Annotated in this window: 51 protein-coding genes and 1 pseudogene (1 of these 52 only partly in view); 36 read left to right on the top strand and 16 right to left on the bottom strand. The window is 65.4% G+C overall.

The window, feature by feature from the left end; genetic code table 11:
- Positions 1-383, top strand: the end of a protein-coding gene (locus AiwAL_RS08165) for an AsmA family protein (protein ID WP_262312493.1). The gene continues 1,747 nt to the left of window position 1, outside the view; the window shows 383 of its 2,130 coding nt (coding positions 1,748-2,130); its start codon lies off the left edge, out of view; the stop codon is at positions 381-383.
- A 19-nt stretch (positions 384-402) separates the two neighbouring features.
- On the opposite strand, the gene AiwAL_RS08160 is transcribed toward AiwAL_RS08165, so the two are convergent.
- Positions 403-1,359: a LysR family transcriptional regulator gene (locus AiwAL_RS08160; protein ID WP_235704985.1), complete on the bottom strand. Its 957-nt coding sequence runs from the start codon at positions 1,357-1,359 to the stop codon at positions 403-405.
- Positions 1,360-1,454: 95 nt separating this feature from the next.
- Here AiwAL_RS08160 and AiwAL_RS08155 point away from each other — a divergent pair, with 95 nt between their 5' ends.
- Genes AiwAL_RS08155 through AiwAL_RS08135 form a run of 5 tightly spaced genes read left to right on the top strand, consistent with a single transcriptional unit; the run spans position 1,455 to position 7,474 of the window.
- Entirely contained in the window at positions 1,455-2,654 is a 1,200-nt protein-coding gene (locus tag AiwAL_RS08155) for an acyl-CoA dehydrogenase family protein (RefSeq protein ID WP_262312492.1), read from the top strand.
- Positions 2,654-3,790 (top strand): CaiB/BaiF CoA-transferase family protein, encoded by a 1,137-nt coding sequence (locus tag AiwAL_RS08150; protein ID WP_262312491.1) that lies wholly within the window; start codon positions 2,654-2,656, stop codon positions 3,788-3,790. The genes AiwAL_RS08155 and AiwAL_RS08150 overlap by 1 nt, the downstream gene beginning before the upstream one ends.
- Positions 3,787-4,641: a MaoC family dehydratase N-terminal domain-containing protein gene (locus tag AiwAL_RS08145; protein WP_262312490.1), complete on the top strand. Its 855-nt coding sequence runs from the start codon at positions 3,787-3,789 to the stop codon at positions 4,639-4,641. Before AiwAL_RS08150 ends, AiwAL_RS08145 begins: the two co-directional genes overlap by 4 nt.
- 36 nt (positions 4,642-4,677) lie before the next feature.
- Positions 4,678-6,045: an MmgE/PrpD family protein gene (locus AiwAL_RS08140; protein ID WP_262312489.1), complete on the top strand. Its 1,368-nt coding sequence runs from the start codon at positions 4,678-4,680 to the stop codon at positions 6,043-6,045.
- A 52-nt stretch (positions 6,046-6,097) separates the two neighbouring features.
- A complete protein-coding gene (locus tag AiwAL_RS08135) occupies positions 6,098-7,474 on the top strand; it encodes an MFS transporter (protein WP_235704980.1) in 1,377 nt (458 codons plus the stop codon).
- 10 nt (positions 7,475-7,484) lie between these two features.
- On the opposite strand, the gene AiwAL_RS08130 is transcribed toward AiwAL_RS08135, so the two are convergent.
- Positions 7,485-9,059: a lysine--tRNA ligase gene (locus tag AiwAL_RS08130; RefSeq protein ID WP_262312488.1), complete on the bottom strand. Its 1,575-nt coding sequence runs from the start codon at positions 9,057-9,059 to the stop codon at positions 7,485-7,487.
- Positions 9,060-9,134: 75 nt separating this feature from the next.
- Between AiwAL_RS08130 and AiwAL_RS08125 the strand changes: the two genes are divergently transcribed.
- Complete coding sequence (locus tag AiwAL_RS08125) at positions 9,135-11,951, top strand: ATP-dependent DNA helicase (protein WP_262312487.1); 2,817 nt, start codon at positions 9,135-9,137, stop codon at positions 11,949-11,951.
- Positions 11,952-12,127: 176 nt separating this feature from the next.
- Positions 12,128-13,339 carry an outer membrane beta-barrel protein gene (locus AiwAL_RS08120; protein WP_235704975.1) on the top strand — a complete coding sequence of 404 codons (1,212 nt, stop codon included), beginning with the start codon at positions 12,128-12,130 and terminating at the stop codon, positions 13,337-13,339.
- 38 nt (positions 13,340-13,377) lie between these two features.
- Here the strand turns inward: AiwAL_RS08120 and AiwAL_RS08115 are convergent, their stop codons facing one another.
- The gene (locus tag AiwAL_RS08115) at positions 13,378-15,243 is read right to left on the bottom strand and encodes an ABC-F family ATP-binding cassette domain-containing protein (RefSeq protein ID WP_235704974.1); all 1,866 of its coding nucleotides are present in this window, start codon (positions 15,241-15,243) and stop codon (positions 13,378-13,380) included.
- A gap of 251 nt (positions 15,244-15,494) precedes the next feature.
- On the opposite strand from AiwAL_RS08115, the gene ndk reads away from it, so the two are divergent.
- Together ndk and AiwAL_RS08105 are read left to right on the top strand one after the other, a co-directional pair.
- Entirely contained in the window at positions 15,495-15,917 is a 423-nt protein-coding gene (gene ndk, locus AiwAL_RS08110; RefSeq protein WP_262312486.1) for a nucleoside-diphosphate kinase, read from the top strand.
- A gap of 18 nt (positions 15,918-15,935) precedes the next feature.
- The gene (locus AiwAL_RS08105) at positions 15,936-16,520 is read left to right on the top strand and encodes a GNAT family N-acetyltransferase (protein WP_235705122.1); all 585 of its coding nucleotides are present in this window, start codon (positions 15,936-15,938) and stop codon (positions 16,518-16,520) included.
- A gap of 6 nt (positions 16,521-16,526) precedes the next feature.
- Here AiwAL_RS08105 and AiwAL_RS08100 read toward each other — a convergent pair whose 3' ends face one another.
- On the bottom strand, positions 16,527-18,308 hold the full coding sequence (locus AiwAL_RS08100; RefSeq protein ID WP_262312485.1) for an SLC13 family permease: 1,782 nt from the start codon (positions 18,306-18,308) through the stop codon (positions 16,527-16,529).
- Between the two features lie 200 nt (positions 18,309-18,508).
- Positions 18,509-18,763, bottom strand: a complete 255-nt coding sequence (locus tag AiwAL_RS08095) for a YMGG-like glycine zipper-containing protein (protein WP_235705124.1) — start codon at positions 18,761-18,763, stop codon at positions 18,509-18,511.
- Between the two features lie 443 nt (positions 18,764-19,206).
- On the opposite strand from AiwAL_RS08095, the gene AiwAL_RS08090 reads away from it, so the two are divergent.
- From AiwAL_RS08090 to cysN, 7 genes are all read left to right on the top strand, one after another.
- The gene (locus AiwAL_RS08090) at positions 19,207-20,247 is read left to right on the top strand and encodes a rod shape-determining protein (RefSeq protein WP_235705125.1); all 1,041 of its coding nucleotides are present in this window, start codon (positions 19,207-19,209) and stop codon (positions 20,245-20,247) included.
- Between the two features lie 50 nt (positions 20,248-20,297).
- Positions 20,298-21,176 (top strand): universal stress protein, encoded by an 879-nt coding sequence (locus tag AiwAL_RS08085; protein WP_235705127.1) that lies wholly within the window; start codon positions 20,298-20,300, stop codon positions 21,174-21,176.
- A 15-nt stretch (positions 21,177-21,191) separates the two neighbouring features.
- Positions 21,192-21,641 (top strand): MarR family winged helix-turn-helix transcriptional regulator, encoded by a 450-nt coding sequence (locus AiwAL_RS08080; protein ID WP_235705129.1) that lies wholly within the window; start codon positions 21,192-21,194, stop codon positions 21,639-21,641.
- A 77-nt stretch (positions 21,642-21,718) separates the two neighbouring features.
- Complete coding sequence (locus tag AiwAL_RS08075) at positions 21,719-22,450, top strand: pirin-like bicupin family protein (RefSeq protein ID WP_235705131.1); 732 nt, start codon at positions 21,719-21,721, stop codon at positions 22,448-22,450.
- A 244-nt stretch (positions 22,451-22,694) separates the two neighbouring features.
- The gene (locus AiwAL_RS08070; protein WP_235705133.1) at positions 22,695-24,227 is read left to right on the top strand and encodes a Do family serine endopeptidase; all 1,533 of its coding nucleotides are present in this window, start codon (positions 22,695-22,697) and stop codon (positions 24,225-24,227) included.
- A gap of 173 nt (positions 24,228-24,400) precedes the next feature.
- Positions 24,401-25,342 (top strand): sulfate adenylyltransferase subunit CysD, encoded by a 942-nt coding sequence (gene cysD, locus AiwAL_RS08065; protein ID WP_262312484.1) that lies wholly within the window; start codon positions 24,401-24,403, stop codon positions 25,340-25,342.
- The gene (cysN, locus tag AiwAL_RS08060; protein WP_262312483.1) at positions 25,342-27,222 is read left to right on the top strand and encodes a sulfate adenylyltransferase subunit CysN; all 1,881 of its coding nucleotides are present in this window, start codon (positions 25,342-25,344) and stop codon (positions 27,220-27,222) included. The genes cysD and cysN overlap by 1 nt, the downstream gene beginning before the upstream one ends.
- 55 nt (positions 27,223-27,277) lie before the next feature.
- Here the strand turns inward: cysN and AiwAL_RS08055 are convergent, their stop codons facing one another.
- On the bottom strand, positions 27,278-27,772 hold the full coding sequence (locus AiwAL_RS08055; protein WP_262312482.1) for a hypothetical protein: 495 nt from the start codon (positions 27,770-27,772) through the stop codon (positions 27,278-27,280).
- Complete coding sequence (locus AiwAL_RS08050) at positions 27,769-28,971, bottom strand: AAA family ATPase (protein WP_262312481.1); 1,203 nt, start codon at positions 28,969-28,971, stop codon at positions 27,769-27,771. The genes AiwAL_RS08055 and AiwAL_RS08050 overlap by 4 nt, the downstream gene beginning before the upstream one ends.
- Before the next feature lie 230 nt (positions 28,972-29,201).
- Here AiwAL_RS08050 and AiwAL_RS08045 point away from each other — a divergent pair, with 230 nt between their 5' ends.
- Genes AiwAL_RS08045 through AiwAL_RS08030 form a run of 4 tightly spaced genes read left to right on the top strand, consistent with a single transcriptional unit; the run spans position 29,202 to position 34,679 of the window.
- Positions 29,202-29,708 (top strand): GNAT family N-acetyltransferase, encoded by a 507-nt coding sequence (locus tag AiwAL_RS08045; protein WP_262312480.1) that lies wholly within the window; start codon positions 29,202-29,204, stop codon positions 29,706-29,708.
- Positions 29,709-32,327: a YfhO family protein gene (locus tag AiwAL_RS08040; RefSeq protein WP_235705139.1), complete on the top strand. Its 2,619-nt coding sequence runs from the start codon at positions 29,709-29,711 to the stop codon at positions 32,325-32,327. It begins immediately after the preceding gene.
- A 6-nt stretch (positions 32,328-32,333) separates the two neighbouring features.
- Positions 32,334-33,470: a chorismate synthase gene (gene aroC / locus AiwAL_RS08035; RefSeq protein WP_235705140.1), complete on the top strand. Its 1,137-nt coding sequence runs from the start codon at positions 32,334-32,336 to the stop codon at positions 33,468-33,470.
- An 18-nt stretch (positions 33,471-33,488) separates the two neighbouring features.
- Positions 33,489-34,679, top strand: a complete 1,191-nt coding sequence (locus tag AiwAL_RS08030) for a hypothetical protein (RefSeq protein ID WP_235705141.1) — start codon at positions 33,489-33,491, stop codon at positions 34,677-34,679.
- Between the two features lie 7 nt (positions 34,680-34,686).
- Here AiwAL_RS08030 and AiwAL_RS08025 read toward each other — a convergent pair whose 3' ends face one another.
- Genes AiwAL_RS08025 through AiwAL_RS08015 form a run of 3 tightly spaced genes read right to left on the bottom strand, consistent with a single transcriptional unit; the run spans position 34,687 to position 37,018 of the window.
- Positions 34,687-35,403, bottom strand: a complete 717-nt coding sequence (locus tag AiwAL_RS08025) for an SDR family NAD(P)-dependent oxidoreductase (protein WP_235705142.1) — start codon at positions 35,401-35,403, stop codon at positions 34,687-34,689.
- On the bottom strand, positions 35,400-36,173 hold the full coding sequence (locus AiwAL_RS08020; protein ID WP_262312479.1) for an enoyl-CoA hydratase: 774 nt from the start codon (positions 36,171-36,173) through the stop codon (positions 35,400-35,402). Before AiwAL_RS08020 ends, AiwAL_RS08025 begins: the two co-directional genes overlap by 4 nt.
- Before the next feature lie 17 nt (positions 36,174-36,190).
- Entirely contained in the window at positions 36,191-37,018 is an 828-nt protein-coding gene (locus AiwAL_RS08015; protein ID WP_407932559.1) for a DeoR/GlpR family DNA-binding transcription regulator, read from the bottom strand.
- Positions 37,019-37,432: 414 nt separating this feature from the next.
- Here AiwAL_RS08015 and AiwAL_RS08010 point away from each other — a divergent pair, with 414 nt between their 5' ends.
- From AiwAL_RS08010 to ptsP, 8 genes are read left to right on the top strand one after another with little or no spacing between them, the layout of a single operon-like run.
- Positions 37,433-38,776, top strand: coding sequence for an MFS transporter (locus AiwAL_RS08010; RefSeq protein ID WP_262312478.1), 1,344 nt, complete (start codon positions 37,433-37,435; stop codon positions 38,774-38,776).
- A gap of 50 nt (positions 38,777-38,826) precedes the next feature.
- Positions 38,827-39,666 carry a phosphodiesterase gene (locus AiwAL_RS08005; protein ID WP_262312477.1) on the top strand — a complete coding sequence of 280 codons (840 nt, stop codon included), beginning with the start codon at positions 38,827-38,829 and terminating at the stop codon, positions 39,664-39,666.
- Positions 39,663-41,195: a glycerol-3-phosphate dehydrogenase gene (gene glpD / locus AiwAL_RS08000; RefSeq protein ID WP_262312476.1), complete on the top strand. Its 1,533-nt coding sequence runs from the start codon at positions 39,663-39,665 to the stop codon at positions 41,193-41,195. The genes AiwAL_RS08005 and glpD overlap by 4 nt, the downstream gene beginning before the upstream one ends.
- 40 nt (positions 41,196-41,235) lie before the next feature.
- A complete protein-coding gene (glpK, locus tag AiwAL_RS07995; protein ID WP_235705147.1) occupies positions 41,236-42,735 on the top strand; it encodes a glycerol kinase GlpK in 1,500 nt (499 codons plus the stop codon).
- 25 nt (positions 42,736-42,760) lie between these two features.
- Positions 42,761-43,774, top strand: a complete 1,014-nt coding sequence (locus tag AiwAL_RS07990; RefSeq protein WP_262312475.1) for an MIP/aquaporin family protein — start codon at positions 42,761-42,763, stop codon at positions 43,772-43,774.
- Positions 43,775-43,829: 55 nt separating this feature from the next.
- On the top strand, positions 43,830-44,831 hold the full coding sequence (gene dhaK, locus AiwAL_RS07985) for a dihydroxyacetone kinase subunit DhaK (protein ID WP_262312474.1): 1,002 nt from the start codon (positions 43,830-43,832) through the stop codon (positions 44,829-44,831).
- Positions 44,831-45,433, top strand: coding sequence for a dihydroxyacetone kinase subunit DhaL (gene dhaL, locus AiwAL_RS07980; protein ID WP_262312473.1), 603 nt, complete (start codon positions 44,831-44,833; stop codon positions 45,431-45,433). The genes dhaK and dhaL overlap by 1 nt, the downstream gene beginning before the upstream one ends.
- Positions 45,434-45,439: 6 nt before the next feature.
- Positions 45,440-47,740 carry a phosphoenolpyruvate--protein phosphotransferase gene (gene ptsP / locus AiwAL_RS07975; protein ID WP_262312472.1) on the top strand — a complete coding sequence of 767 codons (2,301 nt, stop codon included), beginning with the start codon at positions 45,440-45,442 and terminating at the stop codon, positions 47,738-47,740.
- Between the two features lie 16 nt (positions 47,741-47,756).
- Here ptsP and AiwAL_RS07970 read toward each other — a convergent pair whose 3' ends face one another.
- A complete protein-coding gene (locus AiwAL_RS07970; RefSeq protein ID WP_235705173.1) occupies positions 47,757-48,185 on the bottom strand; it encodes a MucR family transcriptional regulator in 429 nt (142 codons plus the stop codon).
- Between the two features lie 160 nt (positions 48,186-48,345).
- On the opposite strand from AiwAL_RS07970, the gene AiwAL_RS07965 reads away from it, so the two are divergent.
- Positions 48,346-48,609 carry a sulfurtransferase TusA family protein gene (locus tag AiwAL_RS07965; RefSeq protein ID WP_235705154.1) on the top strand — a complete coding sequence of 88 codons (264 nt, stop codon included), beginning with the start codon at positions 48,346-48,348 and terminating at the stop codon, positions 48,607-48,609.
- Here AiwAL_RS07965 and AiwAL_RS07960 read toward each other — a convergent pair.
- The 4 genes from AiwAL_RS07960 to AiwAL_RS07945 are packed head-to-tail and all read right to left on the bottom strand — an operon-like array spanning position 48,587 to position 50,848.
- Positions 48,587-49,009 (bottom strand): GNAT family N-acetyltransferase, encoded by a 423-nt coding sequence (locus tag AiwAL_RS07960; RefSeq protein ID WP_262312471.1) that lies wholly within the window; start codon positions 49,007-49,009, stop codon positions 48,587-48,589. The genes AiwAL_RS07965 and AiwAL_RS07960 overlap by 23 nt on opposite strands.
- Positions 49,006-49,677, bottom strand: a complete 672-nt coding sequence (gene tsaB / locus AiwAL_RS07955; protein ID WP_235705156.1) for a tRNA (adenosine(37)-N6)-threonylcarbamoyltransferase complex dimerization subunit type 1 TsaB — start codon at positions 49,675-49,677, stop codon at positions 49,006-49,008. The genes AiwAL_RS07960 and tsaB overlap by 4 nt, the downstream gene beginning before the upstream one ends.
- On the bottom strand, positions 49,674-50,258 hold the full coding sequence (locus tag AiwAL_RS07950; protein WP_235705158.1) for a malonic semialdehyde reductase: 585 nt from the start codon (positions 50,256-50,258) through the stop codon (positions 49,674-49,676). Before AiwAL_RS07950 ends, tsaB begins: the two co-directional genes overlap by 4 nt.
- Before the next feature lie 32 nt (positions 50,259-50,290).
- The gene (locus AiwAL_RS07945; RefSeq protein ID WP_235705160.1) at positions 50,291-50,848 is read right to left on the bottom strand and encodes a NifU family protein; all 558 of its coding nucleotides are present in this window, start codon (positions 50,846-50,848) and stop codon (positions 50,291-50,293) included.
- A gap of 207 nt (positions 50,849-51,055) precedes the next feature.
- Here AiwAL_RS07945 and AiwAL_RS07940 point away from each other — a divergent pair.
- The 4 genes and pseudogenes from AiwAL_RS07940 to AiwAL_RS07925 all read left to right on the top strand — a co-directional run.
- Positions 51,056-51,412: pseudogene (locus AiwAL_RS07940) on the top strand (NADPH-dependent FMN reductase); the annotation flags it as partial.
- A 129-nt stretch (positions 51,413-51,541) separates the two neighbouring features.
- Entirely contained in the window at positions 51,542-51,949 is a 408-nt protein-coding gene (locus AiwAL_RS07935; protein WP_235705164.1) for a Fur family transcriptional regulator, read from the top strand.
- A complete protein-coding gene (locus AiwAL_RS07930; protein WP_235705165.1) occupies positions 51,946-52,800 on the top strand; it encodes a sulfite exporter TauE/SafE family protein in 855 nt (284 codons plus the stop codon). The genes AiwAL_RS07935 and AiwAL_RS07930 overlap by 4 nt, the downstream gene beginning before the upstream one ends.
- Before the next feature lie 119 nt (positions 52,801-52,919).
- A complete protein-coding gene (locus AiwAL_RS07925) occupies positions 52,920-53,450 on the top strand; it encodes a Spy/CpxP family protein refolding chaperone (RefSeq protein ID WP_235705166.1) in 531 nt (176 codons plus the stop codon).
- A gap of 4 nt (positions 53,451-53,454) precedes the next feature.
- On the opposite strand, the gene AiwAL_RS07920 is transcribed toward AiwAL_RS07925, so the two are convergent.
- Complete coding sequence (locus AiwAL_RS07920) at positions 53,455-54,162, bottom strand: class I SAM-dependent methyltransferase (protein ID WP_235705167.1); 708 nt, start codon at positions 54,160-54,162, stop codon at positions 53,455-53,457.
- 31 nt (positions 54,163-54,193) lie between these two features.
- On the opposite strand from AiwAL_RS07920, the gene gloB reads away from it, so the two are divergent.
- Together gloB and AiwAL_RS07910 are read left to right on the top strand one after the other, a co-directional pair.
- Positions 54,194-54,928: a hydroxyacylglutathione hydrolase gene (gene gloB, locus AiwAL_RS07915; protein WP_235705168.1), complete on the top strand. Its 735-nt coding sequence runs from the start codon at positions 54,194-54,196 to the stop codon at positions 54,926-54,928.
- Between the two features lie 20 nt (positions 54,929-54,948).
- Positions 54,949-56,139, top strand: coding sequence for a metallophosphoesterase (locus tag AiwAL_RS07910; protein ID WP_235705169.1), 1,191 nt, complete (start codon positions 54,949-54,951; stop codon positions 56,137-56,139).
- The last annotated feature ends 168 nt before the right edge of the window (positions 56,140-56,307 follow it).

The following is a 56,307-nucleotide window of genomic DNA, read 5'->3' as shown; positions in this document are numbered from 1 at the left end:
CAAAGCCGAAGCATTTCAGCATCGGCTCGCTGCCGGCGCCGATCGACATCACCGGCACGATGAAAAAACCCAGCATCGGTCCGGCGAAAAAGCCGTTAGTCGAACGCGGCATCGCGGTTGCGGTCCTGGGCGTGATCGCGGCCCCGTTGGCACTGCTCCCGACGATCCAGCTCGGCGTGAAGGATCCGCATACGTGCCAGGATTTGGTCACCGAAGCGGAGACCCAGGATCGCGATGACAAACCTGGGCAATCGGTGCGGCCCGTGGCTCATGCGGCTCCGGTCCGCAAAGTCGCGGCGAGGCCGCCCGCGCTCCACGGCAATCTCACGACCAGCGCCCTCAACCGACAAGAGCTGAAAAAGGTGCAGCACCAGCGTCCTTGATACGGTGGAAACGCTCTACTCATCCGTTGTAAAGCTGGAGGACTTCGGCGTCATTCCATGTGGCGCGCCAGCCGCCATTGCGCACCAGCGCCTCAAGACTGGTCCAGGCGAGTTGGCCGACCGCGCGGCTCGCGGTGGAAAGCGGCTTGCCGGCCTGATAGCCGAGATGAATCCGGCGCATCAGCGCCGGGCGTTCCACCCGCCAGGATCGGAACGTCCCGCTACGCAATTCCTGCTCGATCGCCATGGTCGGCAACATGCCGAAACCCGCGCCGCGTGCCGCGAGCTGCTTGATCTGACGGTAGGAGTCGATTTCGATCGCGGGGTCGAGGGTTTTGTGGATCGATTTGGCCGCCCGGTCGATCAGGTTGCGCAGGCCGTGGGCCGGACCGGGCACGATCAGTTTCAGGTTCAGCGCCGCACCGAGGCCGATGCTCTCGCCGCGCGGCAGCTTCTTCATCGTGGGAATGCCGAAAAACTGGATGTCCTCGGTGAGCGCGTGATGCAGGGTCAGGCCTTTTTCGTCCTCGACATTGTAGAGCATCGCGAGATCCACCGAACCATCACGCAGCCAGTTCAGCACGTAGCCGCTCATCGCCTCGACGATCCTGATCCGCACCTTCGGGTAGCGGTGCGCCGCCGCTTCGATCAGCTTCACGCCGAGCTGCTCGCTGATCGTCCCCGGCATGCCGAAACGCACCTCGCCGCTGGGAATCGCGGCACCGCCGCGCACCTGATCCGGCAGGGAAGCGACTTGGGCGCAGATGGCCCGCGCATGGTCGAGCAGACGCAGACCGGCCTCGGTCGGGATCACGCCGCGCGCAGTGCGATGCAGGAGAGTCACGCCGAGATCGGCCTCGATCGCGAGCACGTGCTGGCTCAGCGCCGGCTGCGCGACATGGAGAAGCCGTGCCGCGCGCGACACCGAGCCGGCTTCGACGATGCCGATGAAATAGCGCAACTGGCGGATGTCCATGCCGCGATTCCCGTGAGCTAGATGATTATCATATACATCCTAGAAAAAATATCTATTTTTCATCTGTCCTGGAAGCGACCAGAACCGGCGCCGGCATGAGCTACGCGCAGGCCGAGGAGGAGATTCAATTGGACCAGACGATCGATCAGGACCCGCACGCGGCGATCCGCGACGAGGTGCGCAAGCTGTGCGCCGATTTTCCCGGTCCCTACTGGCGCGATCTCGACCGCGAGGGCGCCTACCCGACCGATTTCGTCAACGCGCTCGCCGCAGGCGGCTGGCTCGCCGCGCTGATCCCGGAGGAATATGGCGGATCGGGCCTACCCTTGTCCGCCGCCGCCGCGATTCTGGAGGAAATCCAGCACGCCGGCTGCAACGGTGCTGCCTGCCATGCGCAGATGTATATCATGGGCGCTCTGCTCCGGCACGGCAGCGAGGCGCAGAAGCGGCTCTATCTGCCGCAAATCGCCAGCGGCGCGTTGCGGCTTCAGGCCTTCGGCGTCACCGAGCCGACCAGCGGCACCGATACCACCGCGCTGAGCACCACCGCGCGGCGGGAGGGCGACCACTACATCGTCAACGGCCAGAAAATCTGGACCTCGCGTGCCGAACATTCCGACCTGATGCTGCTGCTCGCGCGCACCACGCCGCGCGAGCAGGTTGCCAAACGCACCGACGGGCTCTCGGTGTTTCTGGTCGATATGCGCGCGGTGAAGGGCGACAGCCTGACGATCAGGCCGATCCGCACCATGATGAACCACGCGACGACCGAGGTGTTCTTCGACAATATGCGCATCCCGGCGGATGCGCTGGTCGGCGAGGAGGGGCGCGGCTTTCGCTACGTTCTGTCGGGGATGAATGCCGAGCGCATCCTGATCGCCGCCGAATGCATCGGCGATGCCAAATGGTTCATCGAAAAATCCACCAATTACGCGAACGAGCGGGTGGTGTTCGGGCGCAGGATCGGCCAGAACCAGGGCATCCAGTTCCCGATCGCGAAATCCTATGCGCGGATGCGCGCCGCAGAACTGATGGTGAGCCGCGCCGCCGCTCTGTTCGAGGCCGGGCGCGATTGCGGCGCGGAAGCGAACATGGCGAAACTGCTCGCCGCCGAAGCTTCGTGGGAGGCCGCCGAAGCCTGCGTGCAGACCCATGGCGGTTTCGCTTTCGCCGAGGAATACGACGTGGAGCGCAAGTTTCGCGAGACCCGCCTGTATCAGGTGGCGCCGATCTCCACCAACCTCATTCTCAGCTACCTCGCCGAGCACGTGCTCGGCCTGCCGCGATCCTATTGATGGCGGCCGGAAACAGTCCGTTAGAAGGCTTGGTCGTCGTCGCTGTCGAGCAGGCGGTCGCGGCGCCGTTCTGCACCGCGCGGCTCGCCGATGCCGGTGCGCGGGTGATCAAGATCGAGCGCCCCGAGGGCGATTTCGCCCGGTTCTACGACGATGCGACGCCGGCCGGCAGTTCCTATTTCGTCTGGCTGAACCGGGGCAAGCAGTCGGTCGTCCTCGATCTCAGTAAGGCCCGCGCGCGCGCGCAGCTTGAAGCGATCATCGCGCGCGCCGACATCCTGGTGCAGAATCTCAAGCCCGGCGCGATGGAACGGCTCGGCCTGAAAATCGAGCGGCTGCGGCAGGATTTTCCGGCGCTGATCTGCTGCTCGATCACCGGCTATGGCGATAGCGGGCCGCTCGCCGCGCGCAAGGCCTATGATCTTCTGGTGCAGGCGGAATCCGGCCTCGCCTCGATCACCGGCGGGCCGGGCGAGCCGGCGCGCGCCGGTATTTCGGTGGTGGATATCGCGACCGGCGCGACCGCTCATGCCGCGATCCTGGAAGCGCTGATCGCGCGCAGCCACACCGGCAAGGGCGCCGATATCCGCGTCTCGATGTTCGACGTGATGGCCGACTGGCTCACCGTGCCGCTGCTCAACGCCGAAGCCGGCAAGCCGCCCAAGCGGGTCGGTCTCGCGCATCCCTCGATCGCGCCCTATGGCGTGTTCGCGACACAGGATGGGCGCGGCATCCTGATTTCGATCCAGAGCGAGCGGGAATGGCGGGTCTTCTGCGCCGATGTTCTCGGCGACGCCGCGATGGCGAGCGATCCGCGCTTTTGCCGCAACGTGGCGCGGGTGAAGAACCGTGCCGAAACCGACGGCGCGGTGGGGCGGGCCTTCGCATCGCTCCGGGCCGACGATTTGATCAAGCTTCTGAACGATGCCGATATCGCCTTCGCCGAGGTGAACGACATGGCGGCGCTGTCGCGTCATCCGCATCTGCGCCGGATCATGGTGGAGACCGAAGCCGGAGAGGTTTCCTTTCCCGCTCCGGCACCGGTTTTGCAGGGCAGCACACCGCATTACGGTGCGGTGCCGGCGCTCGGCGATCATACCGATGCCGTGTTGGCGGAATTCGCCGGAGGGGTATGATGACCGAAGCAACCGAACTGGATGTCGATGCGCTGCGCGGCTGGATCGGCCGCCGCGAGACCGTGCGCGACATGCTAACGCCAAGACTGGTGCGGGAATTGCAGGCGACGCTGGATCAGGATGCGGCGGTGCCGGAGGACGGCGCGAAGGCACCGCTCGCGATCCATTGGTGCCTCGCGCCGCCGGCCGCACCGGGCTCGGCGCTCGGGCCGGACGGCCACCCGGCGCGTGGCGGTTTCCTGCCGCCGGTGCCGTTGCCGCGCCGCATGTGGGCAGGCGGTGCCTTGCGGTTTCACGACCGGCTGCGCGTCGACGACGCGGTAGAGCGGCGGTCGCGCATCGCCGATGTCAGCGTGAAGCGGGGGCGCAGCGGCACGCTGTGCTTCGTCGCGGTCGATCATGAAATCGCGACCGCGCGCGGTATCGCGATCGCCGAGCGTCAGGACATCGTCTATCGCGCGCTGGAGGACGGTAGTGCCAAACCGCCCGCTCCCGCCGCACTGCCGCGGGCCGAATTCCGCCGCGAGATGCGGGCCGATCCGGTCCTGCTGTTCCGCTATTCCGCACTGACCTTCAACGGTCATCGCATCCATTACGATCGGAGCTATGTCACCGAGGTCGAAAACTATCCCGGCCTGATCGTTCACGGCCCTTTGCAGGCGACCCTGCTGATCGAGTTCGCCGCCGCGACCGAAGGACGCGCCCCCGCCGGTTTCACCTTTCGCGGCGTGAGCCCCTTGTTCGATTTTACCCCGTTCGCGCTTTGCGCGCGACGCAACGAGACGGGTCTCGCCCTCTGGATCGAAACGGCGGACGGCATTCGCACCATGGAGGCGCAAGCTACATGGTGAGCAGATCAGACATCGCACCGCCAGGGGAATGACGCCGTGACCATAACAAAACAGCTTTCCGGTTTCACCGCATCCTTGCGCTGCCGGGATCTTTCGCCTGACGTGATCGCGCGTACCCGGCTTCTCGTGCTGGATCTGATCGGCAATGTCGTGCGCGCGCGGCACGACGCCGAAAGCACGCCGTCCCTGCTTGCCGCCGTGCGCGTGATGGGTCTGGCGAACGGCGATGCCCGCGTGTTCGCCGATCCCGCAACCTATGCGCCGGCCGGCGCGGTTCTGATCAATGCGACTCTCGCGCACTCGCTCGACTTCGACGATACCCATGCCGCCGCCATCGTGCATCCCGGCGCGCCGGTGATTCCCGCCGCCCTCGCGGCCGCCGAGCTGGTGAGCGCTTCGGGGGAAGACACCCTTGCCGCCATCGTCGCGGGATACGAAATCGCCTTGCGCCTCGCCCTCGCTTTGCCCGCCGGCGCGCATTACGATCGCGGCTTTCACCCCTCCGCGACCTGCGGCGCGTTCGGTGCCGCCGCCGCCACCGCGCGCGTCTTCGGCCTCGATGCCGCCGCGACGGAATCGGCCTTCGGCATCGCGCTCAGCCAGAGCGCCGGCAGTTTGCAGTTTCTGGCGAACGGCGCCTGGACCAAGCGGTTTCAGGTCGGCTGGGCCGGCATGGCGGGCTTCGCCGCGGCCACGCTCGCGCGCGAGGGATTTCGCGGCGCCGCCGATCCGATCGAGGGCAGGCACGGCTTCCTGAACGCCTATGCGCCCGCGCCGGAGCCCGCGCGCGCCGTGCGCGATCTCGGCATGGTCTGGGAATTGATGCGCACGGGGGTAAAACCCTATCCGTCCTGCCGCTGGGGCCATGCCGGCATCGACGCGGCGCTGGCGCTGCGCGCCGAATGCAATGTCGATATTTATAACATAGAGCAGGTGACGCTCGGCCTGTCGCGCGCGGGCATGTTGCTGATCGGCGCGCCCGCCGACAAGAAGGCCGATCCGCGCAACATCGTCGATGCGCAATTCAGCGGCCCCTTCGTCATCGCCGTAGCCCTCGCGACTGGCGGGATGGCGTGGGACAGCTACAAGCTGCTCGACGATCCGACGATCCGCGCGCTGATGCAACGGATTGCCTGCGAGAACGACCCGGACATCGAAGCCGAATTCCCCGCCAACATGTCCGGCAGGCTGACGGTCCGGGTTCGCGGCGATGTATTCAGCCGGAAAATCGTCACACCGAAGGGCGAACCGGAGACCTTCCCGACCGAAGCGGAACTGCGCGGCAAATTCTCGAGCCTCGCGGATGCGGTGCTGGGCAAACCACAAGCCAACAAGCTTGCCGACGCGATCCTGCACCTGGACCGGCTGGCGGACGCAGCGGCAATTCTGCGCGAGGGCGCGTGACGTTCTGTATAATAACTAAATGTCATCAATTCAGGACAAAGGACGAAACGCCATGAAACAGGACAGCTACGACCAGAACGCGGAACGCGAACTGATCGCCCGCCTCGACCGGCTGCCGCTCTGGCCGCATTCCAGCGCGGTTCTCTGGGTGGTCGGCATCGGCTACCTGATCGCGTTTTTCGACATCACCAATGTCGCATTCGGCCTGCCGGTGTTCAGCAAGGTTCTGCATTTCACCGCCGAACAGCAGGCGATTCCGATCACCGCGAGCCTGGTCGGCTATGTTGTCGGCTCCTGGCTGAACAGCAACCTCGCCGATGCGATCGGCCGGAAAGGCGGCATCATGACCGCGACCTTGCTGTTCACCATCGGCTGCATCGGCACCACCTTCGCGATGGGCCTGACCTCGATGGTGGTGGGGCGGTTCGTCACCGGCATGGGCATCGGCGCGGAAATCGCGGTGATTTCCGCGTATATCGGCGAGATGGCGCCCGCCGCCGTACGCGGCCGCTATACCGGCCTCGCCAATGTGTTCGCCATGCTCGGCCAGGGCGTCGTGCCGATCGTCGCCCTCGCATTGGTGCCGAATTTCGCCTGGGGCTGGCGCGCGATGTTCTGTCTCGGAGCACTTGGCGGACTCACGCTGTTCGCGTTTCCGTGGCTGCCGGAATCGCCGCGCTGGCTGCTGAGCAAGCGCCGGATGGCGGAGGCCGCATCGGTGATCGACGCCGCGGAAGCGCGCGCCCGGCTGCGCATCGGCGGCGATCTGCCCCTACCGATCGAGGTCGCGGCGGAAGTGCATTCGCAGGGCTTTCCCACCGCCGCGCTGTTTCGCGCGCCGTTCGCCGGCCGGGTCGTTCTGCTGTTCGTGCTCTGGTTCATCTGGTATATCGGAACCTATACGTGGCTCGGCCTGGGACCGACCTTTTTCGTCGCGCGCGGCTACACGCTGACCCACAGCATCCTGTTCATGCTGGCGAGTTCGGTCGGCTATCCGGTGGGTTCCCTGCTAGCGACCGCTTTGGGCGATGCGTTCGAGCGCAAGCACACGATTTTCGCCGGGATGCTGCTCTGGACGGCCTGTTTCGTGGCGATCGGAATCGCCGGTTCGCCTTTGCTCATCTATGTCGCGGTGTTTCTGCTGGCCGGTTCGCTCGGCTTTTTTCTGCCGCTGATGTATGCGCTGACGGCGGAAAGCTTCCCGACCCGCGCGCGGGCGACCGGCGTGTCGCTGACCGATGGCGCCGGGCATCTCGGCGGCGCGGCCGGCCCGATCATGGCGCTCGCCGTCTATTCCTGGGGCGGAATTTCGTCCGGCTTCACCACGGTGTTCCTGTTCATGGCGGCGACCGGCCTGATCACCGCGACGATCCTGCCTTTCACCATCAACGCGACCCGCAAATCCCTCGAAGTGGTCAGCAGGGAATGACGGCGGCCGCTCAGGCGGGCTCGGCCGCTTCCCGGCTGAGCGCCTGCTCGATCAGCGCGACCGTCGGCGCTACGCCGTACAGCGCGATGAACGGGCCGAAGCGCGGACCTTCGCTCTGGCCGAGCAGCACCTGATACAGGCAGGAAAACCAGTCGCGCAGGGCGGCGAAATCGTGCCGCTTGCCGACATCATACAGCAGGGTCTGCAGCGTATCGGCATCGGCATCCTCCGGCAGCACGCGCAGGGACGCCGCGAGGTCTTCGAGGGCCGCGCGTTCGGTTTCGCTGGGCGCGCGATAGCGCTTCGCCGGCTTGATGAAATCCTGGTAGTAGCGCACCGCGTAATCGACCAGCCGCGCGAGAAACGGCGATGTTCGCGGCGTCGCGTCGGGTTTGTAGGCATGGATGAAGCCCCAGAGCATGTCGGGGGTTTCAGCGTTCACCACGGTGGCGAGGTTGAGCAGCATGCCGAACGGCACCGGGCTCGGCGCCGCTTGCGGGATGTCGCCCGCATGGATATGCCAGGCTGGATTGTCGCGTGGATCGGCTTCCTGTGCTGCTTTTTCGACATTGGCGATATACTCGTCGGTCGCACGGGGAATCACGTCGAAATAGAGCCGCTTGGCCCGCTGCGGCGAGCCGAACATGAACTGGCCAAGGCTTTCCGGCGGCGCGTAGCTCAACCATTGCTCGACCGAGAGCCCGTTGCCCTTCGACTTGCTGATCTTCTGGCCGTTCTGGTCGAGAAACAGCTCGTAGGTGAAGGTTTCCGGCGGCTCGGCGTCGAGGGCGCGGACGATCGCGCTCGACAGGCGCACCGAATCGATCAGATCCTTGCCCGACATTTCGTAATCGACGCCGAGCGCGAACCAGCGCATCGCCCAATCCGCCTTCCATTGCAGCTTGGCGGCGCCGTCGTAGATCGAGGTTTCGTAGCCGGTGCCGGAGTCGGGATCGCGCCAGGTCACCGTGCCGGCATCGACATCCACCGCCTCGATCGCGACCTGCATGACCACCCCGGTCCTAGGGTGCAGCGGCAGGAACGGCGAATAGGTCGCGCGCCGCTCCGGCCCGAGCGTGGGCAGAATGATCGCGCGGATCGCATCGTGCCGCGCCGCCACCGCGCGCAGCGCGGCGTTGAACCGGCCCGAGCCGTAATACTCGGTCGAGGAGGCGAATTCGTAGTCGAACCCGAAGGAATCGAGAAAGGCGCGCAGCCGCGCATTGTTGTGCGCGCCGAAGCTCGGATGGGTGCCGAACGGGTCGGGCACGCGGGTCAGCGGCTGGCCGATGAAGCCGCGCAGCATGTCCTGGTTCGGCACATTGCCCGGCACCTTCCGCAGCGCGTCCATGTCGTCGGAAAAGGCGAGCAGTTTCGAGGGCAATCCGGTGAGCGCGGTGAAGGCGTGCCTGATCCACGAAGTGCGGGCGACCTCCATGAAGGTGCCGATATGCGGCAGGCCGGACGGCCCGTAGCCAGTCTCGAACAAAGCGGCGGTTTTTCCGGTGCGCGCGAGGCGTTGGGCAACGCGCTCCGCTTCACGGAACGGCCAGCTGGTCGGGACGGGAGATGTGGTTTCGATCATGGCCCGGCTGTAAGGTCGGGACGCATCGCGGTCAAACCGGTTTGGCGCATGGGGCCTCTCCGCTATACATCAGTCATGGACTCCGCGCCGCGACTTCTGCTTCCCGATGCCCCGGCGCTGGTCAGCGCCCCTGGGCGCGCCGCGATTCTGAGCAGCGACGGTGAATTGCGCGTGCTGTCGGTGGAGAATGCCCGCGCCGCCCTGCGCGACTCTCCGCCGCCCTTGGTGGTGCATGGCCCGGCGACGCTGAAGCGGCTCGGCATCACCATGCAAGTGCTCGACCTGCTCGAATTGTTCGCCTTCGTCATGCCGGCGCAAAACGCGGCACCGACGCCGGCGGGCCTCGCCCGCGCGCTCGATATCGATCCGCCGCGCGGGCTGGAGGACGCGGCGGCGATGCTGCCCGATCTTGCCGCTTCGCTGCTGGCGCGCCTCGCACAGGGGCGAAAACTCGCGATGAACCGCAACGCCGCCGGGCTGGCCGCGCTGATGGGCGGAGTTGCGCAAGGGTCCAGCGATCCGAAGGATCACTGGAAGCGCAACGAAGGGGGCGCGGGCTGGCCGTGGGCGGGCGCGGTCGCCGCGGCGCTCGACGATGCGGCGGCGCGGCCGGATCGGGCGGCGCTGCGCCTCTGGTCGATCCTGCCGGAATGGGAGGATGAGGCGCCGCGCCCACCGCCATCGGCCTTTCCGGTGCCGCCGGACGCCGCGCGCACAAGACTTGCCGAATTGCTCGGCGATCGGGCCGAGGCGCGGCAATCTCAGTCCGACTATGCTTCCGCCGCGACCGCCGCCTTCGCGCCGCGCGCCACCCAGGATGCGCCGCACTGCGTGCTCGCCGAGGCCGGCACCGGCACCGGCAAGACGCTGGGCTATCTCGCACCCGCCTCGCTCTGGGCGGAACGCAACCAGGGCGCGGTGTGGATTTCCACTTATACCCGCCATTTGCAGCGCCAGATCGAGCAGGAACTGGCCCGGCTGGAGCCCGACCCGGCGCGGCTGCGCGCGCGGGTGGTGCTGCGCAAGGGGCGGGAGAATTATCTGTGCCTGCTGAACTATGAGGAAGCGGTCAATGCCGGGCGGAGCCCGAATCTGATCGCACTCGGGCTGATCGCGCGCTGGGCGCGTGCCTCGAACGATCACGATGTCGCGGGCGGCGATCTGCCGGGCTGGTTTCCCGAATTGTTCGGCGCCGGGCTGCTGCCGCAGATCGCCGACCGGCGCGGCGAGTGCATCCATGCCGCCTGCCCGCACTGGAAGCGCTGCACCATCGAGCACGTGATCCGCCGTGCGCGCCACGCCGATCTGGTGATCGCCAACCACGCGCTGGTGATGGCGCAGGCGGTGTGGGGCGGCCTGGACGATTCCAACGTGCCGACCCGCTACGTGTTCGACGAAGGGCATCATCTGTTCGACGCCGCCGACAGCGCGTTTTCCGCCGAACTGTCGGGCATCGCGATGGCGGAGTTGCGGCGCTGGCTGCTCGGGGCCGAGGGCGGCCGGTCGCGCGCGCGCGGCATCGCCAAACGGCTGGAAGATCTCATCGAGGCGGATGACCGGCTCGCCGCACCGTTGCAGGCCGCGCTGATCGCCGCCCGCGTGCTGCCGGGCGCGGCGTTTTTCGCCCGGCTTGCCGAGAGTGGCGATGCCCAGCTCGACGCGGTGGGATCGGGGCCGGCGGAGACGTTTCTGGCCGCGCTTGCCGCCCAGGCGCGCGCCCGTGCCGCCGAGCGGGAACGAGATTCGGGGCTGGGCATCGAGGTCGATCTGTATCCCGCCGAACCCGAACTGGCCGAGGCGGCGTCGGTGCTGGACCGCGCACTCGCCCGGCTGGAGGCGCCGCTGAAGGCGCTGCGCGCGCGGCTGCTCGACCGGCTCGACGAGGAGGCCGCGACGATCGAGGAAAAGGATCGCCAGCGCATCGAGGCGATGGCGCGCGGCCTGCATCGCCGGGCGATCGACCCGGTAGCCGCGTGGCGTCGGATGCTGGCGGCGGCGAACGCGGCCCCGCCCGCGCCCGGCGAACGGCCGCACAGCGTGCTGTTCATCCGGCTCGGCCGCGATGCGGCGCTGCTGTCGCATCTGCTCGACCCGACCGAGGCTTTCGCGGAGACGGTCGCCGCACCGTCGCACGGGTTGCTGATCACCTCGGCCACACTTCGGGATAGCGCGGACCGGGACGCCGAATCCGGCTGGCGCGGCGCCGAGGCGCGCAGCGGGGCGGCGCATCTGGCCGCACCCGCGATTCGCGCCGCCTTCGCCTCGCCCTTCGATTATGAGGCGCAGACGCGGATTTTCGTGGTGCGGGACGCGCCGCGCGACAATATCGACGCCCTGGCCGCCGCGTTTCGCGCGTTGTTCATCGCCTCGGGCGGCGGCGCGCTCGGCCTGTTCACCGCGATTTCCCGGCTGCGCGCGGTGCATACCCGCATCGCGCCCGCGCTGGCGGCGGCGAATATCCCGCTCTACGCCCAGCATGTCGATGCGATGAACAACGCCACGCTGGTCGATATTTTCCGCGCCGAGGAGCACGCGTGTCTGCTCGGCACCGATGCGATGCGCGATGGTGTCGATGTGCCGGGTAACGCGTTGCGGCTGGTGGTGTTCGAGCGCACGCCCTGGCCGCGCCCGGACATTCTGCACCGGGTGCGGCGCACCCATCTCGCCGGTGGCAATCCGAAATCCTACGACGATGCGATCGTGCGTCTGCGCCTGCGCCAGGCATTCGGCCGGCTGATCCGGCGCGACTCGGACCGGGGCGTGTTCGTGCTGCTCGACCGGGCGATGCCCTCGCGGCTGCACGCCGCGTTCCCGGCGGAGGTTACGGTGCAAAGCCTCGGTCTCGCGGAGACGATCGGGGCGATCGGGGGGTTTTTCGCCTCTTATATGTAACATATTAGCAACAGTCGGAATCAATCTTTGCGTGTGCCGCATTGTCATGTCGCGGCAAAATGCGTTGGCATATAGCTTGCGGTCGTTCTCAATGTTTTGCGTTGCAACATGATTTTTCGCCGATTTCGATGAAAAACCATGCAAATTGCGCAAGAAAAGATCAAACAGGAGGCTTTATGCAGGCTACCAAGTCTACGAAGCGCGAGAGGCTGAAACGTTCGAGGCTGATCGCGCTTGGCTTCGGCTCGGCGCTGTCGATGCTGGCGCTGCAATCGGCCCAGGCGTTCAACGGCCCGGCGAATATCAAGATCGATGGCGGACCGCTGGGGCCGCTTGAACTCTCCGGCGGCGCGGACGGCTATTTCTACGGCCTGTCGGGCACCGGTAATTCGGCGAATCCCGGCCTGCTCGGCACCGATAAGGCGACCGGCGCGGAATTCCTCAACGGGCTGATCCAGGTGCAGAAGACGACCGGGCTCGTGCAGTTCACCGTCGAGGTCGGTTCCACCACCTCGTTCGTTCTCGGCGCCGCGCCGACCCGCACCTCGGTGCAGACCTTTTCCACCGGCCCGCTCTATGCCGGCTACGTGACCCTGGCACCGAACACGAATTTCAGCATTTCCGCCGGCCAGATCGCCTCGCTCGAAGGCTATGAATCGGGCATCGACTGGAACAACGCCAATCTGCTGACCACCGACCTCTTCTCGGTCGAGAACTCGCAGAGCCGCGGCGTGACCGCGACCTATACGCAGGGGCCGGTCTCCGGCACGCTGACCTTCGGCGACGGCTGGGATACTGGCGTATGGAACTTCCTGCAGGGGCTGGTGACCTACACGTTCAACAGCAATAACAGCCTGTCGGTCTACGGCGCGACCAATCTCGGCCGCACCGGGCTGAACGCGAATATCTACGGCTCGGCCAATCTTCCTTACGACAAGTCGACCGTGGCCAATTTCGGCCCGTATTTCGTCAACTCGACGATGATCGGCGCCTATTACAGCTACACGCTCGGCAACCTGAACCTCGTGCCGGAAGTGCAGTATGTCTATGCCAAGGTTGATCACAAGCTCGGGCTCGACAAATACTCGAGTAATCTCGGCGCCGCCCTGTTCGCCGACTACCAGTTCGGCAAGTCACCCTACTCGATCGGCGCCTGGGCGGAATATTTCTCGAGCAACGGGCCGGATAACTGGTTCATCAATCCGGGCGCGCAAGGCATCGGCGTTTCCATTTCGCCGACCTGGCAGCACAAATATCTGTTCGTGCGTGGCGATGTCGGGCTGCTGCACCTGACCAAGTTCAGCAACAACGGCTCGCGCGGCTACGGCAATGATGGCGGCAGCCGCAATCAGGCCGACTTCCTGCTCGAAGGCGGCATTCTGTTCTGATCCGAAGGTGACGACCGGACGGAGTTACCTCTGTCCGGTCAGTTCGCACCTTCCAACGCCGACTCGGCTTCCAGCCACGCGGATTCCGCTGCCGCGATCTCGGTCGCGATGGCCGCGAGGCGCTGGTTGAGCGACGCGATCTCCTCCGGCTTCGCGCGGGCGTAGAAAGCCGCATCGGCCAGCTTCGCTTCCAGACGCTTTCGCTCCGTATCCAGCGTCTTGATTTTCTTCTCCGCGTCGCGCGCGGTGCGGCGCAACGGCGCCGTTGCTTCGCGCGCTTCCGCTCGGGATTTGCGATCGTCACGTGTCGGCGCCGCTTTGCGGTCCTGCGCGGGGGCGGAATTTTTCTGGGTGATCAGCCGGCGATAGGCTTCGAGTTCGTCGTCGTAATCCACCACGCTGCCACCCGAGACCAGAAGCAGCCGGTCGGCGACCAGATCGATCAGATGAGTGTCGTGGGTGACCAGAATGACGGCACCCGGAAAGTCGGTCAGCGCCCGCACCAGCGCCTCGCGCGCGTCGATATCGAGATGGTTGGTCGGCTCGTCGAGGATGAGCACCTGCGGGGCATCCCGCGTGGCGAGTGCCAGAAGCAGCCGCGCCTTCTCGCCGCCGGAGAGCTTGCTCACTTTGGTTTCGATTCGCGCCGCGTCGAGCCCGAACCGCGCACCCTGGGCGCGCAACTGAGTCACCGTCGCGTTCGGCAGCACGCGGGCGAGATGAAGCAGCGGCGTGTCGCCAAGCTCCAGATCATCCTCCTGGTGCTGGGCGAAATAGCCCACGGTGATGCCGCGGGTGCGGAAGGCGGCGCCGCTCATCGGGGCGAGCCGCCCGGCCAGGGCCTTGGCGAGCGTCGATTTGCCGTTGCCGTTGGCCCCGAGCAGGGCGATGCGATCCTCCATATCGACCCGGAGGCTGACATCGTTCAGCACCGCACGGCCGTCATACCCAAGCGTCACCCGGTCGAGCGAGAGCAAAGGCGGCGCCAGTTCCTTCGGTTCGGGAAAGGCAAAGCGGGTCGGCGCGTCCTCCACAATAGTGTCGATCATCGGCATCCGGCCCAGCGCCTTGAGGCGCGACTGCGCCTGCCGCGCCTTGCTGGCCTTGGCGCGGAACCGATCGACGAATGCCTGCATATGGGCGCGCTGGGCGGCGATGCGCGCGGCCTCCCGGTTCTGCTGCTCGGCGCGCTCGGTGCGGATGCGCACGAATTCGGCGAAGCCGCCGGGCGTGAGGGTGATTTTGCCGCGATCGAGATGGGCGATCGAATCCACCGCGCGGTCGAGCAGGTCGCGATCATGCGAGACCATCACCACCGATCCCGGAAACCGGGCGAGCCAGTTTTCCAGCCAGAGCGTGGCTTCCAGGTCGAGATGATTGGTCGGCTCGTCGAGCAGCAGCAGATCGGGTGCGGCGAACAGGGCGGCGGCGAGGGCGACACGCATCCGCCACCCGCCGGAGAAACTGGCCATCGGCCGGTTCTGCGCGGCTTCGTCGAAGCCGAGCCCGGCGAGGATCGCGCCGGCGCGCGCTTCGGCGGAGTCCGCGTCGATCGCGATCAGCCGGTCGTGGATTTCCGCGAGCCGTTCGGGCGCGGCGTGATCTGTTTCGGCAAGCAGCGCCATACGTTCGAGATCGGCTTCGAGCACCGCCGCCATCGGAGTGACCTCGCCCGCCGGCGCTTCCTGCGCGACGGTGCCGAGCCGCGCGCGGCTGGCGAGTTTGATCGTGCCCCCGTCGGGGGCATGAATCCCCGTGATGAGCTTGAGCAGGGTGGATTTGCCCGCGCCGTTGCGGCCGATCAGGCCGATCTTGCGGCCCGGATCGACGGTCAGGGCAGCGTGGTCGAGCAATGCGCGACCGGCGAGGCTGAAGGACAGGTTTTCGATACGGAGCAGGCTCATGCTAGTGTTCCGATTCGGAAGTTCGGCTGCGCTGACCGAGGCATCCTACGAACTTCCGAATCGAGCAGGACACTAGCAAACATTTGATTTCAGTGCGGTGGTTCTGAAATTCCCAAAATTGCCGCCGCGGGCATGTTGGGAATTTCAGAACCACCGCACTGGCTAGCTATCGCAGAGGGCGGGGCTTGCCCACCCCGCACGGTGCGGCTATGGCCGCCCGCAATTCTTTACCAACTGAAAAGAGACCAAGCATGGCCACCGAACACACTTTGTCGATCATCAAGCCCGACGCGACCCGCCGCAACCTGACCGGGCGGATCAACGCCAAGTTCGAGGCGGCCGGGCTGCGCATCGTCGCCCAGAAGCGGCTCCGGCTCACCCAGGCGCAGGCCGAGGCGTTTTATGCGGTTCACAGGGAGCGGCCGTTCTTCGGCGGTCTGGTGTCGTTCATGACCTCCGGCCCGGTGGTCGCCCAGGTGCTCGAGGGCGAGGATGCGGTCGCGAAGAACCGCGAGATCATGGGCGCCACCGATCCGAAAAAAGCCGATGCCGGCACGATCCGGGCGGAATTCGCCAAGGATATCGAGGCGAACTCGGTGCACGGCTCGGATGCCGCCGATACCGCCGCCCAGGAAATTTCCTTTTTCTTCGCCGGGATCGAGATCACCGGCTGATCTTTTGCTCCACCCGCGATGGCCACCAAGCTGTCATCGCGGGAGCATCGGAAGATGCCTGCCATGAATGATGCCGGAAGGCCAGTCATGCTCGAAACCAGTCGGCTGGTTCTCCGACCGCACGAGCGGAGTGATTTCGAGGAGCTGGCGACGATATGGGCCGATCCCGAGGTCGTCAAGCATATTTCCGGCAAACCCTCAAGCCGCACCGAATCCTGGATGCGGCTTGTCACCTATTCCGGTCTGTGGCCGCTGCTCGGATACGGGTATTGGGCAATACAGGAAAAGCAGACTGGACGCTTCATCGGCGATATCGGGTTTGCGGATTTCCACCGGCCGATTGAACCCTCGATAAACGGTATTCCCGAAGCGGGGTGGGCCCTGGCATCGTGGGCGCATGGTCAAGGTTTCGCGAGCGAAGCCCTCGGCGTCGCGCTCGCATGGCTCGACCATGAAACTCCTTACCGCAGGACTGTCTGCCTCACAGACCCTAATCATCGCGCATCGATACGCGTCGCGGAGAAGGCCGGTTTCGTCGCCGGCCCGATCACATCGTTCCGCGGCGAGGATACCCTAATTCTCGTAAGGGACATTACCGGCTGATACGCTCTAACGATGCAGCGGCCAGACCAGCATGATCAGCGGCACGGCCACCGCCATCACCACCAGGCTGAGCGGCAGGCCGAGCCGCCAGTAGTCGCTGAATTTGTAGCCGCCCGGCCCCATCACCAGCACGTTGCATGGATGGCCGGTCGGGATCAGCATCGGCGCCGAGGCGCCGACCGCGACCGCCATCAGCAGCGGATCGACCCCGACATGCATCCCGTGCGCGACCCCTGCCGCGACCGGCGCCATCAGCACGGCGGTCGCCGCGTGATTCACCGCGTTCGACAACAGCAGCGTGCCCAGCAGCATCACCGCGATGATGCCGAAGGGCGGCATATGATGGGCGAGCGCGACGAACAGGCCGGCGATCGTCTTGGCACCGCCGGTCTGTTGCAGCGCCTGCCCCACCGGAATAATCGCGCCGAGCAGGATGATCACCGGCCATTCGATCGCGTCATAGATGTCGCGCACCGAGATCAGCCGCGCCAGCACCATCGCCAGCGCGCCGCAGGTAAACGCCACGTCGGTCGCCAGCGCATTGGTCGCGGCGAGGACAATCGCGGCGGCGAAAATGCCCAGGGCGGTGACGATGCGAGTCGGCTTCCCGAGCCGGATGTCGCGTTCGGCGAGCGGTAGGCAGTCGAGCCGCGTCATCACCTCGTCCAGCGTATCGGCATCGCCCTGGAGCAGCAGAACGTCGCCGGCCACAAGCGGGATGTCGGAATAACGTCCCTTGATGCGTTCGCCGTGCCGGGCGACCGCCAGCAGGTTGACGCCATACCGGCGGCGCAGCCCGAGCGACCGGGCGGAACGCCCGACCAGCCGGGAGCCGGGCTGGACGATGCATTCCACCACCTCGATATCTTTCGATTTCAGGAAATCGTCCTCGATCTCCTTATCCTCGGCCAGGGTGAGCTTGGCGGCGTCGAGCAGGGCAGTGAGGTTGTCGGCACCCGCCTCGATCACCAGCCGATCGCCGGCGGCAAGACGCTGATGGGGGCGCGGGGCGAGCCTGCGGTCGTCGCCGCGCACCAGCCCGACCACGGCGAAGTCCGCCTCGACCTTGGCTTCCAGCTCGCCGAGCGTCTTGCCGGCGAAAGGGCTGTCCTTGTCGATTTCGGCCTCGGTGAGATATTTGGCGATGCCGTAATGCTCGTCCTCGCCCTTGCCGCTCTGGCGCTCGGGCACCAGAAACCGGCTCGCCAGCGCCATGAAGACCAGCCCCGCCACGGCGACGCCCGCCCCCACCGGGGTGAACGAGAACATGGTGAAATTGCCGTGGCCGAGCTGGCCGCGATAGGCGGCGATGATGATGTTCGGCGGGGTGCCGATCAGCGTGGTCATGCCGCCGAGAAACGCGCTGAACGAAAGCGGCATCAGAAACCGCGACGGGCTGGTTTCTGATTTGCGGGCAAGCCGAATCGCGACCGGCATGAATACGCCAAGAGCGCCGGTATCGTTGATCAGCGCCGAACACAGCGCTTCCGTGCCGGTCAGCGCGACCATCTGGCTGCCCGGCGATCTGGCGACACGGCCGAGCCACTTGGCGATGAAATCGACCACGCCGGACTGCCAGAGCGCGTGGCCCATCACCAGCACCGACGCGATCGTGATCACCGCCGGATTGGCGAAGCCGGTGAACACCTGCTTCGCCTTGAGCACGTGGCTGACCGCAAGCACCATCAGTGCCAGCACGGCAACCAGATCGTAACGGATCAGGCCGGTCAGAAACAGGACGAGGCTGCCGCCGATCACGGTGAACACGATCATCTGGCCGAGCGGCATGGGGCGTCCCTGTGCGAGAGAGCCTAGAGCAATTTTATCAGATCTGATTGAATCAGAGAGCCAATCAGATCTGATAAAATTTCTCGCAAAAACAAATAATTAGAGCGCTTTCAAGCTAACCTGGTTACGGTCAGCCTGAAAGTGCTCTAAAAAAGGGAGGCTTCGGCCTCCCTTTCAAGTCCTCTATGATCGATCGCGGTTTACGGCGCGGGACCAAGATTGACGGTGTTCGGGTTGGTCAGCGCGCCGCCGAGCGCGCCGACGCCGCCGCCGATCAAAGCACCCATCGCCGGCGAACCGCCGGTCGCGGCACCGATAATGGCACCGGTGCCGGCGCCGATCGCGCCGCCGGACAGGGCGCGCGACCCTGGCGTATAGCCGCAGGCGGCGAGGCTGAGGGCCAGGCCCGCGAGCAAGGCGGGGGTGAGAAGCTTGCGTGAGGTAGCGCGTGTCATACTTGTTCTCCTTCTGAATCGGCCTGATAACGTCTCGTTCTTTGCATCACGATTGCCGGATCATGTCGGCATTGTCACGGCGAGGATATGGCGGGATCATGGCAGCCGGCCGGCACGAACGAACTTTCAAATCGCGACACTAGTGTGGCGGTTCTGAAATTCCTATGTGCCTGAGTGAGGCAGCGGTTTTAGGAATTTCAGAATCATAAACCACACTAAAATCAAAGGCTTGCTAGTGTCCTACTCGATTTGCAAGTTCGTAGACCGCCTTCGCCAACCCTGACGAACTTCCAAATCGGGACACTAGCGGCTAATCGGACGGATGCGCCGTGCCGTACGGTGCTTCCGTTCGCTTTCGCCACCTTGACTCTTCGCCCGTGCCGCCGCCAGACGGAAGATATCGCTTTCCTCTGGTTTCGCCGACGCTGCGCAGAAAGGATTCCATGTTCTCTCGGCTTCTCGGGCTCATGTCCGCCGACATGGCCATTGATTTGGGTACTGCCAACACGCTTGTCTATGTCAAGGGCCGCGGAATCGTGCTCGACGAACCCTCGGTCGTCGCGATCGCCGAGGTCAAGGGCCGTAAGCAGGTGCTGGCGGTCGGCGAGGAAGCCAAGCACATGCTCGGCCGCACCCCCGGCAATATCTCGGCGATCCGGCCGCTGCGCGACGGAGTGATCGCGGATTTCGAGGTGGCGGAGGAAATGATCAAGCATTTCATCCGCAAGGTGCATAACCGGCGGGGCTTCGCCTCGCCGATGATCATCGTCTGCGTCCCTTCCGGCTCGACCGCGGTGGAACGCCGGGCGATCCAGGAAAGTGCGGAGAGCGCCGGGGCGCGCAAGGTGCTGCTGATCGAGGAGCCAATGGCGGCCGCGATCGGGGCCGGCTTGCCGGTGACCGAGCCGTCGGGCTCGATGGTCGTCGATGTCGGCGGCGGCACCACCGAGGTCGCGGTGATCTCGCTCGGCGGCATCGTCTATTCGCGGTCGGTGCGGGTCGGCGGCGACAAGATGGACGAGGCGATCATTTCCTATATCAGGCGTAACCATAACCTGCTGATCGGCGAATCCTCGGCGGAAAAGATCAAGCTCGATATCGGCGCCGCCTGGGCCGACCCCAAGGCTCCCGGCCCGCTGCGCGAGGTCAAGGGCCGCGACCTGATCAACGGCGTGCCGCGCGAAGTGACGGTCAGCCAGGCGCAGATCGCCGAAAGCCTGGTCGAGCCGGTCAGCCAGATCATCGAGGCGGTGAAGGTGGCGCTCGAGAACACGCCGCCCGAACTCGCCGCCGATATCGTCGATAAGGGCATCGTGCTCACCGGCGGCGGCGCGCTGCTGCACCGGCTGGACGACGTGCTGCGCGAATCGACCGGCCTTCCCGTGGTGATCGCGGAAGACCCGCTGCAATGCGTCGCCATGGGGACCGGCCGCGCGCTCGAGGAGTTGAAACGGCTGCGCACCGTCCTTTCTTCGATGTATTAGAGCGTGACGACTTTAAGTCGATCACGCGTTCGTTTTCGGGGGACTTGATCATGGCGATACGGAAAATCCTGCTGCCGCTGGCCGGCGTCGCCTCGGCGCGCGGCGCCCTGAGCACCGCGCTGATGCTGGCCGGGCGCTGGGGTGCCCATGTCCATGCGTTTCACGTCCGCACCGACACGCGCGACGTCGCCCCGCTGGCCGGCGAGGGTCTGTCCGGCGCGATGATCGAGGAGATGATGGCGAGCACCGAGAAGGAGGGCCATTCCGAGGCTCGCGCGCTCGCCGCCCTGTTCGAGGCGGAAACCGGCGCGCGCGGCATCGCGGTCGGCGCGCCGGTCCGCGCCGCGGACGGTGCGGTGCGCGCCTCCAGCGCGCGCTTCGAATCGGTGATCGGCCGCGAGGAGGAACTGGTCGCCGGCGAGGCGCGGTTGTCCGATCTGATCGTGGTGCCGCACCCGAAATCCGCCGAGGAGGTCGCCTCCGCCGACGCGCTGCACGCCGTGCTGTTCGATTCCGGCCGGCCCGCGCTGATCGCGCCGGCGGGCGTGCCGGAGACGATCGGCGCGCGCATCGCCATCGCCTGGAACGGCACGGCGGAGAGCGCGTCCGCCGTCGCCTCGGTGCTGCCCTGGCTCGCCGAGGCCGAACAGGTGCGGATTTTCCACTCCGAGGACTATCAGCGCCAGGGGCCGGGGGCCGACCGGCTGGCTGGATTCCTGGAACTGCACGGCATCGCCGCCGAAATCGCCGCATTCCGCGCGATCGACCGCAGCGTCGGCGCCGGGTTGCTCGCCGCGGTGACCGAGTACGGCGCCGACCTGCTTGCGATGGGCGCCTATTCGCATTCGCGCCTGCGCCAGCTCATCCTGGGCGGCGTGACGCGCCACGTGCTGGAACACGCCACGACCGCCGTGCTGATGAACCGATGAATTCGTGATGGTGTGATGTACGGCGTCGAGGATGCGGCGACCATCGCGGCGGTGCGGGCCTATGTGAAGCTGCTGCGCGCCAGCCGCGCCGTGGTCGCGCGCACCCTGCCGCGCCTTGCCGAGGCCGGGCTGACCCATACCCAACTCGGCGTGCTCGAGGCGGTCCTGCATCTCGGCCCGCTCACCCAGCGCGACCTGACGCGCAAACTGCTCACCAGCCCCGGCAATCTGACCGACGTGATCGACAAGCTCGCCCGGCGCGGGTTGGTCGAGCGGGTCGCCTGCAAGGAAGACCGGCGCAGCGTGCGGGTGGTGCTGACCGACTCCGGCCGCGCCTTCATCGAGGGTCTGTTCCCCGGCCACGCCGAGGATATCGCCGCCGCGATGGCGGGGGTAACCGGCGTGGAGCTGGCGGAACTCGACCGGCTGCTGCGCCGGCTCGGGAAGGGTGCGGCGGGAGATTGAATCGGAAGAGCCTCGCGCTATATAGTTTGATATCGAACTATAACAGCGCAACTTCGCGCTTATCAGGAGATCTCCCCATGATCGAACTGCGCCCCTTCGAGGGCATCGGACGGTTTCGCAACGACTGGCTGAACGCGCACCATCACTTCAGCTTCGGCCAGTATCATGACCGCGGCCGGATGGGCTGGGGGAGCTTGCGCGTCTGGAACGACGACGAAATCGCGCCCAGTGCCGGATTCGACCCGCACCCGCACCGCGACATGGAAATCATCACCTTCATCCGGCAGGGCGCGATCACCCATCGCGACAATCTCGGCAACGAGGGGGTGACGCGCGCGGGCGACGTGCAGGTGATGCACGCGGGCACCGGCATCGTCCATGCCGAATACAACAGGGAAGCCGAACCCACGCGGCTGTTCCAGATCTGGATCGTGCCGGACCGCACCGGGGTCGAACCCGGCTGGGCGAGCCGGGAATTCCCGCGCATGGCGGGATCGGGCCTGCAGGTGCTGGCGGGCGGGCGGCCCGGCGATGCCGAACTTGGCGCCCTGCCGCTCTATGCCGACGCCGCCGTGCTCGCGGCGCGCCTCGCCCCCGGCGAGCGGGCAACCTACGACATGGCGCCGGGCCGCGCCGCCTATCTGGTCGCGGCAACCGGCTCTATTTCGGTCAGAAACGCGGACGCATCGTCACGCGATGGTGTGGACGCGTCGTCACGTGATGGCGTCGCGGTCAGCGGCGAACGCGCGATCGTGATCGAGGCCGGGGCCGAAGAAACCGAGTTGGTGCTTGTGGATGTGCGCGGATGAAACGAGTTTCATCGCAGACCCTTGCCCGCGTTTAGAATCGTCCCTCTATCGCGAGCGAGGTAAATCGATCCGTAACGCGAATGATGCAGACTGGCGAAACAATTGTGCCGAACCTGCCGATGATGCAACATCACCGTTCGTCGCGGCAGGACGGCCGAGCCGTCAGGCTCGTCCGGCCCGCGATCGGAGCCGACGCGATCCCTCCCCGGCCGGTACCGCCGGCCAAAAACAAAGGAAAAGCTGAATGACAGTCTTCGTCGCACGACGCCGGCCGCAGCGCATCGCGGCCCTCTCCGCCGTGCTGCTCGCCGGAACCGCGCTTGCCGCCGTTTCGCTGCGTCCGGCTCTCGCCGGCGATCAGTCGCTCAACGCGACCGCCAAAGTCCAGCAAGATTTCAAGCCGATTCCGAGCTTCGCGCCGCTGGTCAAGGACGTGAAGCCGGCGGTGGTGTCGGTCACGGTGCATCTCAAGGTGCAGAACGCGGTCAACGCCCAGGGCCAGATGCAGGGGCCTCAGGGCATGCCCTTCCCGTTCCCGTTTCCGTTTCCGAATCCCCAACAGCAGCAGGCGGTCGAGGCCAAGGGTTCGGGCTTCTTCATCAGCCCGAAAGGCTATCTCGTCACCAACAACCACGTGGTCAAACACGCCAAATCGGTGTTCGTCACCCTGTCGGACGGTGAGCGTCTGCCGGCCAAGGTGGTCGGCACCGACCCCAATACCGATCTCGCGGTACTGAAGGTGACGCGGGCGAAGCCGTTCCCCTATCTCGAACTCGGCGATTCGGCGAAAGTCGTGCCCGGCCAATGGGTAATCGCGATCGGCAACCCGTTCGGCCTCGCCGAAACCGTGACGACCGGCGTGGTCTCCGCACTCGGCCGCGATATCGGCGATGGCGAGTACGACAGCTTCATCCAGGTCGACGCGCCGATCAACGAGGGCAATTCCGGCGGCCCCCTGCTGAACCAGAAGGGCGAGGTAATCGGGGTGAATACCGCGATCCTGACGCCGACCGGCGGCTCGGTCGGCATCGGCTTCTCGATCCCGTCCGACATGGTCAAGCGCATCACGGCCGACCTGATCAAGAGCGGTCATGTCACCCGCGGCTTCATCGGCGTTCAGGTGCAGCTCATCAGCCCGGAAATGGCGCAGGCGATGGGCATCAAGACCAAGGACGGCAAGGCAAAGGGCGCGCTGATCGCCGCGACCGAGCCGAACAGCCCGGCGGCGAAGGCGGGAATCAAGCCCGGCGACGTGATCACCAAGGTCGACGGCAAGGCCGTGACCGATCCGCGCGATCTCGCTCTCGCGATTTCCGACATCAAGCCGGGCAATACCGCGCATGTCAGCTATCTGCGCGACGGCAAGCCGCACGACGTCACCATCACGGTCGAGAAAATGCCGGCCAACGCTCAGGCGGCGTTCAATCAGGGCGGCAATAACAGCACCAGCAGCACGGTGGCGAAGAAGCCGGAACTCGGCCTGACCCTGGCGCCGCTGACCGAGACCGACCGCCAGCAGCTCAACATGCCGATGAGCAGCACCGGCGCCCTGGTCGCGCATGTCACGCCGAACTCCCCGGCGGACGAGGCCGGGCTGCGCTCGGGCGACGTGATCGTCGGCGTCGGCAGCTCCGCGATCGCCAATCCGAACCAGGCGGTCGATGCGATCCACAAGGCCGAGACACAAAAGGCCAAGGCGATCGCGCTCCGGGTGATGCGCGGCAATCAGGCGATCTTCGTCGCGGTGCCGCTGCCCAAGCCGGGCGCCAAAAAATAATTTTTTATTTTGGCGAAAATTGAAAAAACTTTCTCTATAACGCGGCTAAAAACGCCTTATTGTGCCAAAATTTTCCCCGGCTCTTGCGAGCCGGGGACATTTCTGTTTTCACGGCGTGGCTGTCGCCGCCTGTCGCGGCGCCATTGGGTACACACCCTAATCGCGGGATTGCCATGAATTTGCTCGCCGACTCCAGGACTGAAGCCGGAATTGCCGGCGAGAGCGCCGATCTTGCCGCTCTCGAAGCCGAGAGCATCGAAATCATCCGCGAGGCGGTCGCGGGATTCCGCAATCCGGTGATGCTCTATTCGATCGGCAAGGACTCATCGGTCATGCTGCATCTGGCGATGAAGGCGTTCTACCCCGCCAAGCCGCCCTTCAGCCTGCTGCATGTCGATACCGGCTGGAAATTCCGCGAAATGATCGCGTTCCGCGACGCGACGGTAAAGCGCCTCGGCCTCGAACTGATCGTGCGCACCAACGGCGAGGCGGCGGCGCGCGGAGTTGACCCGTTCAACTATTCCGCCTCGACCTATACTCAGATCATGAAGACCGAGCCGCTGAAATCGGCGCTCGACGATCTGAAATTCGACGCGGCGTTCGGCGGCGCACGCCGCGACGAGGAAAAATCCCGCGCCAAGGAGCGGATTTTCTCGGTGCGCAGCGCGCATCATGGCTGGGACCCGAAAGCGCAGCGGCCGGAACTCTGGACCTTGTTCAACACGCGCCTCGCCTCCGGCCAGACCATGCGGGTGTTTCCGCTGTCGAACTGGACCGAGGCCGATGTGTGGAATTACATCGCGAGAGAGAACATCCCGGTGGTGCCGCTCTATTTCGCGAAACCGCGCCCGGTGGTGGAGCGCGGCGGCCAGCTCATCATGGCGGATGACGACCGCCTGCCGCTCCTGCCCGGCGAGGTGCCGCAGCTCCGCACCGTGCGGTTCCGCACCCTCGGCTGCTACCCGCTGACCGCCGCGATCGAATCGGACGCCGAAACCCTCGGCGCGGTGCTCGCCGAGATGCGCGCCTCGCGCCTGTCCGAACGCCAGGGCCGGCTGATCGACCATGACGATTCGGCGGCGATGGAAAAGAAGAAGCGGGAGGGTTACTTCTGATGAACGACATGCGCCTCCCGCCCGCCCAACCTGGGTCCGCCCGCTCGCTGCTGCGCCTGCTGACCTGCGGCTCGGTCGATGACGGCAAATCGACGCTGATCGGCCGGCTGCTGTTCGATACCGACAACATCCCCGACGATCAGCGTGCGGCGCTCGAACGCGACTCGAAAAAATTCGGCACCGACGGCGCCAATATCGACTTTTCTCTCCTGGTCGATGGGCTGGAGGCCGAGCGCGAGCAGGGCATCACCATCGATGTCGCCTATCGGTTCATGGCCACACCGCGCCGCAAATTCATCATCGCCGACACGCCCGGCCACGAGCAATATACCCGCAACATGGCGACCGGCGCCTCCACCGCGCAACTCGCGATCCTGCTGGTCGACGCCAGCCAGGGGCTGCTGACCCAGACCCGCCGCCACGCCTTCATCGCCGATCTTTTGGGCATCCGTCACGTGGTTCTGGCGGTGAACAAGATCGACCTGATCGGCTTCGATCAGGCGCGGTTCGAAGCGATCGCGCGCGACTTCGCGAGCCTCGCCGAGCAATTCCATTTCGAGACGATCGCCCCGATCCCGCTCTCCGCCCGGCACGGCGATAATGTGGTACATCGCAGCGCGCGCATGGGCTGGTATGACGGCCCGACGCTGCTCGAGCATCTCGAACGCATCGAGCCGGGCATCGCGGCATCCGGGCCGTTCCGCCTGCCGGTGCAATGGGTCAACCGGCCGGATGCCTCGTTCCGCGGCTATGCCGGCACCATCGCGGGCGGCGCGATCAGCACGGGCGATCCGGTCATTGTCGCGGCGTCGGGCCGGACGAGCCGCGTCGCCCGCATCGTCACCGCCGATGGCGACCGCGCGGCCGCCCGCGCCGGCGATGCGGTGACGCTGACGCTGGACGATGAGATCGACATTTCGCGCGGCGATCTGCTCGCCGCCCCCGAGGCACGGCCCGAGGTCGCCGACCAGTTCGCCGCCGATATCGTCTGGATGGCCGAGGCGCCGCTGCTGCCGGGCCGGCCCTATGTGGTGCGGATCGGCACCGCGACCGTCTCGGGCGTGGTGTCGAAAATCAAGCACAAGATTAACGTCAATAATTTCGACCATCTCGCCGCTGACAGCCTGGCGCTGAACGAGGTTGCCGCGGTGAACCTGGCGCTGGCCGCACCCGTCGCCTTCGATCCCTACACCGCCAACCGGCGCACCGGCGCGTTCATCCTGATCGACCGGCTGACCAATGCGACGGTCGCCGCCGGCATGGTGCGCCATCCGCTGGGCCGGGCGACCAACATCCACCGTCAGGCGCTGACTATCGACCGCGCCGCGCGCGAGGCGCGCAACCGGCACCGCCCGGCGATCCTCTGGTTCACTGGCCTGTCCGGCGCCGGCAAATCGACCATCGCCAATCTCGTCGAAGCCAAGCTGCATCTGCTCGGCGCGCATACCTATCTGCTCGACGGCGATAATGTCCGCCACGGGCTGAACCGCGATCTCGGCTTCACCGATGCCGACCGGGTGGAAAACATCCGCCGCGTCGCCGAGGTGGCGAAACTGTTCGCCGATGCCGGGTTGATCGTTTTGGTCAGCTTCATCTCGCCGTTCCGCGCCGAGCGGCGGATGGCGCGCGAACTGGTCGAACCCGGCCTGTTCCACGAGGTGTTCGTCGATACGCCGATCGATGTCTGCCGCCAGCGCGACCCGAAGGGCCTGTATCGCAAGGCCGATGCCGGGCAGATCCGCAATTTCACCGGCATCGACAGCCCGTATGAGCCGCCGGAAGCGCCGGAATTCCATCTCCACACCGAAACCGCGACGCCGGACTCGCTGGCCGACGCGATGATCGCCGCCCTGCGCGACGCGCTCGGGTTTTCGGAGTAGCCCGACGGGGACGGAATCTCGTGTGTGTGGAGAGCGGACCAGTAGTTGCCAAAGTCTAGCTAAAGTGTTTGTTTTTTATTTTCCTCCCAACAAATTCGATCCCATTTTGTGCCAAGCGAAGAGTTGCCTTCTCCATTGGTGCAAATTGAACTCTGCCAGATGCAACCCAAAGCCATTTTGACACAAGAACTCCGGCGCGTAGGTGCTCTTGGAGTTGTGACAAAGCGGCTTTACGTTTCTTTATTACTGTCGTGATCTCGCTGTTTTCGGCCGAGTGAGGTTCTACACCAATTATCTTATTGCTTTGCGTATGGCCGAGGAGGTAGTCCCAACGGTTTTCTTGCTCCTTTCCTTCTTTGAGCGCCGCATCAATATCCAGACTGTCTCCAAACAAGGACCGAACACCCTCATCGAAATAACTGCGATGGGACACTACGACTGCACCAAGTCCGTCTTTAACGATGTTCAGCAGCGTCGAATCTGTCTTTAATGCCGCGCGAACTGGGGTATTTGACGCTTGAATTTGCCTTCTGCGGATCGTCTTGGTCACTTTGGGTTCTGGTTCACAGCGGTTCGGACAGTTTCGGCGAAGCGAGATGAATAGCTAGTGAGACCACCCCATCCTGCTATACGCTCGTCGTCAGAACTTGGGTCTAGGTTAGAAATATCGACCGAGCTAACCTTTCCATCTGGGTCAAACTCAAGAAGGAATGCCTGGTATTCCTTTTGGAGAGCTGCCTTCGCCACGGCTTGCATCGACGCTGTTTTTACATCAAGGGCATTGCAAACCAGTTGCCAACGAGCATGATTCTCCTTCAACAATCTCATCAACCAAAGGAAGGCAAGCACATGGGGGGAGTGTGTCGAAAGGATTACTCTGTAGCCGCGCCAAATCAGATCGATAACAAGCAACATAACCGCTGTAATTGCTTGCGGATGTAGACCCATTTCGGGTTCTTCGATAACTATCCAATTTGTCTCATCTCGCTTCCGCTGTTTCGTGCGGGGCAAAAGATGATAAAGTCCAAGCAATAATGGGGTAAACTCCCGTTGCCCAGCGGTCCAGGTCATGAAGGGAAGGTGCATATCTCCGTGAACAAGCCGCAGTCTGAGCGCGTGCTGTTGGTCTTCCTGGATGCCCACTAATCCGCCATGAAACACGGCCTCATCGATTTTATCCCGGATCACCTGTTTGAGCCTCTTCTCGACAGGGAAAAGAGTTCCTGCATCTTTATCGCTAAAACGGTCGAATAAATTCTGGCTGAACAGGCGAGCGACAACCGGTGTGTCAGAATTCAGCTTCTGAAACGGAGCCGCCCACCCGTCACTTATCAGCATGGAACGATGCGCGGGAACAAAGAACAGCTCTTCTTTACCTGTCCCCCGTCGTGCGATGTTTTTTGGCTCTATGGAAGTTTGTCCAAATTGAATCCTCGAAGAACCGGCATGCCAACCCATTGCCATTCCCGTTCCGAATATCAGATCAATCAATGCATCCGATCGATCCGCTGGATGACCAGCCGCGCGTAACGCTTCCACCATCTGGCGACCATCCAGCGCAATTTTAAGCCATTGTAGAGCGAGGCTCTTGCCTGCCCCTTGAGGTCCCACCAATACCGTCAGGTCGCCGAAAGATAGATTAACATCGGCTAGATGCGCAAAATCTCTAATCCGAAGGGAGTGGGAGGTGTTTTTCCGCGATTTCTTCATCAGGCTGGTATTGCCCGTCCCTTTCCTTCGGTTCGGCATGCGATTGGTTCCGCTCACTAATTCTGGGACGTTCTATCACGGTGTTGCAAAACGGACTACCCACCCAAACTAGCAGGTCCGCTCCCGGCCCAAATTCCGACAACGGCTTGATGTCCGGTATCCGTATCCACCACTGGAAGGCAGACCAGCAGCTATCCACCCAGCGGAAATTCAAACTGGGTCACCGAGGCGGAATGGACGGTCGCCTCGGGGGATGATAGCAGCGGTCGATGAGCGAAACGACCGGCAAGCCGTTTTTCCTCCGCGCCGCTCGGCAGGATGACGCCGCCGGGCTGTGCGCGATCCGCAACCTGCCCGGCGTGCGCTGGGGCACGCTCGCGCTGCCGTTCGGCCGCGTCGAAGCGAGCGAGATCTATCTCGCCAAACTTGGACCGAACAATCATTTCATCGTCGCCGAAGCCGATGGGGCGCCGATCGGCTCGGCCAGCCTCGATCGCTACGCCGGGCGGCGGGCACACGCGGCGGGACTCGGCATGATGGTCGCCGATCATTGGCAGGACAGAGGTGTCGGCACCGCGCTGATCGATGCGCTGACCGACCTCGCCGATCACTGGCTCGGCCTCAAGCGGATCGAACTCTGCGTGTTCGCCGATAACGGCCGCGCGATCGCGCTTTACGAAAAATTCGGCTTCGTCGAGGAAGGCCGGCAGCGCGCCTATGCATTGCGCGGGGGCCTGTTGGTCGATTCCCTGCTGATGGCCCGGCTGCGCGATTAGATGGTCGCCGCCCTGCGCCGCCACTTCTGGCCGCTGCTCGGCTTCGCGGCGCTGCCGTGCCTTGCCAATCTCCTGCTGATCGCCGGCGTGATGCACGCCGACCCGGCGCTGTTCTTCTCCTCGCTGGCCACTCATCTGCGGCTCGGCCCCTGGCCCGGCTCGCCGACCTGGTTCGACCCGACGATCGGCCTGATCACCGAGGCGCAGGGCATGCTGTCCGCCAAGGACTGGCTCGCCGGCATCATCCCCTGGTGGAACCCCTATACCGGCATCGGCATGCCTCTGGCCGCCGAAATGCAGACTCTCTCGTTCTTTCTGCCCTTCGTTCTGCTGCTGCGCCTCGCCCATGGCTGGCTGATCCTGCGGCTGGTGCTGCAGGGCCTGAGCGGTGTGGCGCTCTACGCCCTGCTGCTCGAACTCGGCGCGACCCGCTTCGCCGCCTTCGCGGCGGGGGCGCTCTATGCGCTGAGCGGCACGTTTTTCATGGTCCCGCACGCCGCCGGGCCGCTGCCGTTCATGCCGCTTCTGCTGCTCGGGATCGAGCGTGCCGCGCGCGCGGCCGAGGCCCGAACCCCGCTCGGCTGGGGCGGGATCGCCGCTTCGCTCGCGGCCATGCTCTATGCCGGCTATCCCGAGATCGCCTATTTCGGCGGGCTGCTCGCCGCGGTCTGGACGCTGCGCCATGCCGTTCTGCTCGGCGCCGATCGCTGGCGGTTCGCCGGAAAGATCGCCCTCGGCGCCGGGCTCGGACTGGCTTTCGCGGCGCCGCTGCTGATTCCGTTCCTGCATTATGTCGCGGTGTCCTTTCTCGGGCCGCATGGCGGATTCTTCGCACGGATCGCGGTTCCGTATTCCGGCCTGCCCTTGCCAGTCCTGCCGTTCATCTACGGACCGATCGCGGCCCCCGCGCCGGCGTCGCTGGTGCCACCCTACGGCGAAACCCTCGGCATCGCCTGGTCCCAGCTCGGCACCTGGTTCGGCGTGGTCGCGCTCGGCCTCGCCAGCGCCGCGCTGACGTGCCGCACCCGGCATCGCGGCCTCGTCCTGGTTCTGGCCGGATACGTGCTGGTCTGGGCGCTGCGGCTGCGCGGCGTCGCGCCGGTGCGGTTCCTGGTGAACCTGATCCCCTTCGTCGGCGCGAGCGACGCGATCCGCTTCGCAAGCCCGGCGATGGATCTCGCGCTCCTGGTCATGGCCGGACTCGCGCTGGATCGCTGGCAACGGGACGGCGCGCTGCCAAGGCGGGCGGTGCTTGGCGCCGGAGCACTGCTCGGCCTGATCGTCGCGGTGTCGGTGTGGCCCGCTTTGCCGGCACTGCGCGCCTGGTACCGTGCCAGCCCAGACCTGTTGAATTTCGGCATGATCGCCTGCTTTGCCGAACTCGCCTGCGCCGCTTCGGTTCTCCTCCTGCTCGCCGCGCGGCCGGCGCGGGCGGCGCGGCTGATCCTCGCGGTTCTGGCCCTGGGCGACGCGACGGCGGCGTTGGCCTCCGGCCAGTTCTCCGCCGCGTGGTCGGGCCGGCTGGAGCGCGGCGGCGTTACGTTCCTGGCGCAACACCAGGGGCTGGCGCGGTTTTTCACCCTGCTGCCGTTTGGCCCGAACTATCCGGCTTCATCCCGAATCGCCTCGATCAACAGCAATCAATTGCCGGTCGCGGCGAACTGGATCGCCTACGGCCAGAGTCATCTCGGCTGGAAATTGTTTTCCACCATCGCCGATCAGACGGCGGCGCTGCGCCGCCATATCCCGGCCTATCAGGCGCTCGGCGTAAAATACGTGCTCGCCCCGCCGGGCGACAACCCGTTCCGCGATACCGAGCATCTGCGCCTCGATCCGGCCACGATTCGCGCGATCAACGTGCAGGGCGCCACCGAGATTCACGGCGGATTGCCGGCCGGCCTGGTGCGGCTGCGCCGGATCGCGGTCGTTTCGGTCCTGATCGGCACCTATGACGGTGCCGCGCGCGGCCCCTTGCTCGCGACACTTTGCGCCGGGACCGATTGCGCGCACGGCGCGGCATCGCTGGATCGCGCGTCGGACGATGCGTATCTGCCGATCCATCTCGATCACGTGCTGGATATCCCGCCGGGAACAGCATTGCGCTACCGGTTTCGCCATCCTTCCGGCAGCGGCGTGGCGTTCTGGACCGGGCGAATCGCTGCGGACGGCAAATCGCCGCCGATCACCGCGCCGCGCCTCGGCTTTTCGACACCACTGCCCCAACCGGCGCCGCGCCTCGTCTATCGCGACCAGGTGATGCGGATCTATAGCCTCGCCGGGGTCAGCCCGTTTTATACAGCACAAGGCTGCACCCTGGCCGGCGCGGGCTGGAACCGCGTCACCGCCGATTGCCCGGCACCAACCCGACTGATTCGGCGCGAGGCGTGGTTCGGCGGCTGGCACGCGCGCATCGGCGGCAAACCCGTGCCGATCGCCCATGCCGGCCCCTTGTTCCAGTCGGTGATGCTGCCGGCCGGGCGCAGCCGCGTGGTGTTCTTCTATCGTCCGCGCCTCACCCGGCTCGCCTGCGCCCTGGCGCTCGCCGCCCTCGTCCTCGCCGCCGGATTGATGATCCGGGACCGCCGGATGCTTGGCGGAATGCCTGTGCCACGCCTATAAACCGGCATGTCGCATAACAGTTTCGGCCATTTGTTCCGCGTGACCACCTGGGGCGAGAGCCATGGGCCGGCGATCGGCTGCGTGGTCGACGGCGTGCCGCCGCGGATTGCGCTGTCCGAGGCGGATATCCAGCCGTTTCTCGACCGCCGCCGGCCCGGCCAGTCGCGCTTCACCACCCAGAGGCGCGAACCCGATACGATAAAAATCCTGTCCGGCGTGTTCGAGGGGATGACCACCGGCACGCCGATCGCGCTGACGATCGAGAATGTCGATCAGCGCTCGAAGGACTATGCCAATATCGCCGACCAGTTCCGCCCCGGCCACGCCGACATCGCCTATCTCTGGAAATACGGCATTCGCGATCCGCGCGGCGGCGGCCGCTCCTCGGCGCGGGAAACCGCGATGCGCGTCGCCGCCGGGGCGATCGCGCGGAAAATCCTCGGCGATGGCGTGACGATTCGCGGCGCCCTGGTGCAAATGGGGCCGCACCCGATCGATCGCGCCCGGTTCGACTGGGCCGAGGTCGAACGCAACGATTTCTTCTGCCCCGACCCGGTCGCGGCGGCGCATTGGGCCGATGAACTCGACAAGGTCAGGCGCGACGGATCGTCGCTCGGCGCGGTGGTGGAAATCGAAGCCGTTGGCGCGCCGCCGGGCCTCGGCGCGCCGGTCTATGCCAAGCTCGACGCCGATCTCGCCGGCGCAATGATGGGCATCAACGCGGTCAAGGGCGTCGAAATCGGCGACGGATTTGCCGCCGCCAGCCTGCGCGGCGAGCAGAACGCCGATGAAATGCGGATGAACCAGGACGGCACGGTGCGCTTCCTCGCCAATCACGCCGGCGGCGTTCTCGGCGGGATTTCGACCGGCCAGCCGATCGTCGTGCGCTTCGCGGTCAAGCCGACCAGTTCGATCCTCACCGAAGTCGCGAGCGTCGATGCGGTCGGCGCCGAGATCATGGTGCAGACCAAGGGGCGGCACGACCCCTGCGTCGGCATCCGCGCGGTGCCGGTCGGCGAGGCGATGATGGCCTGCGTGCTGGCCGATCATCTGCTTCGTCATCGCGCCCAATGCGGCGACCCCGCGCCGTCCGGGCGGCTGCCCGTCACGCCGAATTGCTCGCCGGAGCGCCCCGCGCCGTAGTATATACGGATCATGAATATGTCGGTGCCACAAGGCCCGGACGCCAGGACGATCCCGGCCTTTCTCTCCCTCGCGGGGGAGAAATGCTGGGCCGGGCGGATCGCGCTTCTGCACGCCAGGGTCGCCGGCAGCCCGCGCTACGGCAGGCTGCTCGCCCAGCGCCACGCCGCCGAGTTCGCACTGGAAAAAGCCCGGCGTGGCCTCGGTCTCTCCGCCGACGAGGCGCTGCTCGCCACCCGTGTCGCCAACCTCGCCGCGCTCGATGCCGGCCTCGTCGCTTCGGGCAAGGTGCGCTTTCGCGCCGCTTTGGCCACAGCGCTCGACGGCGATGCGACGATCATTCCGCTGCTGCATCTGCACCGTACCGCCATGCTGCACGAAGCGGCGGGATTTTCGGTGCGCTACGCCGGGTTCGAGGACGGCGCCCCGTTCGACCTGCTGATCGCCCGCGAGGGGGCGAGCGCGGAAATCGCCTGCGACACGTTCTCCGCCGAGGCGGGACGCTTCGTGCGCCGCGCCGCCTGGATGCGCCTGATCGACCGGATCGACCCCGATCTGCAGACCTGGCTCGCGGCGCATCCGGGCCGCTATCTGCTGAAAATGACCCTGCCCAACGGGTTGCGCGATAGCGGCGAGGATGGCGGCGCGGCCGCGCTCGCCGAGTTGCACCAGCGGATCAATGCGATGCTGTCGGCCTCGCGCCGCGCCGATTACGACGAGGCCGCGGTGCTGCGGCTCGACCCGTTGATGCTCACCGCCGCCCAGGCGGACGAGAACGGGCTGATGAGCGGCTTGCGCCAGGAATTCGGGCCGGAAGCGCAATTGGCGGTCACCGGCGGCGGCCGGGGCGTTCTCGTCCTCGCGGCACGCGCGGGCAGCGAGAACGAGGTCGCGACCGCGATGCGACGACGCCTCGCCGCCATCGCCCCGGCAAGGCTCACCGGAACCCGTCCCGGCATTCTCGCCATGTTCATCGAGGATACCGACCGGCTCGAATGGCGGCTGTTGCGCGAACACCTCACGCTCGAAGGCGAGGCGCGGCAGTTCCTGACCGACCCCGCGGCCCGTTCGGTCGTTGCGATCACCTGCGCGTCGCGGTTCGAGCTGTGCCGGGAAGCCGGCGCCGAAAGCGCTATGCGGTTCCGCAACCCCGCGCACCCCGCCGCCCGATCGGCCGCCTTGGCCCCTGCGGTGCTATCGACCGTCTGACCGCCAGCTACGTGCCCTGCCACACCACGATCGCGCCGTGGCGGGTTTCCGCCGGCAGACAGAGTGCCGTGATGGCGGGCGCAATATCGGCGGGTTGCGGCAGGCTTGTGGGGTCTTCGCCGGGATAGGCCGCGGCGCGCAGGGCGGTCGCCGCGCGCACCGGATCGAACAGATTGACCCGCAGCGCGGTTTTCTTCAGCTCGGCGGCCCAGGACAGCACGAGATTCTGCCGCGCCGCCATGCTTGCGCCGAAACTGCCCCAATAGGCGCGCGGCGATGCCGCGACCGCATGGGTCAGAACCACCGCCCGCCCGTTCGGTGCCGCGCGCAGCATCGGCTCGGTGGTGCGGATCAGCCGCCAGGTCGCGGTCGCGTTGATGCCGAAGGCCGGCTCCCACTGATCCTCCATGATGTGGCTCGCCGGGGTCAGCGCGCCCAGCGCGGAGGCCGCGTGAACCAGGATATCCAGCCGGCCGAACCGCTCGTACAGGCTGGGGCCGATCGCGTCGGTCACGTCCCCCTTGGTGAGGTCGGCGGGCAGCAGCGTGGCATCGCCACCCGCCGCGCGGATGATGTCGTCGGTCGCGGCGAGGCCGGCATCGTCGCGCGCCGCGATCACCACATGCGCGCCCAGCCGCGCGAGTTCGATCGCGGTCGCCGCCCCGAGACCGCGGCTCGCCCCGGTCACCAGGGCCACGCTGTCCTTCAGCGGCAGATCGGTCATCGGGGTTTGTTCCGGCCGATGAAGGCGCCGATGCCCTGCCGCGCCGAGGGTTCGGCCAGGTTGCACGCCATCGCCTCGCTCGCCGTCGCGTAAGCCGCTTCCACGCCCTGCTCGGTCTGGCGGTAGAACTGCGCCTTGCCGATCGCCAGCGCCGCGCACGGCTTGGCGAGAATATTCGTCACGAGATGCTCGACCGCATCGTCAAGTTCGCCGTCCGGCACCGCGCGGTTGATCAGGAACCGCCGCTCCGCCTCGCGCGCGCCGATCATCCCGCCGGTGAACAGCATCTCGAGCACCGCCTTGCGTGGCACGTTGCGCGCGAGTGCGACACTCGGCGTCGCGCAGAACAGGCCGAGATTGACGCCGGAGACCGCGAAGCGCGCGCTTTCCGCCGCGATCGCAAGGTCGCAGGTCGCGACCAGTTGGCAGCCGGCCGCCGTCGCGATGCCGTGGACCCGCGCGATCACCGGCACCGGCAGGTGCTGCAGCGACAGCATGACCCGGCTGCATTTGGCGAACAGCGCGCGCTGTGCCGCCGGATCGGGCAGCGCCATCATCTCGCGCAGGTCGTGCCCGGCGCAGAAGGCCCGCCCGGCGCCCTCGATAATCACCAGCCGCGCCGCTTCGTCCGCGCCGATCGCGCCGATCGTATCCTGCAGCGCATCGAGCAGCGCCTCCGACAGGGCGTTGAGCGCATCCGGCCGGTTGAGCGTGAGCCGCACCGCGCCGCGCGCATCGCGCGTAAGGAGCAGCGGCGGCGTTTCGGTCATCGCATCCATGGAGGGGATTATGCCGGATGACGCGCTGTAGCGCCATCCTCTCCTTCCGGTGCGATATGCAGTTCGACGCCGAGGCTCGCGATCAGGGCCGCGATCGGCGCCGGCGGCGGCAGATCGGTATAGAGTGCCGCGATCTGCGCGAGATTGCCCACCCGCATCAGCGCGGGCCGGCCAAATTTCGAATGGTCGGTGACCAGAAGCACCCGCCGCGCGTTGCGGATGATCGCTTGCGAACAGATCACCTCGTCCATGTCGTAATCGTACAGCCCGCCATCGGCGTCGATCCCGGAGATGCCGATAATGCCGAGATCGGCGCGGAACTGGTCAAGCATGTCGCGCGTCGCCTGTCCGGTGATGCCGCCGTCGCGGTTGCGCACCGTCCCGCCGGTCACCACGATGCGGAAATCGGGATTCTCGCTCATGATCCGCGCGACGTTCAAATTATTGGTGATGATCCTCAGATGCGTGTGATCGAGCAGGGCGCGCGCGACCTGCTCGGTAGTCGAGCCGATATTGATGAACAGCGAGGCGTGGTCCGGCACGTCGCACGCCGCCATGGCGGCGATCCGCTGCTTGGCGGCGAGATGCACCACCTTGCGGCGCTCGTACTCCATGTTCTCGATGCTGGACGGCAGGCCGGCGCCGCCGCGATACCGGCTGATCTTGCCTTCGGCGGCGAGCGCGTTGAGGTCGCGCCGGATGGTCTGCACCGTCACGTCGAAATGCTGCGCGAGCGAATCGATGGTCTGAAACCCGCGCGAACCGACCAGGGCGACGATCTCGGTGAGTCTTGTGGCATTGGCGGAACGATCGGACAGATGACTTCTCCCTTGCACGGCGCGCAGCGGTGACTCCGCCGCGAAATTTGCATGACAATGGCGCGCGTCCGACGCGGATGCAAACCCAAACCGGCACGAATTCGCTGAATTCATCATGCTGCATATGCGAAATAGAGCTTTTTCTGGTGATTTAATTTTCGCTTGCGAACATCACGGCTCCGTGTTAGATTGCCAGCAACGATAATCGGGGGAAATCGCCATGCGGCATTCTTATCATATTGCAAAATTTGAATATCTTTACGCGGCTTCGGGCAAACGATGCGGCGCGAGATTTTCCGAACCCGGCTTTATTCGCATTCGAACGAAACGCCGCGCACGAGTGCGCCGATCGATCTCCTGATCGTCGACGGTGCTGGGGGCGCCGGACTGAGATGCTTGGCGCAGCGTTATGGCAAAGGAAGGGGATGTTGCATGGCTTTCGATATCCTTGAGTCCGCGGAACTCCGGTCGTTTCATCGCAGGATCACGATTCTCTCGGCAGCCGGGGTATTCCTGGATGGCTTTGATCTCACCGTTATCGCGGTCGCGCTTCCATTTCTCATCAGACAATGGTCGATACCGCCAGATTTAATTGGCGTGGTCGCCGCCTCCGCGATCTTCGGGATGCTTGTTGGCTCGCTCATCTTCGGCCATCTGACCGACCGGCTCGGCCGCAAGGCCATGTATATGTTCGATCTGGTTTTCTTTGTCGTATTTGCCGCTTTGACGGCTCTATCGCAGAACATTTGGGAATTGCTGATCTTCCGCTTTCTGCTTGGCATCGGCATCGGGGCGGATTACCCGATCTCCACGACCCTCCTGGCCGAGTTCGTGCCGGCGAAAACCCGCGGCATGTTCGTGGCATTGCTGGGAGCGACATGGTTTTTCGGCGCGATGTGCGCCTATATCGCAGGCTACCTGCTGCTGCCATTAGGCCCAGATGCCTGGCGCTGGATGTTGGGCATTGGCGCGATCATTGCTCTCATTGTGATCTTTTTCCGCGCGACAATCCCAGAATCGCCGCGCTGGTTCGCGTCCCGTGGGCGCATTGACGAGGCGAACGCGGTTCTGCGCCATCTGGGTGCCGCCCAGGTTTCCGTGCCGAATATCTCGAGTCACGGCTGGATCGAGATGTTTTACAAGCCTGTGCTCCGCATGACGGTTTTCGTCTCGGGGTTCTGGTTCTGTTATGATGTGGCTTTTTATGGGATCGCCATTTATACGCCCACAATTCTAAAGGCGTTCAGCCTTGGATCGAGCGGTGCGGCCTATCTAGGTTCAGCCATCGTTTCACTGCTGGGTCTCGTTGGTGCAATGATCGGCGTTGCATTGGTCGATCGCTGGGGGCGCCGGCCGCTGATCATTTTCGCTTTTGCCGGCCTGACGCTCCTGGTCGTCGTGCTGGCCTTGGTACCTAAGCCGGTACTGGCAGTTTTAGTCGTGCTGTTCGGTTTGGCAACCCTGTTCGCTAATATGGGACCGGGCGTGTTGGATTTCGTCTATGCAACGGAAGTCTTCCCAACCGGGTTGCGCGCAAGCGCTGCGGGATTTGCCACTTCCGTCAGCCGGGTCGGGGCGATTCTCTCCATTCTGGTATTTCCAGGTCTGGTGCACTCCTGGGGACTGCAGAAAGCGCTGTGGCTGTTCGTTGCCGCGTCATTCGCGGGGCTCGTGATATGCCTGTTGTTAGCGCCGGAAACCAAGAGGCAAAATCTGGACGACCTTAGCGAAATCCAACAACCAGCTCGAGAATCTCTGATAAATCCTCATGCCTGAATCGATGTTGCCGCAGATTTTTCCGCAGATTCGTCTTTTTGGATGAGATAATGCTCATTGCTCAGTTGACCGACCTTCATGTCTGTTCCGCCGGACGCCCAGCCGCCAGGGTCGTGGAAACCAACATGCTGACCGAACGCGCATTGCGCGCGGTGGCGGGACTGCGCCCGGCACCCGATTTTGTAGTGATATCCGGGGATCTTACGGAGAACGGGTTGATTGATGAATACAAAAACCTCGCCGCATTGCTGGAACGCTATCTGACCATGCCGATATTCGTCGTGCCCGGCAATCACGACCGTCGTTCCAATTTACGCCAGATCCTGCCACATCTTCCCGGCGTAAGCAGCGATTCTCGATTCATCCAGTATGTCGTGGAAGAGTTTCCCGTTCGGCTGATCATGCTTGATACCGTTGTTCCAGGGCACGCCCATGGCGAACTGGGCCCGGAGCGTCTTGATTTTCTTGATCGATCTCTCACGGCCGCACCGCATCGCCCCAGCCTGGTCGTGATGCATCATCCGCCATTTCGCTGCGGAGTTGCCAGCATGGATTCGATCCATCTTCGTGACAGCGCCGCCTTTACCTCGGTCATCGCGCGTCATCAGCAGGTGGACCGGATTCTGTCCGGCCATCATCATCGCATGATCATCGGCAGGGTCGCACAGGCGATCGCCATGGTCGCACCCTCCATCGCCCATCAATGGATACTTGATTTCGATGCTGCAGCACCCGCGGCGCTGGTCATGGAGCCTCCCGCCTTCATGCTGCACCGCTGGGCGCGCGAAGAAGGCATGTCTTCGCATGCCGTCTATGTCGAATCCTATCCCGGCCCATTTCCTGGACTTACCGACCCTGAATATCCGGGACATGGAGGAGCAGTCTCATGAGCGCCGATCTCCTGATTGTCGGCGGCGGCATCAACGGCACCGGTATTGCGCGTGATGCCGCGGGGCGGGGCCTGTCCGTCCTTCTCGTTGAACAGGACGATCTCGCTTCACATACTTCCTCGGCAAGTACCAAGCTTATTCACGGCGGGCTGCGCTATCTCGAATATTACGAATTCCGCCTGGTGCGCGAGGCGCTGATGGAGCGCGAGCGGCTGCTCGGCATCGCGCCGCACATCATCTGGCCGCTCGAATTCGTGCTGCCCCATTCGGCGGATCAGCGCCCGGCCTGGATGATTCGCACCGGCCTGTTTCTCTACGATCATCTCGCGAAGCGCGAGCGCCTGGCCGCGTCGCGCGCCGTGGGCTTTCCGCCGCATTTGGCCGCCACAATCCTGCAACCCGCCTATCGGCGCGGCTTCACTTATTCCGATTGCTGGGTCGAGGACAGCCGACTCGTCGTGCTGAACGCGATGGATGCCGCCGAACGCGGTGCGGATATCCGCACCCGGACGCGACTGGTCTCGGCCCGCCCCGAAGGGACGTTCTGGCGCGCCGAGATCGAGGATCGCGCCACCTTCGCACGCGAAACCGTCATGGCGCGCGCGCTGGTCAACGCCGCCGGCCCCTGGGTGGGCGAGGTGCTTAGCGAAAAACTCGGCCGCAACACCCACAAGACCGTACGGATGGTCAAAGGCAGCCACATCATCGTCCGCAAGCGCTATGAGGGCGATTTCGCATTCATCCTGCAGAACCCGGACAAGCGCATCGTCTTCGCGGTGCCCTACGAGCACGATTTTACTCTCATCGGCACCACCGACATTCCCTATGAGGGCGATCCGTCTCAGGTCGTTATTTCCGCTGACGAGACGCGCTATCTGTGCGACAGCGTGTCGCGTTATTTTCGCGCGCCAGTCACCCCGGCGGATGTCGTGCGCAGCTATTCCGGCGTTCGCCCGCTCTATGACGATCACGCCAAGAACGCCTCGGCGGTGACGCGCGACTACGTGCTCGATGTCGAGGGCGGCGACGACAAACCCGCCCTCCTCTCGGTGTTCGGCGGCAAGATCACCACCTATCGCCGGCTGTCCGAGCACGCCTTGGAAAAACTGCTGCCGGCCATGGGGCGTGCGATCGGCACACCCTGGACGGCGGGATCGCCCTTGCCCGGCGGCGACATGGAGAATGCGGATTTCAGCACCTATCTGCATCAACTGACTTCGCGTTATTCTTTCCTGCCACCTCGCCTCGCCCATCGCCTCGCCCGCGCCTACGGCACCCGCGCCGAACGAATCCTTGGTGATGCAGCCAGCCTCGCCGATCTCGGCACCGATCTCGGCGGCGGCCTGACCGAAGCGGAAGTGAATTATCTCGTGGCCCACGAATGGGCGCGCGAAACCGACGATATTCTATGGCGGCGCTCGAAACTCGTGCTGCACGTGCCAGACGGCACCCAAGCGAGGCTCGCCGCCTATCTCGCGTCTCTGCGAACGGCCGGGCCGGTTGAAGGAGGTGGCCGCGCGCATTGCTGACCAGTCATCGGTTTTCAAATCAATATCGAGGGAGCACAAAATGTCACGTTATGTCGGTGCCATCGACCAGGGCACCACCAGTTCACGCTTCATTGTGTTCGACAAACACGGCAACATCGTGTCGGTCGCACAGAAGGAACATAAGCAAATCTATCCCAAACCCGGCTGGGTCGAACACGATCCGCTGGAAATTCTCGCCAATACCAGCGAGGTGATCGGCGCCGCCCTCGCGCGCGCCAATCTGACCGCGAGCGATCTTGCCGCCGTCGGCATCACCAACCAGCGTGAAACCACCGTGCTGTGGGACAAAGCGACCGGCAAACCGCTGTGCAACGCGCTGGTCTGGATGGATACCCGCACCGACCAGCTGGTGCAGCGGTTTACCAAGGATGGCGGGCAGGACAGGTTCCGCGCCAAGACCGGCCTGCCGCTGGCGACCTATTTCTCCGGGCTGAAGCTGCTGTGGATTCTGGAAAACGTCGAGGGTGCGCGCAAAAAGGCCGAAGCGGGCGAAGCGCTGTTCGGCACGATCGATGCGTGGCTCACCTGGAACCTCACCGGCGGCGCTAACGGTGGCAAGCATGTCACCGACGTTACCAACGCCAGCCGCACTATGCTGATCGACCTCGCCACCTGCGACTGGGACGACGGAATGCTGAAACATTTCAATATCCCACGCGCCTGTCTGCCGAAAATCGTCGCGTCCTCGGCGGTATATGGCGAAATGGAAACCGCACCGCTGCGCGGCACCAAGCTCGCCGGCATGTTGGGCGACCAGCAGGCGGCGTTAGTGGGCCAGACCTGTTTTGCTCCGGGCGAGGCTAAAAATACCTATGGCACAGGGTCTTTTCTCCTGATGAACACCGGCACCGATCCGGTGCAGTCGAAAGCCGGGCTGCTCACCACCCTCGCCTATCAATTCGGCGACGAGAAACCGCGTTACGCGCTGGAAGGCGCGATCGCGATCACCGGCGCGCTGGTGCAGTGGCTGCGCGACAACCTGAAACTCTTCGATGTCGCGCCGCAGATCGAGCCGCTGGCGCGCAGCGTCGAGGATAATGGCGATGTCTATATCGTGCCCGCCTTCTCCGGCCTTTATGCGCCGTATTGGAAGGACGATGCGCGCGGCGTGATCGCCGGGCTGACGCGCTATGCCACCCGCGCCCATCTCGCCCGCGCCGCGCTCGAATCCACCGCCTATCAGGTACGCGACGTGGTCGAGGCGATGGAGGCCGACAGCGGCATCAAGCTTGCCGCGCTGAAAACCGATGGCGGCATGGTCGCCAACGAACTGCTCATGCAGTTCCAGGCGGATATTCTGGCAGCACCCGTGGTACGACCGAAAATGACCGAAACCACCGCGCTCGGGGCGGCCTACGCGGCGGGTCTCGCGGTCGGCTACTGGCAAAATGTCGAGGACCTGCGCGCGAACTGGGGCGTCGACAAGACCTGGGAGCCGAAAATGGCCGAGGATGTCCGCGCCCGTCACTACAAATCCTGGAAGAAGGCCGTGCAGCGGTCCTTCGCCTGGGTCGAATGAACAAGATCATCTGGAGGAGATCAGAATGTCTAACGTAACGGAATACGCGGCGGAGGTGGGACCTTCCGGCGTACCCAAGCCGAAACTCGGCGTCAAACAGGGCTGGCGCGCCCAGTCGCTCTGGGCGGAACTGCTCGCGGAATTTCTCGGCTGCCTGGTGCTGATCGCTTTCGGCGACGGCGTCGTTGCGGTCGCGGTCGCCGGGCTTACCGAATCCGGCCGCACCCTGGTGATCTTCCAGGGCGCCGGCGGCTGGCTGCTGATTACCTGGGGCTGGGCGATGGCGGTGACGATGGGCGTCTATGTCGCCGGCGGCGTCACCGGCGCGCATATCAACCCCGCCGTCAGCCTCGCTTTCGCGGTGAAGGGCGATTTTCCATGGCGCAAGGTGGTACCCTACTGGATCGCGCAGATCGCCGGCTGCTTCTCCGGCGCCGCCATCGTGTTTCTCGACTATTTCAGGGCGATGAACGCGTGGAACGTCGCGCATCACGTCGCGGACCGGACGGCTGCCGGCGGGCTGACGACCTTCAGCATCTTCGCGACCTTCCCGGCCGCCTATCTCGGCGGCCACATGGAGCTCGCCCTCATCGACCAGATCATCGGCACGTTCTTCCTCCTGCTGTTCGTGCTTGCGATCGTCGACAACGTCAATCTAGCGCCGCAATCGAACATGGGACCATTCATCATCGGTCTCGCGGTCGCGGCGATCGGCATGTCCTTCGGCGTGGATGCTGGCTATGCGATCAACCCGGCGCGCGATTTCGGGCCGCGCCTGTTCGCCTGGGTCGCCGGATGGGGCCCGAACGCGTTTCCCGGACCGCACGGCTATTGGTGGGTACCGATCGTCGGGCCGCTGATCGGCGGCGTTCTCGCGGTGTTCGTCTATAAATGGTTCATCGGCCTGACCCTGACCGAACGGGCCGAACTCCTGAAAGAGCAGCAGCCGAAGCCGCCGGCGCAGGGAATCGGCTACAGCCTGGAAAAACTCCAGGCCGCCCTTGACGAGGTGAAGCAGCAGCACAGCCCGACCGCTTGAAAAAACCAGCAAGGCCGGCGACCATCGCCGGCCTTGCTACCTTTGGGAGGGACTCATGAAAAAACTCATCAACGCGCCCGAACACGTCGTCGCCGAGGCGCTGGAGGGCATGGCGTTTGCCCATGCCGATCTGATCCGGGTGAATCGCGACCCGGATTTCATCGCCCGCGCCGATGCACCGGTGCGCGGCAAAGTGGCACTCGTCTCCGGCGGTGGCTCCGGCCATGAACCGATGCATGGCGGTTTCGTCGGGCGCGGCATGCTCGACGCCGCCTGTCCGGGTGCGGTGTTCACCAGCCCGACGCCCGACCAGATGCTGGAAGCCACCAAGGCGGTCGATGGCGGTGTCGGGGTTCTGCACATCGTCAAGAACTACACCGGCGACGTGCTGAATTTCGAAATGGCCGCCGATCTCGCCAGGGAGGAGGGCATCGACGTGCATGCCGTCGTCATCGACGACGATGTCGCGGTCAAGGATTCACTCTACACCGCCGGTCGGCGCGGCGTCGGCGCGACCGTACTCGCGGAAAAAATCTGCGGCGGGATGGCCGAAGCGGGCGCGCCAGTCGATCATGTCGTCGATCTCTGCCGCGCGGTGAATGGTGCGGCGCGCTCCATGGGTCTGGCACTGACGCCCTGCACCGTGCCCCATGCCGGCAAGCCGAGCTTCGATCTCGCCGAAGGCGAAATGGAATTCGGCATCGGCATCCATGGCGAGCCGGGACGCAGGCGGATGAAGCTCGAACCCGCCGACCGCATCGCGGAGATGCTGATGGAACCGATCCTGGAGGATCTGCCGTTCAGGCGCGGCGATGACATACTGTTATTCGTCAACGGCATGGGCGGAACCCCGCTGATCGAACTCTATGTCGTCTATCGCGCCGCCGAGGCGATCGCAGCGAAGCACGGGCTCGCCGTCTCGTGCCGCCTGGTCGGCTCCTACATGACCAGCCTCGACATGGCGGGGGTTTCGATCACCGCGCTCCGGCTCGACGACACCATGCGCAAGGGGTGGGATGCGCCGGTCATCACCCCAGCTTTGCGTTGGGGCGGCTGATGGCGCACGACGCAACCGCGCTCGCCCTCTGGCTGCGCCACGCGAACGCCATGTTCGCAAACGAACAGGCGGCGCTGAACGCGCTCGATGCGGCGATCGGCGATGGCGATCACGGCGCCAATCTCGCGCGCGGTTTCGCCAAGGTGGTGACGAAGCTCGACGAAGCGACGCAAGCGACCCCCGCCGCGCTGTTCAAGCTCGCCGGCATGACGCTGATCGGCACGGTGGGCGGCGCCTCCGGCCCGCTCTACGGGACGTTCTTCCTGGAAGCGGCGAAGGCGGCGGGCGATGCCGCGACCCTCGACGATGCCGCCCTCGCCGCCTGCCTGCGCGCCGGCCTCGCCGGGGTGCGGGCGCGCGGCAAGGCCGAGCCGGGCGACAAGACCATGGTGGATGCGCTGATCCCCGCCATCGCCGTGCTGGACGGCGGTGGATCGCTCGCCAAGGCCGCCGAGGCCGCGCGCGACGGCGCCGAAGCGACCAAGCCGATCGTCGCGCGCAAGGGACGGGCGAGCTATCTTGGCGAGCGCGCCATCGGCCATGTCGATCCGGGGGCGACCTCGTCGGCCATGCTGCTCGCCTGCCTAGCCGAGGCGTCTTGAACCCCGATGTCAGCTAAAGTCGCGCTGGTTCTCGTTTCGCATAGCCGGGTGCTGGCCGAAGCGGTCGCGACACTGATCCGGCCGATGACCGGGCCTGACCTGAAGATCGCCTGCGCCGCCGGCGCGGGCGATGATGGTGCCGAACTCGGCACCGACGCCACCGCGATCCTGGCGGCGATCGAAGACCTGGACAGCCCGGCCGGCACGCTCGTGCTGATGGATATCGGCAGCGCGCTGCTGAGCGCCGAAACCGCGCTCGATCTGCTGGATGCGGTGATCCGTTCGCGGGTTTCGCTCTGCGCCGCACCATTCGTCGAAGGCGCGATCGCCGCCGGGGTTGCCGCTGCCGGCGGGGCGCAGCTCGATACCGTGCGGGCGGAAGCCGAAGCGGCACTGGAGTCGAAGCGCGCGCAACTCGGTCTCGATTCGGCGCAAACAACGCCGCAGCCCGCTAACAACGTCGATTCAGTGACGCGCGAGGTGCGCATCGCCGACCCCGCCGGGCTGCACCTGCGCCCCGCCGCCGCAATCGCGCGGCTCGCCCAGGCGCAGGCAGCAAATGTCACGCTCGCCCCGGCGGACGGATCGCGCGTCCCGGCGCCGGCGACCAGCCTGACGGCCCTGCTCGGTCTCGGCGCGCGGGGCAACGCAACGCTGCGCCTCTCCGCGAGCGGCGCGGGTGCCGAAGCGGCCCTCGATGTGATCGAAGCGGTGCTGACCGCGCCAACACAAGAGCCCGAACCGCCGGAGCCGGTTGCGGCAACCGGCCCGCGCCCGGCATCGCCCGGCATCGCGATCGGTCCGATGCGCACTCTACGCACCACCATGCCGCCTATCGCGCGCAGCCTCGCCAAGGATCGCGACGCGGCCAAACGCGCTCTCGATGCGGCGCTCGGCACGGCGAAGCGTCAGGGCGGCGCCGGCCATGCAATTCTGGACGCCCAACGCGCGCTGCTCGACGATCCAGCCCTCCGCGCCCATGCCATCGCCCTGACCGACCGGGACGGTCTCGACGCCGCACCCGCCTGGGCGGAGGCGATCGAGGCCGCAGCCTCAACAATCGCCGCGCTCGACAATCCCATCCTGCGCGCCCGCGCGGCCGATCTGCGCGATGCCGGCGCCCTGGTGCTGCGCGCGCTCGGCGTGACCCACGCCGCCGCGCTGCCTGACGGGCCGCCCGCGATCCTGATCGCCGACGATCTGCTCCCCTCCCTCGCCGTCACTCTCGATCGCGACCGCGTGCCCGGCGTGATCGACCGTGCCGGTGGAACTGCGTCGCACGCCGCCATTCTGCTCCGTGCCGCCGGAATTCCCTATCTGGTCGGCGCCGGGGCAACCGAGCTGAAGGAGAGCGCGATCGTGGCATTCGATGGCGCAACCGGTGAATTCTGGCTCGATCCTGACGCAGCGACGTTGGCGATGCTGCGCGCGCGGGAAGCGCAGGCGGCGCGGGATGAAGCCGCGTCGCGATCGAACCCGGTGCGCCTCGCCGACGGCAGCGACATCACCCTCTGGGCCAATGTCGCGAGCCGCGCCGAAGCCGAGGCGGCCGATCGGGCGAATGCCGCCGGCATCGGACTGCTGCGCACCGAATTCCTGTTCCTCGACCGGGTCTTGCCACCCTCGGAGGACGAACAATGCGCGATGCTGCGCGCGATCATGGCGCCGATGCGCGGCCGGCCGATCGTGCTGCGCACGCTCGATGCCGGGGCGGACAAACCTATGCCGTTCCTGCCACTCGCACCGGAGCAGAACCCCGCGCTCGGTGTGCGCGGTCTGCGCGCGCTGCTGGACAACGATGCGATTTTCGAAACCCAGCTCCGCGCCATGCTGCGGGCGGGTGTGGATCACGATGCGCGCATCATGCTGCCGATGGTCACCAATCCAAGCGAGGTGACCGCGGCGCGCGCCATCCTGAATCACGCCCACGAGGCGCTCGCCGGAGCGAAAACCGATCACGCCTGGCCGGTTCGCCTCGGCATCATGATCGAAGTGCCGGCGGCGGCGCTCGTCATCGCGGATTTCGCCGACATCATCGATTTCGTCTCGATCGGCACCAACGATCTCACCCAATACACGCTCGCCGCCGACCGCAACGTCCCGGCCCTCGCCGGGCTGGGCGGCACGGCGCATCCTTCGGTGCTCGCCTTGTGCCGCAAGGTCGCCGCCGAGGCGCGCGTGCCGGTATCGGTCTGCGGCGAGGCGGCGGGCGATCCCGAGATCGCACCGCTGCTCGCCTCCTGCGGTATCCGGAATCTGTCGATGGCGCCGCGATCCTTCGCCGCGATCCGAAAGATATTCGACTAGGACCGGGCTGGACCGATTACTTCTTGCCGCGCGCCGCCTGGGCCGCCGGCTTGGTGCCGAGCCCGATCTTCTTGGCGAGGTTGGAGCGCTGCTTCGCATAGTTGGGCGCGACCATCGGGTAGTCAGACGCCAACTGCCAGCGCTCGCGATATTGCTCCGGCGTCAGATTATAGGCCGACTTCAAATGCCGGCGCAGCATTTTCAGCTTTTTGCCGTCTTCCAGGCAAATGATATAGTCGGCGAACACCGACTTCTTCGGGTTGACCGCAGGCTCCGGCAGCGGCGGGGGCGCCGGCTTCTGCGTTTCGCTTCCGCTCAGGCTGCGATAGACCTCGCGGATCAAGTTCGGCAGCATTTCGGGAGTCACTGAGTTGTGCGACACATGAGCCGAGATGATCTCCGCGGTCAGTTGCAGGAGATGTTCATTGGTCTGGGAATCCGACATGACTAGTCCTTCAGAAATCTTCTTGCGCACCATGTGGCGCCACGCTCAATAGAATGATTCTTGGGGCAAACGCAAGAAATGACCGACAAAAATTCCATCGATCAACGAAATCGGCCGAACGATGACTACCGAACCAGTGAGGTTGATTGGAAAAACCCTAATGAATAACACGAATATCGTTGAATTTCCGCCGCATGACCGGGCGATCGACATTACTGGTGAAACCTGCCCGATGACTTTCGTGCGCACCCGGCTCGCGCTCGATTCGCTGCCGCCGGGCGCGGTTCTGCTGGTCCGGCTCAAGGGCGCGGACCCACGCGCCAATGTGCCGCGCGCCACCGCCGATCAGGGCCACGATCTACTCGACATGTTCGACCTGCCGGACGGCAGCGCCGTCCTGGTCATTCGCAAGGCTTCCGCCTGAGCAGCAGAGCATCCTGACCGGCGCCGTAATAATCCCGCCGCCGCCCGGCCTCGGCAAACCCCGCGCGCGCATAGAGCGCACGCGCAGCCGCGTTATCCGCCGCGACTTCGAGAAACACCGCCGAAGCGCCGCGCCGCCCGGCCTCATGCAGTGCCGCACCGAGCAATTGCCAACCAAGGCCGCGCCGCCGCACCGCCGGAATGACGCCGATGGTCAGGATTTCCGCTTCGTCCGCCACCGTGCGCGCGATCACGCAGCCGCCCGCCTCGTCGATGAATCCGAACACGCCTGGGCTCGCGAACAGGGTCGCGATGCTCGCTTCGGACCAGGCCTCCGGGCCGAAAGCCGCTGCGTGAAGCAGGCCAATGGCCTGAGCGTGCGGCGCCGCAGCCGGGATCATTGCGGCGGTGGCCGCAGACCCGCTTCGGGTAGCTTCGCTTCCGGCGGATCGACATAGAGCGGCGCCGCCGGGCGTGGCGCATCCCCGCCTGCCACAAGGTGCCGCAGCGCCGAAGCGATCGCAGCACCCGAGCAGAATCGCGCATCGGTCAGCATCACGTCATGGCCGCGCGCGGCGAGCATCGCGGCGGTCTCGCCGGCCCGATCGCCGGCAAGGGCGACCGGCCCGTCGGGGACAGGAATATCGGCATCGTCGAACGCCGCGGCGCGCCCGTCCCGCACCAGGAACAGCCGGCCGCGCCGTGCCGCGATCGCGATCCAGAGCGGACGATGCAGGGTGGGAAACGCGGCGCCGAACGCCTCGCTCATCGAAATGCCGTGAACCGGAACGCCGGCGGCAACGCCAAGCCCTTGCGCCAGCGCGATCGCGGCGCGCAACCCGGTGAAGCTGCCCGGCCCCACCGTCACCGCAATCGCATCGAGCGCCGAGGCCGCGATCCCGGCTTCAGCGAGGCAGTCGTCGACCCAGACCGCGAGCGTATCGGCGAGTCCGGTCTTCAGCACTCCGGCGCGCAGCGCGCGCACGTGATCGCCCTCCATCAAGGTCACGCTGGCGCGGCGCTGTGCCGCGTCGATCGCCAGGATGCGTCCGGGCGGCTTTTCGCTCACGCCAGTACGCAGGCCTCGTCGAAATCGAGGCGCGGTGAGCGGGGAAACAGATTGGCATCGGTGCCATGGCCGAGATTGACCAGGAAATTGGACTTCCAGCCCTGTTCGGCGAGAAAGGACTGATCGACCTTCGCCTTGTCGAATCCGGACATCGGCCCGCAATCGAGCCCGAGGCCGCGCGCGGCGATGATCAGATAGGCGCCCTGCAACGTGCCATTGCGGAACGCGGTTTCGTCGGCGAGATCAGGATTGCCGGCAAACCACGCCCGCGCATCGGCATGGGGAAACAATTTCGGCAGGTGTTCATAGAAAATCGGATCATAGGCGACGATCACGGTGACCGGTGCCGCCATCGTCTTGTCGACATTGCCGGGATTCAACGCGGGTTTCAGCTTCTCCTTCGCCTCGCGGGTGCGGATGAAGACGAAGCGCGCCGGCGAGCAATTGGCCGAGGTCGGGCCGAATTTCAGGATATCGTACAGAGCGTGCAGCGTCTCGTCGGCAACCGGCGTGTCGGTCCAGCCGTTCCGGGTGCGAGCAGTGCGGAACAGCACATCGAGCGCGCCATCGTCGAGCGTCATGCGAAATCTCCGAAAAAATTAACTGGAAATGATCAGGCGGCGACCTGCTCGACCGCCTTCACCTCGGGTACGTAGTGCTTCAGCAGGTTCTCGATGCCCATTTTCAGGGTCGCGGTCGAGGATGGGCAGCCCGAGCAGGCACCCTGCATGTGCAGCCGCACCACGCCGTCGCGATAGCCGCGGAAAATGATGTCGCCGCCATCGCCCGCCACCGCCGGACGCACCCGCGCATCGAGCAGATCCTTGATCTGCTCGGCGATCTCGCGATCCGCCGGATCGACATCCTCCGCCGCCGCAACCGCCTCGCTCGCCATGACCGGGCGGCCGGAGAGGAAATGCTCCATGATCGCGCCGAGCACCTGCGGCTTCAGCGCCGGCCAGAGGATGCCGTCATCTTTGGTCACCGAGACGAAATCGGTGCCGAGAAACACCCGCGTCACCCCGGCAAGCTCGAACAGGGCGCTCGCGAGCGGGCTGATCGACGCCGCTTCGGCATCGCTGAAATCGGCCGATCCCTCGGCGAGGACGGTCCGGCCGGGCAGGAATTTGAGTGTCGCCGGATTGGGGGTGACGTCGGTTTCGATGAACATGGCAGGGCTCCCGTTTCATACCGGACCAATGCGGTCCTCTCGCTACAACATCGGCGCCGGCAACGCAAAGGGCAAGGGGACTCGGCGTGGGTCAGTTTGAATTTCGGTGCCCCAGTCCAAAGTGGGGCGCTCGTATGAACCGCGCCGGGTTTGCCAGAGGCAATCTGAGTCAGGCCACCATAGCCAGCTCTTCCACCAGCGTCGGTTCTAGCGCTGCGAAAGCAGATTGGATCATGCCAAGGTTTGCTCTTGTGCAGCCCGGAATACGCTCGCGGAGTGGCCGGCGTGATGAAGAACGCCCTGGATTGGCTGGTCAGCAGCCTGGAATTCCCCGGAAAGCCCGTTGCTGTCATCAACGCGTCACAGCGGGCTACCTGTGCCGATGCCCATCTTAAGCTGACATTAGCAACAATGTCGGCGCGACTGGTTGAAGCCGCTTCGATTACGCTTCCCTTGCTTGGCCGGAACCTTGATGCGGATGGTATCGTGTCCGATGACGCATTATCGGCGCAACTTCGCACGGCCCCCGATTGTCTTGCGTGCACAATTGCGGAGAATGGCTAAGCAGGTTTTCCGTCATCGCTTTAATTCAAACCGAGACACAAGCACGGATTCCTGAACCGGGGATTCCCTGGCACGGCAAGTTACGCAAACTGCTTGCATAATGAGGCCGCAATCGCTATCTCCCGGCCCATGGCCCGACCCTCCCGCACCCAGGCAGCCCTCCTCGCCGTGATGAACCGGCCGGACCGCCATGCCTGGACCCTGGACGAACTCGGCGCCGGACTCGCGGCGGAGGGCGTAACTGCCGATTTTTCCACCCTGTTCCGCGCGGTGGAGCGGCTGGTCGCCGAAGGGCGGCTGCGCAAGGTGCGGCTCGAGGATGCTCCGGCGCGCTACGAGCATAGCGGGGCGCATCACGACCATCTGCACTGCACGGAATGCAACGCGCTGGTGCCGGTGCCCTGCCTGGCCCGGCAGATCGACGTCGCCGCCCTGGAGCGCGCGACCGGCTTTTCAATCGCCACCCACGACATCGTGCTCGACGGCATCTGCCCATCCTGCCGCGCGCAGCCGACCATTTTCGAAAGTGCATCATGATCGATTTGTGGAACCCGGCCCATGTGTCGCTCGGGATCGACCTGCTCACCGCGCTTCTGCTCGGCATGGTCCACGGCGTGACGCCGGACGAGCACACCTGGCCGATCACCTTTTCCTATGCGGTCGGCTCCTATTCGACTTGGCGCGGGTTGCGGGCGGGGCTGATCTTCTCGCTCGCCTTCACCCTCCAGCGCGCGATCGCCAGCGAACTCGCCTATCTCGGCCTGTCGCGCCTGCTCACCTTCGCCGCAGTGGATTTCTACGTCTATGTCGTGGTCGGCGCGGTGATGGTCTGGGCCGGGCTGGCAATCGCACAAGGCCGCATGGCGCCGCATCTGCATCTTCGCCCCTCCCCACCCCGCGCCGATCCCTTCGCCGATCCGCGCCCCTGGATGCCGGCCCTGCACGGGTTCATCGCCGGCTGGGGTTTCGGCGCCTTCGCGACCATTCTCTACACCGTGCTCGCACCCGCCATGCCGTCCGCCGCCTGGGGCTGGACGCCGGGTGCGGCGTTCGGCCTCGGCACCACCCTGGTGCAGATTTTCGCCGGCGCCGCCTTCGGCTATTGGGCGGCGCGGCGCGGCCTGCCCGCCGAGGCGATCCGCCGGGTCGGGTTGCTGACCGCCGCGCGCACCCTGCTCTGGGGCGGCGGCGCCTTCGTTCTGGCCGGGCTGTTCGGCATCGGTTTTCCGCGCCTGGCCGATTTGAGTTTCGACAGCGGGATCAAGGTGCATAACCTGCACAGTATCGGGCTGCCGTTCCTTCTGGTCGTCGGCGTGGTGATCGGCGTCGGCTTCACCTCGCTGCTCCGCGAAACCGCGACCTTGCGGCGCGCCGTGCCGCGCGGGTGAACCGCATATCAGCGGCGCGTTAAACTTCGGTAGGCCATGTTTCGGACATCAACGCGCCAGCATCCGGTCATCGGCCGGCGCGTAAAGCGATGCGGACCAATTTTATTCGGAGATCGATCATGTCGCTGTCCCGCACTCTTCACAAACCCGTGCTCGCCGCCGCCCTGCTTGCCTCCGGCCTCGGCCTCGGCGCCGTCGGCCTGCACCGGGCCAGCGCCGAGACGGCGCCCGCCACCGCGACCGGCGCCGCACCAATGACGCCGATGCAGAAGGCGATCATCGCCCATGTCAATGCCCGGCTCGCTTCGCTGAAAAAGGATATCGGCATCACCAAGGCCGAGGAACCCGCCTGGCACGGCTTCACCCAGGTCTCGCGCGGCAATGCCACCGGCATGGCCGCGCTCTATGCCGCGCGGGCCAAGGGGCTGGCGACGATGAACGCGGTGCAGAACATGGAATCCTATTCCGCGATCGCGGCGAAGCAGGCAGACGACATGAACGCGCTCTCGGCCGCGTTCCAGACCCTCTATGCCAAGCTCACGCCCGCGCAACGGAAGAAGGTGGATGCGCGCTTCCGCGCCGAGGCCCGCGCGATGCAAGCGCGGCATATGCACGCCATGACGAAATCGCACAAAAAGCCGCAAAACTGAGGTTTCAGCCCGCTTCGACGAATACCATCCGCCGGCGCGGCTCGCGCAGCGGCATCACGCCGGCGACATCCTTCGCCGCCTCGGCAAGAATGACGCCGGCGGCCTGCGGCATCGCCCGCCGCCCGGCGCGTTCGGCGAGCGACGCGGTCTTCAGGATCGTCCCGCCACCCAGCGGCGGCATGAACAAGGCGACATCGCGCCGCTCGACCCGGAACAGCGCGCCGGCAAGCAGCCGGCCGAGTTGGGACGCGCTGTAAGGCTGGCCATGGCCGAACGGTGTGCGCTCCAGATAGGCCCAGGCCGAGGTGCGGTTCGGCACCACCACGATCAGCCGCCCGTCCGGCTTCAGCACCCGCCACGCCTCGCGCAGCATGCGCCGCGCACTCTCGGCCTGTTCGAGCCCGTGGATCATCAGCAGGCGATCGATGCTGACATCCGCGAGCGGCAGAGATTCTTCCTCGGCGGTCACGCTGAGGTTGGGCCGGTGCGCCGGCCAGCGCGCCGCACCCATCTGCGCCGGGGTGACCGCGATGCAGCGCGCCGCCTGCCCGCGCCAGAGTCGCAGATAGGGCGCCGGATAACCGATGCCGAGCACCGCCATGCCGGTCAGATCGGGCCAGAGGCCGAATAGTCGGGCGCGAATCAGCCGCGCCGCGATCACGCCGCGTCGCGTGGCGTAGAAATCGGCCATTGCGGTCGCATCTATAGCCATGCCACCCTTATAACACGCCAAAGGATCGAATATGACCATCGCGCATTCCGGCTTCACCGTCATCCGCGTGCCCATGCTCGCCGACAATTACGCCTGGCTGGTGAGCCGACAGGGCGTTGCCGCCTTCATCGACCCCGCCGATGCCGGTGCCGCGATCGATGCCGTGGAGCGCAGCGGCGGCAGGCTCGATTTCGTGCTCCTGACCCATCACCATGACGATCACATCGCCGGCGCCGCTTCCCTCGCTGCCCGGTTCGGCGCAAAGCTCATCGGCAACGCGGCGGATGCGGCGCGGCTGCCGAAGCTGGGCATCGCGCTGAACGACGGCGACACCCTCGATTTCGGCGGTGCGACCCTTCGCATGATCGCGACCTCGGGCCACACGATCGGCCACGTGACCTATCTGTTCGGCGACGCCATCGCCGCCTGCGGCGATACGCTGTTCAGCCTCGGCTGCGGGCGCATGTTCGAGGGCACGCCCGCGATGTTCCAGTCCAGCCTGCAGCGGATCGCAACCCTGGACCCCGGCATCATGCTGCTCTGCGGCCATGAATACACGCTGGCCAACGCGCGCTTCGCCCGCTCGGTCGATCCCGACAACGAAGTGCTCGCCGCCCGCGCCACCGAGGTCGAAAGGCTGCGCCGCGAAAACCAGCCGACCCTGCCGGTGCTCCTCGCTGACGAGCTGCTCGCCAACCCGTTCCTGCGCGCCCAGACCGCCGAGGAATTCGCCCGGCTGCGCGCGGCGAAAGACAATTTCAGATAGCCCAACATCACGAGGACGCCATGACGACGACGCCACGCGCGCCCAAACCCGCCCCCCACCGCTTCGCCGCGGACTGGGCCGGACGCCACTGCCTGGATTCCCAGGCCGGACCGTATAACGCGGGCAGCGGCTTCGAGCCCTTGCCGCCGCCCACAGGCAAGCAGCCGTTCCGGCTCGATCTCGCGAAAATCATCCCCGATGCGGTTGCCGCGATGAAAAAATCCGGCGGCATGTGCCTGCATGTCGTGGGCGATACCGGCGGCGTGCTCGATCCGCGCCCGCAGGAACTGGTCGCCGCCGGTCTGGTCGCCGATTCCGCGATCGCCGGGCCTTACGGAAAACCCGCTTTCTTCTATCATCTCGGCGACGTGGTCTATTTCGACGGCCAGGCCGACCGCTACTATCCGCAATTCTACCTGCCCTACGACTATTATCCGAACCCGATCATCGCGATTCCCGGCAATCACGACGGCGACCGCTACGATAACGGGCGGTTGGTGGAAACCGTACCCTCGCTCGCCGCCTTCGTGCGGAATTTCTGCGCGGCCGGGCCGGGCATTCACACGCCGGAAGCGATGGACGCGCCGCGCACCGCGATGATCCAGCCGAACGTGTATTTCACCCTTAAAACCCCGTTCGCGACCTTCATCGGCCTCTACACCAACGTTCCCGAAGGTGGCGAGGTCAAACCGGATCAGCGCGACTGGTTCGCCGGCGAACTCAGGGCCGCTCCGGCGGACAAGCCGGTCATCGTGGCGATGCACCACCCGATCCACTCGCTCGACGCCTATCACTCCGGCAGCAGAACCATGGCCGCGGTGCTCGCCGAGGCCGAAGCCGCATCGGGCCGGCAGGCGCATATGGTTCTCGCCGGCCATGTGCACAACTACCAGCGTTTCACCGTGACCGATGCTGCACGCGGAGCAAGGCCCTTCATCGTCGCGGGGTTCGGTGGCTATCACAATCTGCACCGGATGATGCGCATCGGAGGCCAGGACATCGTGCCGCCCTTCACCGCGCCGAACGATCCCAATGTGGTGCTGGAAAACTTCGTCGACGACCGCTTCGGCTTTCTCCGTCTCGACATCGACACCGAGACGATCAGCATAAACACCTACACCGTACCGCGCCCGCAGGAACCCTACCGCAACCCCCCGCGCCTGCGCGACACCGTGACGCTCGACTGGAAAAACCGGCGGCTGATCGCGTAAGCGAGAAAGTCCAGAAGCGCTGCCTACGAAAGCCTAGACCGAAGTTTTCATTGGTCTGAACGAGAATCCCCTGGATTTATTGGCGGATTTTTTGATCTGCTTTTGACGTCTACTGGACACGCATGGGTTCGATCTCGAGGAGGTTGAACTCGAGGAGGTTGAAGGCCG

Origin of the sequence: Acidiphilium sp. AL, from assembly GCF_025499445.1 — a bacterium.
GTDB classification, from domain to species: domain Bacteria; phylum Pseudomonadota; class Alphaproteobacteria; order Acetobacterales; family Acetobacteraceae; genus Acidiphilium; species Acidiphilium iwatense.
This window is presented reverse-complemented; position numbering and strand designations above follow the sequence as displayed.

Bases quoted from the DNA above. Each gene is read 5' to 3' on its own strand.
- AiwAL_RS08160 (WP_235704985.1), bottom strand. From the start codon at position 1,359: ATGGACATCCGCCAGTTGCGCTATTTCATCGGCATCGTCGAAGCCGGC.
- AiwAL_RS08155 (WP_262312492.1), top strand. From the start codon at position 1,455: ATGAGCTACGCGCAGGCCGAGGAGGAGATTCAATTGGACCAGACGATC.
- AiwAL_RS08150 (WP_262312491.1), top strand. From the start codon at position 2,654: ATGGCGGCCGGAAACAGTCCGTTAGAAGGCTTGGTCGTCGTCGCTGTC.
- AiwAL_RS08145 (WP_262312490.1), top strand. From the start codon at position 3,787: ATGATGACCGAAGCAACCGAACTGGATGTCGATGCGCTGCGCGGCTGG.
- AiwAL_RS08135 (WP_235704980.1), top strand. From the start codon at position 6,098: ATGAAACAGGACAGCTACGACCAGAACGCGGAACGCGAACTGATCGCC.
- AiwAL_RS08130 (WP_262312488.1), bottom strand. From the start codon at position 9,059: ATGATCGAAACCACATCTCCCGTCCCGACCAGCTGGCCGTTCCGTGAA.
- AiwAL_RS08125 (WP_262312487.1), top strand. From the start codon at position 9,135: ATGGACTCCGCGCCGCGACTTCTGCTTCCCGATGCCCCGGCGCTGGTC.
- AiwAL_RS08120 (WP_235704975.1), top strand. From the start codon at position 12,128: ATGCAGGCTACCAAGTCTACGAAGCGCGAGAGGCTGAAACGTTCGAGG.
- AiwAL_RS08115 (WP_235704974.1), bottom strand. From the start codon at position 15,243: ATGAGCCTGCTCCGTATCGAAAACCTGTCCTTCAGCCTCGCCGGTCGC.
- ndk (WP_262312486.1), top strand. From the start codon at position 15,495: ATGGCCACCGAACACACTTTGTCGATCATCAAGCCCGACGCGACCCGC.
- AiwAL_RS08105 (WP_235705122.1), top strand. From the start codon at position 15,936: ATGGCCACCAAGCTGTCATCGCGGGAGCATCGGAAGATGCCTGCCATG.
- AiwAL_RS08100 (WP_262312485.1), bottom strand. From the start codon at position 18,308: ATGCCGCTCGGCCAGATGATCGTGTTCACCGTGATCGGCGGCAGCCTC.
- AiwAL_RS08095 (WP_235705124.1), bottom strand. From the start codon at position 18,763: ATGACACGCGCTACCTCACGCAAGCTTCTCACCCCCGCCTTGCTCGCG.
- AiwAL_RS08090 (WP_235705125.1), top strand. From the start codon at position 19,207: ATGTTCTCTCGGCTTCTCGGGCTCATGTCCGCCGACATGGCCATTGAT.
- AiwAL_RS08085 (WP_235705127.1), top strand. From the start codon at position 20,298: ATGGCGATACGGAAAATCCTGCTGCCGCTGGCCGGCGTCGCCTCGGCG.
- AiwAL_RS08080 (WP_235705129.1), top strand. From the start codon at position 21,192: ATGTACGGCGTCGAGGATGCGGCGACCATCGCGGCGGTGCGGGCCTAT.
- AiwAL_RS08075 (WP_235705131.1), top strand. From the start codon at position 21,719: ATGATCGAACTGCGCCCCTTCGAGGGCATCGGACGGTTTCGCAACGAC.
- AiwAL_RS08070 (WP_235705133.1), top strand. From the start codon at position 22,695: ATGACAGTCTTCGTCGCACGACGCCGGCCGCAGCGCATCGCGGCCCTC.
- cysD (WP_262312484.1), top strand. From the start codon at position 24,401: ATGAATTTGCTCGCCGACTCCAGGACTGAAGCCGGAATTGCCGGCGAG.
- cysN (WP_262312483.1), top strand. From the start codon at position 25,342: ATGAACGACATGCGCCTCCCGCCCGCCCAACCTGGGTCCGCCCGCTCG.
- AiwAL_RS08050 (WP_262312481.1), bottom strand. From the start codon at position 28,971: ATGCCGAACCGAAGGAAAGGGACGGGCAATACCAGCCTGATGAAGAAA.
- AiwAL_RS08045 (WP_262312480.1), top strand. From the start codon at position 29,202: ATGAGCGAAACGACCGGCAAGCCGTTTTTCCTCCGCGCCGCTCGGCAG.
- AiwAL_RS08040 (WP_235705139.1), top strand. From the start codon at position 29,709: ATGGTCGCCGCCCTGCGCCGCCACTTCTGGCCGCTGCTCGGCTTCGCG.
- aroC (WP_235705140.1), top strand. From the start codon at position 32,334: ATGTCGCATAACAGTTTCGGCCATTTGTTCCGCGTGACCACCTGGGGC.
- AiwAL_RS08030 (WP_235705141.1), top strand. From the start codon at position 33,489: ATGTCGGTGCCACAAGGCCCGGACGCCAGGACGATCCCGGCCTTTCTC.
- AiwAL_RS08025 (WP_235705142.1), bottom strand. From the start codon at position 35,403: ATGACCGATCTGCCGCTGAAGGACAGCGTGGCCCTGGTGACCGGGGCG.
- AiwAL_RS08020 (WP_262312479.1), bottom strand. From the start codon at position 36,173: ATGACCGAAACGCCGCCGCTGCTCCTTACGCGCGATGCGCGCGGCGCG.
- AiwAL_RS08010 (WP_262312478.1), top strand. From the start codon at position 37,433: ATGGCTTTCGATATCCTTGAGTCCGCGGAACTCCGGTCGTTTCATCGC.
- AiwAL_RS08005 (WP_262312477.1), top strand. From the start codon at position 38,827: ATGCTCATTGCTCAGTTGACCGACCTTCATGTCTGTTCCGCCGGACGC.
- glpD (WP_262312476.1), top strand. From the start codon at position 39,663: ATGAGCGCCGATCTCCTGATTGTCGGCGGCGGCATCAACGGCACCGGT.
- glpK (WP_235705147.1), top strand. From the start codon at position 41,236: ATGTCACGTTATGTCGGTGCCATCGACCAGGGCACCACCAGTTCACGC.
- AiwAL_RS07990 (WP_262312475.1), top strand. From the start codon at position 42,761: ATGTCTAACGTAACGGAATACGCGGCGGAGGTGGGACCTTCCGGCGTA.
- dhaK (WP_262312474.1), top strand. From the start codon at position 43,830: ATGAAAAAACTCATCAACGCGCCCGAACACGTCGTCGCCGAGGCGCTG.
- dhaL (WP_262312473.1), top strand. From the start codon at position 44,831: ATGGCGCACGACGCAACCGCGCTCGCCCTCTGGCTGCGCCACGCGAAC.
- ptsP (WP_262312472.1), top strand. From the start codon at position 45,440: ATGTCAGCTAAAGTCGCGCTGGTTCTCGTTTCGCATAGCCGGGTGCTG.
- AiwAL_RS07970 (WP_235705173.1), bottom strand. From the start codon at position 48,185: ATGTCGGATTCCCAGACCAATGAACATCTCCTGCAACTGACCGCGGAG.
- AiwAL_RS07965 (WP_235705154.1), top strand. From the start codon at position 48,346: ATGAATAACACGAATATCGTTGAATTTCCGCCGCATGACCGGGCGATC.
- AiwAL_RS07960 (WP_262312471.1), bottom strand. From the start codon at position 49,009: ATGATCCCGGCTGCGGCGCCGCACGCTCAGGCCATTGGCCTGCTTCAC.
- AiwAL_RS07950 (WP_235705158.1), bottom strand. From the start codon at position 50,258: ATGACGCTCGACGATGGCGCGCTCGATGTGCTGTTCCGCACTGCTCGC.
- AiwAL_RS07945 (WP_235705160.1), bottom strand. From the start codon at position 50,848: ATGTTCATCGAAACCGACGTCACCCCCAATCCGGCGACACTCAAATTC.
- AiwAL_RS07935 (WP_235705164.1), top strand. From the start codon at position 51,542: ATGGCCCGACCCTCCCGCACCCAGGCAGCCCTCCTCGCCGTGATGAAC.
- AiwAL_RS07930 (WP_235705165.1), top strand. From the start codon at position 51,946: ATGATCGATTTGTGGAACCCGGCCCATGTGTCGCTCGGGATCGACCTG.
- AiwAL_RS07925 (WP_235705166.1), top strand. From the start codon at position 52,920: ATGTCGCTGTCCCGCACTCTTCACAAACCCGTGCTCGCCGCCGCCCTG.
- AiwAL_RS07920 (WP_235705167.1), bottom strand. From the start codon at position 54,162: ATGGCTATAGATGCGACCGCAATGGCCGATTTCTACGCCACGCGACGC.
- gloB (WP_235705168.1), top strand. From the start codon at position 54,194: ATGACCATCGCGCATTCCGGCTTCACCGTCATCCGCGTGCCCATGCTC.
- AiwAL_RS07910 (WP_235705169.1), top strand. From the start codon at position 54,949: ATGACGACGACGCCACGCGCGCCCAAACCCGCCCCCCACCGCTTCGCC.